The organism is Agarivorans litoreus (genome assembly GCF_019649015.1).
GTDB lineage: Bacteria > Pseudomonadota > Gammaproteobacteria > Enterobacterales > Celerinatantimonadaceae > Agarivorans > Agarivorans litoreus.
This window is the reverse complement of the sequence record NZ_BLPI01000001.1, coordinates 2,042,283-2,099,953: the sequence shown is the minus strand read 5'-3', so window position 1 is coordinate 2,099,953 and position 57,671 is coordinate 2,042,283. Positions and strand designations below refer to the sequence as shown.

General features: G+C 45.3%; 56 protein-coding genes (2 of these 56 cut by a window edge). 36 read left to right on the top strand and 20 right to left on the bottom strand.

Annotated elements, in window-relative coordinates; all coding sequences use genetic code 11:
* The 9 genes from K5L93_RS09720 to K5L93_RS09680 form a co-directional block, all read right to left on the bottom strand.
* Positions 1–102: the start of a sulfite exporter TauE/SafE family protein gene (locus K5L93_RS09720; RefSeq protein ID WP_220719606.1), read on the bottom strand. It extends 612 nt beyond the left edge of the window; only the first 102 of its 714 coding nucleotides appear in the window; the start codon lies at positions 100–102; its stop codon lies off the left edge, out of view.
* Between the two features lie 63 nt (positions 103–165).
* Complete coding sequence (locus K5L93_RS09715; RefSeq protein ID WP_220719604.1) at positions 166–1,185, bottom strand: Gfo/Idh/MocA family oxidoreductase; 1,020 nt, start codon at positions 1,183–1,185, stop codon at positions 166–168.
* Between the two features lie 19 nt (positions 1,186–1,204).
* The gene (locus K5L93_RS09710; RefSeq protein WP_220719603.1) at positions 1,205–2,032 is read right to left on the bottom strand and encodes a hypothetical protein; all 828 of its coding nucleotides are present in this window, start codon (positions 2,030–2,032) and stop codon (positions 1,205–1,207) included.
* Between the two features lie 41 nt (positions 2,033–2,073).
* Positions 2,074–2,676, bottom strand: coding sequence for a TetR/AcrR family transcriptional regulator (locus K5L93_RS09705; protein WP_220719602.1), 603 nt, complete (start codon positions 2,674–2,676; stop codon positions 2,074–2,076).
* A gap of 265 nt (positions 2,677–2,941) precedes the next feature.
* Positions 2,942–4,945, bottom strand: coding sequence for a substrate-binding domain-containing protein (locus K5L93_RS09700; protein ID WP_220719600.1), 2,004 nt, complete (start codon positions 4,943–4,945; stop codon positions 2,942–2,944).
* 257 nt (positions 4,946–5,202) lie between these two features.
* Positions 5,203–6,228, bottom strand: coding sequence for a GGDEF domain-containing protein (locus K5L93_RS09695; protein ID WP_220719597.1), 1,026 nt, complete (start codon positions 6,226–6,228; stop codon positions 5,203–5,205).
* A gap of 134 nt (positions 6,229–6,362) precedes the next feature.
* Complete coding sequence (locus tag K5L93_RS09690) at positions 6,363–6,659, bottom strand: hypothetical protein (protein WP_220719595.1); 297 nt, start codon at positions 6,657–6,659, stop codon at positions 6,363–6,365.
* Positions 6,660–6,890: 231 nt separating this feature from the next.
* Positions 6,891–8,000, bottom strand: coding sequence for an aspartate-semialdehyde dehydrogenase (gene asd / locus K5L93_RS09685; protein ID WP_152783978.1), 1,110 nt, complete (start codon positions 7,998–8,000; stop codon positions 6,891–6,893).
* 168 nt (positions 8,001–8,168) lie between these two features.
* Positions 8,169–8,513 carry a hypothetical protein gene (locus K5L93_RS09680; RefSeq protein WP_016403829.1) on the bottom strand — a complete coding sequence of 115 codons (345 nt, stop codon included), beginning with the start codon at positions 8,511–8,513 and terminating at the stop codon, positions 8,169–8,171.
* Between the two features lie 345 nt (positions 8,514–8,858).
* Here K5L93_RS09680 and K5L93_RS09675 point away from each other — a divergent pair, with 345 nt between their 5' ends.
* The 3 genes from K5L93_RS09675 to K5L93_RS09665 are packed head-to-tail and all read left to right on the top strand — an operon-like array spanning position 8,859 to position 12,154.
* Positions 8,859–10,295 (top strand): HAMP domain-containing sensor histidine kinase, encoded by a 1,437-nt coding sequence (locus tag K5L93_RS09675; RefSeq protein ID WP_220719593.1) that lies wholly within the window; start codon positions 8,859–8,861, stop codon positions 10,293–10,295.
* Positions 10,285–10,806 carry a hypothetical protein gene (locus K5L93_RS09670; RefSeq protein WP_220719591.1) on the top strand — a complete coding sequence of 174 codons (522 nt, stop codon included), beginning with the start codon at positions 10,285–10,287 and terminating at the stop codon, positions 10,804–10,806. Before K5L93_RS09675 ends, K5L93_RS09670 begins: the two co-directional genes overlap by 11 nt.
* The gene (locus K5L93_RS09665) at positions 10,793–12,154 is read left to right on the top strand and encodes a sigma 54-interacting transcriptional regulator (protein WP_281422546.1); all 1,362 of its coding nucleotides are present in this window, start codon (positions 10,793–10,795) and stop codon (positions 12,152–12,154) included. Before K5L93_RS09670 ends, K5L93_RS09665 begins: the two co-directional genes overlap by 14 nt.
* Here K5L93_RS09665 and K5L93_RS09660 read toward each other — a convergent pair.
* Positions 12,151–13,374: a dicarboxylate/amino acid:cation symporter gene (locus K5L93_RS09660; protein WP_220719589.1), complete on the bottom strand. Its 1,224-nt coding sequence runs from the start codon at positions 13,372–13,374 to the stop codon at positions 12,151–12,153. The two genes, K5L93_RS09665 and K5L93_RS09660, sit on opposite strands and share 4 nt — an antisense overlap.
* A gap of 240 nt (positions 13,375–13,614) precedes the next feature.
* Between K5L93_RS09660 and K5L93_RS09655 the strand changes: the two genes are divergently transcribed.
* Positions 13,615–14,865, top strand: coding sequence for a leucine-rich repeat-containing protein kinase family protein (locus K5L93_RS09655; RefSeq protein WP_220719587.1), 1,251 nt, complete (start codon positions 13,615–13,617; stop codon positions 14,863–14,865).
* On the opposite strand, the gene K5L93_RS09650 is transcribed toward K5L93_RS09655, so the two are convergent.
* The gene (locus K5L93_RS09650) at positions 14,843–15,370 is read right to left on the bottom strand and encodes a hypothetical protein (RefSeq protein WP_220719585.1); all 528 of its coding nucleotides are present in this window, start codon (positions 15,368–15,370) and stop codon (positions 14,843–14,845) included. The two genes, K5L93_RS09655 and K5L93_RS09650, sit on opposite strands and share 23 nt — an antisense overlap.
* A gap of 86 nt (positions 15,371–15,456) precedes the next feature.
* Positions 15,457–15,978: a hypothetical protein gene (locus K5L93_RS09645; RefSeq protein WP_220719584.1), complete on the bottom strand. Its 522-nt coding sequence runs from the start codon at positions 15,976–15,978 to the stop codon at positions 15,457–15,459.
* Positions 15,979–16,234: 256 nt separating this feature from the next.
* Here K5L93_RS09645 and efpL point away from each other — a divergent pair, with 256 nt between their 5' ends.
* From efpL to K5L93_RS09620, 5 genes are all read left to right on the top strand, one after another.
* Positions 16,235–16,807: an elongation factor P-like protein EfpL gene (gene efpL / locus K5L93_RS09640; RefSeq protein ID WP_220719583.1), complete on the top strand. Its 573-nt coding sequence runs from the start codon at positions 16,235–16,237 to the stop codon at positions 16,805–16,807.
* A gap of 68 nt (positions 16,808–16,875) precedes the next feature.
* Complete coding sequence (locus tag K5L93_RS09635; protein ID WP_220719582.1) at positions 16,876–17,739, top strand: hypothetical protein; 864 nt, start codon at positions 16,876–16,878, stop codon at positions 17,737–17,739.
* 63 nt (positions 17,740–17,802) lie between these two features.
* Positions 17,803–18,138, top strand: coding sequence for a hypothetical protein (locus K5L93_RS09630; protein ID WP_220719580.1), 336 nt, complete (start codon positions 17,803–17,805; stop codon positions 18,136–18,138).
* Positions 18,139–18,151: 13 nt separating this feature from the next.
* Entirely contained in the window at positions 18,152–18,463 is a 312-nt protein-coding gene (locus tag K5L93_RS09625; RefSeq protein ID WP_220719578.1) for a hypothetical protein, read from the top strand.
* Positions 18,464–18,635: 172 nt separating this feature from the next.
* Positions 18,636–19,982 carry an HD-GYP domain-containing protein gene (locus K5L93_RS09620; protein ID WP_220719577.1) on the top strand — a complete coding sequence of 449 codons (1,347 nt, stop codon included), beginning with the start codon at positions 18,636–18,638 and terminating at the stop codon, positions 19,980–19,982.
* On the opposite strand, the gene K5L93_RS09615 is transcribed toward K5L93_RS09620, so the two are convergent.
* From K5L93_RS09615 to K5L93_RS09590, 6 genes are all read right to left on the bottom strand, one after another.
* A complete protein-coding gene (locus K5L93_RS09615) occupies positions 19,983–21,908 on the bottom strand; it encodes a propionyl-CoA synthetase (protein WP_281422545.1) in 1,926 nt (641 codons plus the stop codon). It lies immediately after the preceding gene.
* Positions 21,909–21,951: 43 nt separating this feature from the next.
* Positions 21,952–23,130, bottom strand: a complete 1,179-nt coding sequence (prpF, locus tag K5L93_RS09610; protein WP_220719575.1) for a 2-methylaconitate cis-trans isomerase PrpF — start codon at positions 23,128–23,130, stop codon at positions 21,952–21,954.
* An 8-nt stretch (positions 23,131–23,138) separates the two neighbouring features.
* A complete protein-coding gene (gene acnD, locus K5L93_RS09605; protein WP_220719574.1) occupies positions 23,139–25,727 on the bottom strand; it encodes a Fe/S-dependent 2-methylisocitrate dehydratase AcnD in 2,589 nt (862 codons plus the stop codon).
* Positions 25,728–25,788: 61 nt separating this feature from the next.
* Positions 25,789–26,916, bottom strand: coding sequence for a bifunctional 2-methylcitrate synthase/citrate synthase (prpC, locus tag K5L93_RS09600; protein WP_220719573.1), 1,128 nt, complete (start codon positions 26,914–26,916; stop codon positions 25,789–25,791).
* 128 nt (positions 26,917–27,044) lie between these two features.
* Positions 27,045–27,929 (bottom strand): methylisocitrate lyase, encoded by an 885-nt coding sequence (prpB, locus tag K5L93_RS09595; RefSeq protein ID WP_220719572.1) that lies wholly within the window; start codon positions 27,927–27,929, stop codon positions 27,045–27,047.
* Positions 27,929–28,672 (bottom strand): GntR family transcriptional regulator, encoded by a 744-nt coding sequence (locus K5L93_RS09590; RefSeq protein WP_220719571.1) that lies wholly within the window; start codon positions 28,670–28,672, stop codon positions 27,929–27,931. Before K5L93_RS09590 ends, prpB begins: the two co-directional genes overlap by 1 nt.
* Before the next feature lie 760 nt (positions 28,673–29,432).
* On the opposite strand from K5L93_RS09590, the gene K5L93_RS09585 reads away from it, so the two are divergent.
* From K5L93_RS09585 to K5L93_RS09505, 17 genes are all read left to right on the top strand, one after another.
* Positions 29,433–29,717 carry a hypothetical protein gene (locus tag K5L93_RS09585; RefSeq protein WP_016400030.1) on the top strand — a complete coding sequence of 95 codons (285 nt, stop codon included), beginning with the start codon at positions 29,433–29,435 and terminating at the stop codon, positions 29,715–29,717.
* Between the two features lie 169 nt (positions 29,718–29,886).
* On the top strand, positions 29,887–30,639 hold the full coding sequence (gene ubiE / locus K5L93_RS09580) for a bifunctional demethylmenaquinone methyltransferase/2-methoxy-6-polyprenyl-1,4-benzoquinol methylase UbiE (protein WP_016400028.1): 753 nt from the start codon (positions 29,887–29,889) through the stop codon (positions 30,637–30,639).
* Between the two features lie 9 nt (positions 30,640–30,648).
* Positions 30,649–31,248 carry a ubiquinone biosynthesis accessory factor UbiJ gene (locus K5L93_RS09575; RefSeq protein WP_220719570.1) on the top strand — a complete coding sequence of 200 codons (600 nt, stop codon included), beginning with the start codon at positions 30,649–30,651 and terminating at the stop codon, positions 31,246–31,248.
* Entirely contained in the window at positions 31,245–32,873 is a 1,629-nt protein-coding gene (ubiB, locus tag K5L93_RS09570) for a ubiquinone biosynthesis regulatory protein kinase UbiB (RefSeq protein ID WP_220719568.1), read from the top strand. The genes K5L93_RS09575 and ubiB overlap by 4 nt, the downstream gene beginning before the upstream one ends.
* Before the next feature lie 45 nt (positions 32,874–32,918).
* A complete protein-coding gene (gene tatA / locus K5L93_RS09565) occupies positions 32,919–33,155 on the top strand; it encodes a Sec-independent protein translocase subunit TatA (RefSeq protein ID WP_016400025.1) in 237 nt (78 codons plus the stop codon).
* Positions 33,156–33,157: 2 nt separating this feature from the next.
* A complete protein-coding gene (tatB, locus tag K5L93_RS09560; protein ID WP_220719566.1) occupies positions 33,158–33,541 on the top strand; it encodes a Sec-independent protein translocase protein TatB in 384 nt (127 codons plus the stop codon).
* Positions 33,542–33,544: 3 nt separating this feature from the next.
* Positions 33,545–34,285: a twin-arginine translocase subunit TatC gene (gene tatC, locus K5L93_RS09555; protein ID WP_016400023.1), complete on the top strand. Its 741-nt coding sequence runs from the start codon at positions 33,545–33,547 to the stop codon at positions 34,283–34,285.
* A complete protein-coding gene (locus K5L93_RS09550; protein WP_246615028.1) occupies positions 34,263–35,072 on the top strand; it encodes a TatD family hydrolase in 810 nt (269 codons plus the stop codon). The genes tatC and K5L93_RS09550 overlap by 23 nt, the downstream gene beginning before the upstream one ends.
* Before the next feature lie 175 nt (positions 35,073–35,247).
* On the top strand, positions 35,248–36,162 hold the full coding sequence (locus tag K5L93_RS09545) for a hypothetical protein (protein ID WP_220719564.1): 915 nt from the start codon (positions 35,248–35,250) through the stop codon (positions 36,160–36,162).
* Positions 36,159–38,102, top strand: coding sequence for a methyl-accepting chemotaxis protein (locus tag K5L93_RS09540; protein ID WP_220719562.1), 1,944 nt, complete (start codon positions 36,159–36,161; stop codon positions 38,100–38,102). Before K5L93_RS09545 ends, K5L93_RS09540 begins: the two co-directional genes overlap by 4 nt.
* Positions 38,103–38,419: 317 nt before the next feature.
* Positions 38,420–40,654, top strand: a complete 2,235-nt coding sequence (locus K5L93_RS09535) for an alkaline phosphatase (RefSeq protein WP_220719560.1) — start codon at positions 38,420–38,422, stop codon at positions 40,652–40,654.
* Between the two features lie 45 nt (positions 40,655–40,699).
* Positions 40,700–41,179 (top strand): DUF3299 domain-containing protein, encoded by a 480-nt coding sequence (locus K5L93_RS09530; RefSeq protein WP_220719558.1) that lies wholly within the window; start codon positions 40,700–40,702, stop codon positions 41,177–41,179.
* 293 nt (positions 41,180–41,472) lie between these two features.
* Positions 41,473–43,722: an alkaline phosphatase gene (locus tag K5L93_RS09525; protein WP_220719556.1), complete on the top strand. Its 2,250-nt coding sequence runs from the start codon at positions 41,473–41,475 to the stop codon at positions 43,720–43,722.
* A gap of 161 nt (positions 43,723–43,883) precedes the next feature.
* The gene (locus tag K5L93_RS09520; protein ID WP_220719554.1) at positions 43,884–44,540 is read left to right on the top strand and encodes an FMN-binding negative transcriptional regulator; all 657 of its coding nucleotides are present in this window, start codon (positions 43,884–43,886) and stop codon (positions 44,538–44,540) included.
* Entirely contained in the window at positions 44,533–45,156 is a 624-nt protein-coding gene (locus K5L93_RS09515) for a cold shock and DUF1294 domain-containing protein (protein ID WP_220721494.1), read from the top strand. Before K5L93_RS09520 ends, K5L93_RS09515 begins: the two co-directional genes overlap by 8 nt.
* A gap of 272 nt (positions 45,157–45,428) precedes the next feature.
* Complete coding sequence (locus K5L93_RS09510) at positions 45,429–45,899, top strand: GNAT family N-acetyltransferase (protein ID WP_220719552.1); 471 nt, start codon at positions 45,429–45,431, stop codon at positions 45,897–45,899.
* 97 nt (positions 45,900–45,996) lie between these two features.
* The gene (locus K5L93_RS09505; RefSeq protein ID WP_220719549.1) at positions 45,997–46,203 is read left to right on the top strand and encodes a hypothetical protein; all 207 of its coding nucleotides are present in this window, start codon (positions 45,997–45,999) and stop codon (positions 46,201–46,203) included.
* Positions 46,204–46,248: 45 nt separating this feature from the next.
* Here the strand turns inward: K5L93_RS09505 and ohr are convergent, their stop codons facing one another.
* The gene (gene ohr / locus K5L93_RS09500) at positions 46,249–46,671 is read right to left on the bottom strand and encodes an organic hydroperoxide reductase Ohr (protein WP_152783924.1); all 423 of its coding nucleotides are present in this window, start codon (positions 46,669–46,671) and stop codon (positions 46,249–46,251) included.
* Between the two features lie 121 nt (positions 46,672–46,792).
* Between ohr and ohrR the strand changes: the two genes are divergently transcribed.
* The 10 genes from ohrR (at position 46,793) to K5L93_RS09450 (ending at position 56,344) form a co-directional block, all read left to right on the top strand.
* Positions 46,793–47,239, top strand: a complete 447-nt coding sequence (gene ohrR / locus K5L93_RS09495) for a transcriptional regulator OhrR (protein WP_016400011.1) — start codon at positions 46,793–46,795, stop codon at positions 47,237–47,239.
* A 132-nt stretch (positions 47,240–47,371) separates the two neighbouring features.
* On the top strand, positions 47,372–48,709 hold the full coding sequence (locus tag K5L93_RS09490; protein ID WP_220719548.1) for an MATE family efflux transporter: 1,338 nt from the start codon (positions 47,372–47,374) through the stop codon (positions 48,707–48,709).
* Between the two features lie 214 nt (positions 48,710–48,923).
* Positions 48,924–50,195 carry an O-acetylhomoserine aminocarboxypropyltransferase/cysteine synthase family protein gene (locus K5L93_RS09485; RefSeq protein WP_220719547.1) on the top strand — a complete coding sequence of 424 codons (1,272 nt, stop codon included), beginning with the start codon at positions 48,924–48,926 and terminating at the stop codon, positions 50,193–50,195.
* Positions 50,196–50,265: 70 nt separating this feature from the next.
* Entirely contained in the window at positions 50,266–50,586 is a 321-nt protein-coding gene (locus K5L93_RS09480) for a hypothetical protein (protein ID WP_220719546.1), read from the top strand.
* Positions 50,576–50,893, top strand: coding sequence for a hypothetical protein (locus tag K5L93_RS09475; RefSeq protein ID WP_220719545.1), 318 nt, complete (start codon positions 50,576–50,578; stop codon positions 50,891–50,893). Before K5L93_RS09480 ends, K5L93_RS09475 begins: the two co-directional genes overlap by 11 nt.
* Positions 50,894–51,037: 144 nt before the next feature.
* Positions 51,038–52,705: a glycoside hydrolase family 5 protein gene (locus K5L93_RS09470; RefSeq protein WP_220719544.1), complete on the top strand. Its 1,668-nt coding sequence runs from the start codon at positions 51,038–51,040 to the stop codon at positions 52,703–52,705.
* A gap of 119 nt (positions 52,706–52,824) precedes the next feature.
* Positions 52,825–53,496 carry a substrate-binding periplasmic protein gene (locus K5L93_RS09465; protein ID WP_220719543.1) on the top strand — a complete coding sequence of 224 codons (672 nt, stop codon included), beginning with the start codon at positions 52,825–52,827 and terminating at the stop codon, positions 53,494–53,496.
* A gap of 208 nt (positions 53,497–53,704) precedes the next feature.
* Positions 53,705–54,268, top strand: coding sequence for a PepSY domain-containing protein (locus K5L93_RS09460; protein WP_152783910.1), 564 nt, complete (start codon positions 53,705–53,707; stop codon positions 54,266–54,268).
* 56 nt (positions 54,269–54,324) lie between these two features.
* On the top strand, positions 54,325–55,005 hold the full coding sequence (locus K5L93_RS09455) for a winged helix-turn-helix domain-containing protein (protein WP_220719542.1): 681 nt from the start codon (positions 54,325–54,327) through the stop codon (positions 55,003–55,005).
* A complete protein-coding gene (locus tag K5L93_RS09450; RefSeq protein WP_246615027.1) occupies positions 54,944–56,344 on the top strand; it encodes a sensor histidine kinase in 1,401 nt (466 codons plus the stop codon). The genes K5L93_RS09455 and K5L93_RS09450 overlap by 62 nt, the downstream gene beginning before the upstream one ends.
* A 483-nt stretch (positions 56,345–56,827) precedes the next feature.
* Here the strand turns inward: K5L93_RS09450 and K5L93_RS09445 are convergent, their stop codons facing one another.
* Positions 56,828–57,671: the 3' portion of an ABC transporter permease gene (locus K5L93_RS09445; RefSeq protein ID WP_220719541.1), read on the bottom strand. It continues 326 nt past the right edge of the window; only the last 844 of its 1,170 coding nucleotides appear in the window; its start codon lies off the right edge, out of view; its stop codon occupies positions 56,828–56,830.

The following is a 57,671-nucleotide window of genomic DNA, read 5'->3' as shown; positions in this document are numbered from 1 at the left end:
TTGGAACAATAACGGCGCAGCAATTACCGCTAGGCCAAACCCTATGGTGTATTGCACAAATGCACCGCTTAACACCAGTAAACAGGCTAACAGTGTAATCACTTTGCCACCTCACTCACCCAAGCCTTGGCTAAGCAAAGTGGGTCGTTGATAAAAGCTATTCGCCTAATTAAGCGAACATATCCTTTGGTGCTGGTGGCTAAGAGTAGCTAGTTCGATTAAGGCAATTACTTCGCTGGCTTGCTGAGCACTTACAGCAAGTGGTTCACCCTTAGTCACTGCATTTACAAAGTTATCATAAAAAGCCAAATAATTGCCTTTAATTAATGACTTATGCAACAAGGCTTGGCCTGCTAAGTGAATTTCGCTGCGATTATTATCTTGGCCAAATATGGCTGCATTGGCCGACAAGCCAGCTGCAAGTTGCTGCTCTTGAGGATCCATGCCCCATTTAGCATAGGAGCCTTTGCTACCATGTAGCTGAAAGCGTGGGCCTGGCTCAACCATTAAGGAATTACAGCTAAGCTGTACTTTTTTGTCGGGATAAATCAGCTGTAGGTCAAAGCTGTCAGGTGTTACCGCCCCGTCACGCTGTGTATCCAGATGAGCCCATAGTTTGTCTGGCTTACCAAATAAGCTAAGGACTTGATCGATAAGGTGAGCGCCTAAATCGTAGAGCACTCCGCCGCCTTGAGGGTCGAGCTCCTTCCAGCGTTGTTTCACTAGCGGGCGATAGCGGTGAAAATGGGCGGAATAACTATGAATACGACCAAGGCTTTGGCTAGCAAGCAGCTGAGAGATAGTTAAAAAGTCACTGTCCCAGCGGCGATTATGAAACACGCTTAAACACTTTCCGGTTTGGTCTGCAATTTGTTGCAGTTGCAAACATTGTTCGCTGGTTATAGCTAAGGGTTTTTCAACGATTACATGTTTGCCGGCTAGCATGGCTTGTTCGGCTTGCTCTGCATGCAGCGAGTTGGGGCTGGCGATAACGACAATATCAATGTTGGGGTGATTGATCAGTGTATCGCTGTCCAAACATAATGCCTGGGGGTAAGCATCGGTAATCTCTTGCTTGCGAGAGCTTGCGATGGCAAATACATTCAGCTGCTGATGGGCGCTAATCAATGGGCCGTGAAATACTCGACCAGATAAACCAAATCCAATAATACCTACGTTTAACATGCGTGCTCCTATAATGGGCTTAAGGCAAAGGAATTGTTGCTAGTTTAACCGCCTCAGGTTGCTGGCGTATGACCGACAGTAACCAAAGTTGCTCGCCGTCGCTAGCAATGGCTTGCGCGGTATCGGATTGCTCCAATGCTATTACCTGCAGCACTTCCCCAGATTGTGGCTCAATTTCCAATAGGCTACTGAATCGAGAGCTGAGAACAAACCAACTACCTTGATGCAAAGTCATGCTGCCTAACTGATATTGAGAGAGCTGATCTTGCTGGCCTGCGCGGCTTAGCTCAAAGCTTTGTTGCTGTTGACCGTCGCGGTTGCCGCGATAACAGCGTTTTAGGCCTTCGCGTTCGCAGGTATAAAGACGTTGAGCTTGTGGATCCCAGACCAAACCTGCGGTTTTATGATGTAAGCCGTCGCGTAACCACTTGCGCTTATCAACAAACTTCCAGCTTTGTTCGGCTAGCTCAAAATACAACAAGCGTGCATCGCTGGAAATACCCACTAGGTGATCATCTAATAAGACTAAATCGGCGATATCGCCACTGGCGGGTAACTCTTCTAGTTTGGCTTCGGTGAGTTGCGGGTTAAGGTAAGCCAGTTTTGCAGAACCAGTGACTAATACGGTTTGTGGTGCCAGCGTGCCAATTAACCAGTGCTGTTGTTTTGGCAGCCACAAAAGGCTGGCCGCATTTGGTATGCCGTTTAGTTGGGCTACTAACTGCGGTTTTACGCTGTGCTCTGCTAAAGGACTATCTTGAAACTCGCTACTTGGCGGTGGAAACATCACCAAGCCGACCAGGGTGCCAATCATTAAAAGGGCGATCAAACCAATAACTTTAAACATGCTGTGCCCACCTTGGCGACATCGATAAAAAACCGTAGCTTCTATGGCTTAGGTTGGTAATAACTTAAGAACATGGCAATGCTGCTTTGCACAAGTTCTGCTTGTTCGTCAGCGCTTGGCATTGGCATGCGGTTGATAATTTGTGGCCAAAAACAGCGGCCTTTTAACATCGATAAAAACTGACTACTCACCAAACTAGGGTTTTCACTTTGGATGCGTCCGTCTTTAATGGCACATTCAAACCAATAATTGATGCTGTTTTCTAAGGTAGCCATATGTTGCATGGTTGCAACCATTTGCTCTGGCATATGAATCGCTTCGGCAATCACTAATCGAGCAAGGTCGATAAACTCGGGATCGGCAAATAACCTTAATTCTTTTTGCGCCAGTTGCTGCAGCTGCTCTGCCAAACTCAGTTTGCTGGAATAGTCCATTTTTGTAGCGGCAGAAATCACATCTAGCATCATGCTAACAATGCCAATAAACAAAGCCTGTTTACTGGGGAAGTGGTTATAAACAGTGCGTTTACTTACCTGAGCCGTTTGAGCAACGCGATCCATGCTGGTGGCGGCATAGCCACTAGCCTTAAATTCAGCGATAGCTGCATTGATGATTTGAGCGCGTTTTTTCTGGCTAAGAGTCATTGTTCAGGAAACATTAATTTAAGCGGAATTGCTGTTGGCTGATTCTAACAAATTTAGTAAATACATGGGCTAACAAATTGCTGCTGATTGTTCATTGAAATGTCATCTGCTGGTTCGTAATAACAGCCACACTGGGAAGGTGATTTTAAGATGAACCAAGACACTGTTGTAGAGCGAGAGTGGCAATACCCACCTTATGAGCGAAGTGATATTAGTAAAAAACTAAGCGGCTTACCTCCCTGTTTACGCCAGTATTATTTGTTACTTAGTTGGCCGCTTCAGTTTGGTTTAGCGCCTGCTGTGGAATCGAGATAATAAAGCGAAAGCCTTTTTCTGGTTGGGTATCAACGTGTAGCTGCCACTGCAGTTTTTGGGTGATGAGGTTATATACGATATGCATACCTAAGCCGCAGCCTCCTTGGCCTCGGGCTGTAGTATAGAAGGGCTCAAAAATGTGGCTTACGGTTTCTTGGCTGGCACCTTTTCCTGTATCGGCCACGATGAGTTGCGCGCCTTGGCCAGCTTTTTCTAGGGTAATACTGATGTTGCCTTCGGTTTTTCCATGGTCGAGTCCGTGAATAAGCGCATTGCCAAATAAATTGGTAATCACTTGGGCGATTGCTCCTGGATAGGTAAATACATGCAGGTTGGGATTTAGCTGAGTGTCGAGACTAACCTTAGTGCCCTTAAGTTGATGTTGTAAGCTACGGAGTACTTTGTTGATGTAGTCGGCAAGGTTAATACTGCGCTGTTCTTCGTAGCTTTGGTCTACTGCAACTTGCTTAAAGCTGGTGATAAGTTCTGCAGCGCGTTGCGCACTGCTAATGATGATGTCACTGGTATTCGAGGCATCATCAACAAACTTTTCAAAATTGGCTTTGGTAAGTTGCTGGTTTTTCATTTGAGAAGCCAACAGTGCAATTTGTTCTTTGAGGTGGCTTGCTGCTAGTAAACTGTTACCTAAAGGAGTATTTATTTCATGGGCAACACCGCTGACTAAGCCGCCTAAGGCGGCCATCTTTTCACTTAACTCAACTTGAGCTTGGTATTGTTTGGTTTCTTCTAAAAGACGTTGGTGATCAATAATGTCGGCGATTTGTGGTGCCATAAATTCGATGAACTCAGCGTGTACACCTTCGGTGAGCGCCACCATATAACCAAAGTGTTGATTACCGCTTTTTAGTTCGTTAATAACCCATAAGCCTTGGTGTGCTTTGTCGCCAATCACCTCCTCGAAGGCTGCTGGCAAAGGAGTGAGGGAATCCGCCAAGGCTAGTTTGCCAGGCTGCAAACGATGAGCTAAATAAGTGTGACTTTCTCCTTGTTCACTAAAACCTTGTTGGTAGATATACAACTCAGGAATACCAAGCTCATCCAAGGTGGGTTGGGCTTGAGTTAAAATAGTATCTAAGGTTTGTCGTTGGTGCAGCAAGCGCGTTACCGCTAGACGCTGGGCATTGCTGTCGCGTTGTTGGATCAGCAAGCGGTGTTGTTCGTCGTTGTTATGTTGTTCTAGATCTTTTGCGGATGCTCCGGTACTTGCTCGAAGTATCGACATGGTTTCAAGTTGGTATTGAGCATCGAGAGTTGCTCCGTTAATGCTCTCAACTAACAATTGCGCTGCAAGAGAGCCAGTACGTTGGGCGGGGTAAATAGCGGTAGTTAAGCTTGGGCGAATGGCGTCGGCATACTCAAAATCATCAAAACCACTTACTTTTACTTGCTCTGGAATAGCCACTTGTTGTTTATCGAGTTCTTCGATTACCCCTTTGGCGCTTAGGTCATTCACACACATAATGGCGTCGGGCAGGCGCTGTTGCTCCGACAGCCATTGGTGGAAGAGTTTACCGGCTCCAACAGGTGTCATATCGCCATGCAGGTGTTGTTCAGGGGCGTGACTTAAACCATGTTCTGCGAGTACATCTCTAAAGGCTTTATAGCGTTGCTGGGATTCAAAATTGTTTTCTGGGCCGTCGATATACAGAATGTCTTTGCTGCCAATTTCTAGTATATGCTGAGTGAGTTGATACATGCCGCTGTAGTTATCGACTAGCACTGAAGGAATACCTTGTAGCACTGAGCCGATATTTACGATGGGTAATTGGCCAATCGCCTCAACAACTTTATGCATCACTTTATTAGAGGTTTTGTAACCTACACCGCCACCGTATAACACCACTCCGTCTATATCTAGTTTGCTTAGTTGGTTTACGAGCCATAGATCTTTATCTTGAAAATCTTGCTCAACGGACAAGTAACCAATTGGCATGAACAGGCAGCTATATAATTGCGGATCGAGACTCGTCCGAATACCTCGAATAACTTGTTGATCGATAGTTTGAGACAAGGTTGGCAATATTATAGCAATGCGTTTTTTCATTCAGAACAATAGTTTTAGTGTTAATACCTTTCAATGTAACAAGTGAAACTGAGATTGCTGTGATTTAGCTAGGAGAATTGTTAATAAATTGTATTTTTGTTGTTTGGTGGCATGCGTCAATTTGCATAGAAGCATGCCGATCGCATTTAACTTACGATTGGCATGACTCGATTACGGCCTAGTCTTTTCGCTTCGTAAAGTTGAGTATCTGCTGCATCTACAATGGCACGAGACTTACTTACTACGTTGTATTCGGCTACCCCGAATGAACAGGTGATGTTGTCGATACGTTGGTTGGAGCGACGATCTTTAAGGCTGAGTTTCTCAATGGCTCGGCGAACCGACTCTGCTAAATGGCGAGCCGAGCGCAAGTTTGATTTAGGGCAGATAATGGCAAATTCTTCACCGCCAATTCGATAGGCTTTTGCACCATCTCTGCACGCTTCGTTAATCCGTTTGGCTACCACTTTTAAAACTTGATCACCCAAAACATGGCCATAGTTGTCGTTAAATGCTTTAAAGTGGTCAATGTCAGCGAGGATGATACATAAACCTTCCGGGCTTGAGTCTAATAAGTCTTTAAAGTCTGCGTCAAAGGCGCGCCTATTTAAGGCACCTGTTAGTGCATCGTAAAGGGCTTCTTTTTCCGTTTCTTTAAGCTGATTTTTGAGGTTTTCTATTTCAGCTTGAGCTTTACCTAGTTGAGAATTGAAAAAATCGGTGCTTTGCCGAATGTTGGCAGCGTCGTCAATCAGGTTGCGAACTAAGCCAAGCACTTGCTCTAGCGGAATGCCGTCTTCCTCAATGCGATTTAATTTGGCAAAGTTTTTTTCAATACTAGATTGAAAGGCACTGGTATCTGAGCCGGTATCAGTCATGGTTTGTGACAGCTCGGTGGCCATCGCTTCTAGGCTAAGACGCATGCTTTTTACATCTAACTCTTCTTGGCTAGCAATATGATTTTGATAAAGAATTTGGCTGCTCGTGGTAGGAACTGTGTCATATTCGCTAATGATTTCATCGATAGCTGCATTCAGCTCCGGGTTTTGATCATCAACGTACAGATACCATAAGGCATAGTTACTAGGTGTGGCAGGAATTTGATGCTTCATCATCAAAGGCACCGCCTTTTTTAAGTTTAAGGTCGCTTTTTTTAGAATTTTATCGCTCATATGAGCTCCATCGATACTCGTTGCCTAACGCCACTTGCAGCCTGCTTTTATAGCGTTGAAAACAATACGGCTTTGTTAATCAATAATGAACCAATAGGAGCCGAGTAAGCTCCCTCATTCAGGTTAAAATCTTACTAAGAGGCTTTTGGGCACAGGTAAACATGAGCACTGACTAATTCTGGCTCGGCTGTCGTTAAGGGAATTAGTTGTACGGCGTTGCCCTTAAGACTAATAACTCGCTGGCTTAACTCTTGTTTACCGCTATCGCTGTCTAAACTCTGCGGGTCTAGGTTAAATACCCCTAGAATATTACAATCGACAACATCGGTAGATTTCTCGGTAATTATGACTCCTTGGTTTTGTTCAGGAGCAGAGCTTGAACAGGCTCCTAGTAAGGCAATGGCGCTGGCAACAATCAGAGTTTTTTTCATCGCAATTCCTACAATTTCAAAGAATTAATAAATAAAGGATATTTTTCTTATCAATAGCTTAGTAAATTTTACTCAGCTATGAAAACAATTTGCAGCTTAATTTTTGTTTGTGCAGTGCGAGGAAGAAAACGGGACCAAGTATAAAACTGCAAGCGTTTAGATTGTTGGCTGATAAAAAAGATAATAAAAAGCCCAGTTAATTAACTGGGCTGTGCTGGTAGTTAAGCTTGGCTACTTACCAATTAATATACGCAACATGCGACGAAGCGGTTCTGCTGCGCCCCATAGCAGTTGGTCGCCAACGGTAAATGCAGAAATGTATTCTGGTCCCATGGTGAGCTTGCGAATGCGGCCTACAGGAACACTTAGAGTACCAGTCACTTTGGTTGGAGTAAGTTCTTGAGCTGATAACTCGCGATCGTTTGGAATCACTTTTACCCAATCATTGTGAGCGGCTAAAATTTCTTCAATTTCAGCCACTGGAATGTCTTTTTTCAGCTTAATGGTAAGCGCTTGGCTGTGACAACGCATAGCGCCAATGCGCACACATATCCCGTCGATAGGGGTTTGTTGATCGCTGGTGCCAAGAATTTTGTTCGCTTCAACTTGCGCCTTCCATTCTTCTTTACTTTGACCACTGGCTAACGGCACGTCAATCCAAGGGATTAAGCTGCCAGCTAACGGTACGCCAAATTGATCGGTAGGGAAGTCGTCACTACGCATTTTATCGGCCACTTTGCGGTCGATATCAAGAATGGCAGATGCTGGATCGGCTAACTCTGTGGCTACGTCGTCACGAATCTCGCCCATTTGGCTGATTAATTCACGCATGTTACGCGCACCAGCGCCAGAAGCTGCTTGGTAGGTCATTGGGCTAACCCATTCGATAAGGTCTTTTTCGAACAAGCCGCCAATGGCCATTAATAACAATGAAACGGTACAGTTACCGCCTACATAGGTTTTTACACCCTTGCTTAAAGCTTGGTCAATCACGTCACGGTTTACTGGGTCTAATACAATAACTGCATCATCTTCCATACGAAGTGCTGATGCTGCATCAATCCAGTACCCGTCCCAACCACTTTCGCGTAGTTTAGGGTAAACGTCTTTGGTGTAATCACCACCCTGACAGGTGATAATGGTGTCCATGGTTTTTAGGCTGTCGATATCGAAGGCATCTTGCAAGATGGTTTCGCCGGTACCAACATCTGGACCTGCAATACCTACTTGAGAAGTACTAAAAAAAACCGGAGCTATGTGGGCAAAATCGCTCTCTTCGCGCATACGCTGCATTAACACGGAACCCACCATGCCGCGCCAACCAACCAAACCTACTTTCATGGTCCGTTTTACATCCTTTATTTTATGATCTTTGTGTTTGCTGTTTGGCTAAACAAGTGCGTTTAGCCAATCTTTGAGATTACCATTGGCAAGCCTTTAACACTAGCGCTTATCAAAGAAAATTGAGCGCTTTTCAACCACTATTTGCGAAGATGATTGCAGCGCGATTTAGCGTGGGCTAGTTGGAAAGTTAACTACCTTGGGAGATTGACGCTGGTCTTCGCTTATATTTATGTTGCGGCTGCGGCGTTTTCCTTGGGAATAGCGGTCGTAGCAAGCATCGGTAATGCCCATTTCTTGGCAAAATTGTACGAAGCTGGCAAAGTCCTTACCACTAAAGGCGTTGTCACTGCGGGTGAGTTGGCTGTCGATGTAGGCTTGGGTGCCATTAAAGTTGATATTGGCGCAGGCATCATAGGGTTGGCCATATTCACTTACTCGGATAGCGCGCACCATTTTTATTTCGAAAATCCAATCGCCAATTCTTAAACAACGTTGATCAAACTGTTCCATGTTGATTCCTTTAGCTAAATAATTTGGCGAGATAATAAGAAGCCGCTCACCCTAAACCCTGTGAGCTACAGCACAAATTAAGCCAAATATTTAGCACTTAAAAATCAACCTCTTAGTTATTTTAGGGTGAAAAGTTGTCGCCAAATGGCGACAGAGACAAAAATAATAGCGCTATAAATGTAGTTAGCTAGCAACAAAAGTTTACACTTGTACCTTAAATCAGAGACTTAGCTTGGTTATTCATCATATCAATTGACTGTCTCTAATTGGCGACGGTGGGATTTTTGTGCATCTCTGGCATTATAGGCGGCTGTTTGGATTCTTGTTCCTCGCTAGGATAGTTGTTTGATTAATTTTCGCGTACTGGCGTCAATCCGCCGGCTAAGCTTCTGGGCTTTAGCCACTTTAGGTTTACCGTTGTTACTTAGCTTGTTGCTTGCTTCTTATTACTTGCAGCAGGTTTCTACTCAAGGACAGCAAACGGCTTTTTTATCGGCGCAAGTGGTGTCTGCAAGTAAACGCTTAGATGAGTCTTTGTTGGATTTAGAACGCAGTGCTCGCCAATTCAGAGTACTTGCTGATGAAAACCGTTTAGCGCTTTATCAGCGCCAATGGCAACGGGTATCTAAAGGTTTGTTTGAACTGCGCACTGGCACTGAAGATAAAGAACTGTTGCAGATTGTTTATGAATTAGAGCAGCAACTGCAATCTTTAAGTGAGCTAATGGAGAGTCCTCAAGCCTTACAGAAAGTTGCCTTAAATATTCAATTTAAGCGTTTTGCTAGTTTAAGTCATCGTTTTGATCAACGCAGTCAAAGTTTAATTAATGAGCTGGCCATGGCCTTGCAACATACCACGCAACAAGCGCAGCAACGCTTATTGTTTAGCATGGTGAGCCTACCTTTTGCCTTAGCCGCAGCAGTACTGCTGGTATTGGTGATTACTCGGCCCTTGCAACAGTTACGGCCACAAATTGCTCGTCTAAAGTCGGGCGAATTTGAGCAAGCCATTAAGGTAAGTGGGGCTACCGAAGTGATGGCGATTGCCGATGCCTTAGATGATATGCGTTTAAGGCTATTGAGTTTAGAGCAGCAAAAAACCGCTTTTATTCGACATATTTCACATGAGCTAAAAACTCCGTTGGCGGCTATTCGTGAAGGGAACGAACTGCTCTATGATAACAGCGCAGGGCCACTTAATGCCCAGCAGCAGGAGATTACTGAAATACTGCGCGACAGCAGTTTGCGCTTGCAGCAGTTAATTGAAGCCTTGCTTGATTTTAACTTACTGCTGGATACTCCTGGCGAACAAGTCCATCACCCAGTTGCTTTAAAACCGCTTATCGAAAAAGTGCTGGCAAGTCACCGATTAAGCCTGTCCAGTAGAGATTTAGTTTCCAAGATTGAGCTTGGCGAAGATTGTGTGATGGCGAACCAAGAGCAGTTACGAGTAATTGTAGACAATTTGCTATCGAATGCGATCAAGTTTTCTCCTCAAGCGGGAGTGATAAAGTTGGGCTCATTTGCCACGATAAATGGCGTAAGTTTATACATTGATGACGAAGGTGAAGGTATTGAAGATGAACTGCAAGAACGCATCTTCCAGCCCTTTGTTCAGGGTAAATCTGCCAAGGATCCACGTTTAAAAGGCAGCGGTTTAGGTTTAACCATTGCCAAAGAGTTAGTTGAACGGCAGCACGCCAGTTTGCGCTATCAGCGCTTAGAACAAGGCAGTCGGTTTGTCGTAGAAGGGTTACAAGGAAGCGAGTTAGATGAAAGTTAGTTTGTACGTAATGCTGCTTAGTATGGTAACGCTAATGCTTAGCGGTTGTGAGTTAACACGCGCCAATCAACCGGTGGTGTCTGTAAGCGACGCTCAGCAACTTGAGCTTGGAGAGTTTGACCCAGCGGCCTACTATTTAAACCTTGAAACCCTCAGTGAGGATCAAATATTCAACGAGTTAGAGCTGTTATTACTGGATCCGCAGCAGGGTAATAATGGTATTAAACTTGGCCTAATATATGCCTACAAGAAGTCACCCGTGAAGAATCCGCACCGCGCTCATGCGCTGTTCAATAAGGCTTTAGCTAGCGAGCAAGCATTTGCCCAACGCGGCATGCTAGTGGCCTTAAACGACCAAATTGCGGATAGCTTGCGTTGGTTACATAAATACGAAGATCTCGCTTCTACCCAGCAGCAGCAAGAAGATTTACTGCAGCAGCAAATTGGGGCATTAAAAATGCAGCTAGATGAACTCACGCGAATTGAGCAACAATTAAATGAACGAAATTAATCATCGAGGCGGCAATTTACTGGTTGTCGATGACGATCCCAGCCTATTAAGGTTAATAAGCCTGCGTCTACAATCTGCCGGATATCAAGTGCGTGCAGTGGCTAGTGCTAAAGAAGCCTTGGCCGAGTTGGAAAGTTACCCAGCCCAGCTAGTCATCAGCGATGTACGTATGGATGGAATGGATGGCTTAGCGCTGTTTAATGCGATAAAGCAGTTGTACCCCAGCTTGCCGGTGATGTTACTTACTGCCCACGGTAATATTCCTGATGCTATTGCGGCCACTCAGCTGGGTGTATTTGGCTATTTAACTAAACCCTTCGATAGCCAAGAGCTGTTGGCAAAAGTGGCTGATGCTTTACAGCTTCTGCCAAATGTTACTGAATGCCAAAGCCAACAACCGCAGGCTAGCTGGCGCAGTGATATTATTAGTCGTAGTCCAATAATGGATGTGCTGATCAAGCAAATTCAACAAGTCGCTCCCAGTGATGTAAATATCATGATTCAGGGTGAAAGTGGCTCGGGTAAAGAGTTGTTGGCGAAGGCGATTCATCAGGCTAGTCAACGTCACCAAGGCCCATTTGTTGCGGTGAACTGTGCCGCTATTCCCGAAGGCTTGTTTGAGTCTGAGTTATTTGGTCATGCCAAAGGCGCGTTTAGTGGTGCAGCCAATGCGCATCCCGGTTTATTTCAAGCCGCTAACGGTGGAACCTTATTTTTAGATGAAATCGCTGATACGCCCTTAAGTGTGCAAGTTAAATTGCTGCGTGCACTGCAGGAGCGGGAAGTTCGTCCGGTGGGTTCAACCAAGAACATTCCAGTTGACGTGCGAATTGTCTCGGCCACCCACCAAGATCTTTATCAAGCTGTGCAGCAACAAGAGTTCAGGGAAGATCTTTATTATCGCCTTAATGTGGTGGAGTTGGGCTTGCCGCCATTAGCCAAGCGCCGCGAAGATATTCCTTTATTGGTGCATCATTTCAGCCAGCAAATTGCCGATCGCCAAGGCAGTGCGCTAAAAACCTATTCTCCAGAAGCCATGTCGAGCTTGGTGTCGGCGCGTTGGCCAGGCAATGTGAGACAGCTTATGAATGTGGTTGAGCAAACCAATGCTTTATCTACTGGGCCACTGATTCCAGCGCAATTAGTTCAGCAAGCCTTACGTGAAAAGGCGAAGTTGGTGAGTTTTTCTCAAGCTAGAGATGAGTTTGAGCGAGGCTATTTAGCGCGCTTGTTGCGGCTAACTCAGGGGAATGTGAGTCAGGCAGCGCGCTTAGCGATGCGTAATCGCACCGAGTTTTATAAGTTACTGGAGCGCCATCATCTGCGCCCCGAGTCGTTCCGAGCTTAAAGGTGCTTTTCGTTAAAACGATCAACAATCACGGCACAAGCTGCATCGCCAGTGATGTTTAACGAAGTACGGATCATGTCGAAAATACGATCCAAGGCAAACAATAGTGGTAGGCCTTCAATAGGAATGCCTGCCGCTAGCAATACCGCGACGACCAAGAACGACGGGCCAGGCACACCTGCTTGACCAATTGCCCCCAAAGTAGCGGTAAAAATAATTGCCGCATAAGCCGCTAAGCCTAAGTCTACCTGGAACATTTGCGCAAAAAACACCGCCACTAAACCGTAGTAAATAGCATTACCACTCATGTTAATGGTTGCCCCTAAAGGCAGTACAAAAGAGGCAGTGGCTTTAGATACTTTTAGCTCTTCTTCTACTACTTCCATGGTAACCGGCAGGGTTGCCATAGACGATGACGTTGATAGCGCTACCGCTTGAGGCTTTTTCATGGCACTCATAAATTCACGCACCGACATCTTAGAGAACAGCTTAATAGTGAGCGGGTAGAAGACAAAACCATAAATAAGAATCGCTGCTACATATACGGCAAACAGCTTAGCAACTAGGCCTAGCATGGCAAAACCAAAGGTACCTACCGATTCAGCCATAAGACCAAATACACCGAGTGGCGCAATGAGCATTACTACGTTGATCATCCAAATGAAGGCACGAATAACAGTGTCTAAGCCGCTCATGATAGGAGCCGTTTTATCGCTAGGTTGCTTAGATAAGGCGATACCAAAGAATAAACAAAACACCATGATCTGTAGAATATTTGCATCCATTAACGAGGCAAATATGTTTTCTGGGATCATGCCGATTACGGTTTCCATTACACCTGGTACGCCACCTTTATCGGCGTATTCGTTAGAAAACATATCGCTAGCTTGGCTTAAGTCTAAACCGGTGCCTGGCTGAAATAGAGAGCCCATGACTAAGGCGAGCGCCACTGCAACCGCAGAGGTAGCCATAAAGAAGCCAAAGGTAGAAATACCAATTTTACCCGCTGCAGGGCTGTTACCAAGGTTGGCTGCGCCAGAAATAATCGACACGCCAATGAGTGGAATAACCAGCATTTTAATTAAATGGATGAAGATCGCGCCAAGTGGGGCAAATATAGCAGCTTGCTCACCCATTACTGCGCCAACTACCGTACCAATAATCATTGCTATGACTACCTGTACGCCAATATTTTTATAGAGTGGTTGTGCTGTGTCCATCAAGTTTCCTGTTGTGAATAGTGTTATCAGTGCAATTGATGGTCGCGAATTGTACTGTATAAAATCTATAAAGTAATCATATATACCAATTTTTGATTATTTTTCAGTTTTATATGTTGTTGGTGGTATTGGGAAACAGGCAGTTATTTGAGGTGTAATTGTGCTTCTATTGTTAAATAGTTCACTATCGTTTTTTCAACAGGCTATTATGTCGCACTTTTATCATTTAGTTTTCCTGGTATGCATACTTTAGAGCAACTTCGTTCTGGCCAACTACGCCAACACACTCGCATCAATATCAAAGATAACCTAGAGCAACTGCCAGAAGAGTTTGCAGACTATTGCCCACAGGTCGAGGTGCTGGACTTAAGTGACAATCAATTGAGCGCCTTACCTGAATCACTTAGCCAATTGCAACACTTGCGAATAGTGTTTGCCTCAAATAATCAGTTTGAAGTATTGCCAGAGGTGCTGGGGCGCTGCGCTAAGCTAGATATGATAGGTTTTAAATCAAATAGTATTCGTTACGTATCTGCAGCAGCATTGCCAGCAAAGTTGCGCTGGTTAATTCTTACCGACAATCAAATTGAAAGCTTGCCCGAACAACTGGGTGAGTGTAGCGAGCTGCAAAAGTGTGCCTTGGCGGGCAATCGCCTTACTGCCTTGCCGCAATCAATGCAGCACTGCCACAAATTAGAACTACTGCGTGTATCCGCCAACCAACTGGCTAGTTTTCCTACTCAATTATTAGCGCTTCCGCGCTTGGCGTGGCTGGCGTTTGCCGGAAACCCTTTTTGCCAAGGTTTTGAGCATGGATCTGGTTTAGCAAAATATTCACTTGACGATTTTGTGTTTGATAAAGTTCTGGGACAAGGTGCTTCAGGGGTTATTTCTCTCACTCATCCTAAATCCGGCGTTGCACTACCCAGCAGCGTGGCTATTAAAGTGTTTAAGGGAGAGGTCACCAGCGACGGTTATCCCAGTGATGAACTAGACGCCTGTTTACATGTAGACCAACACCCAGCTTTGGTTAACTTTGTTGGTCAAATTAGCGAGCCCGATTGCTCTGCGGTGGTAATGAAACTGATTCCCGAGCATTTTAGTAATTTAGGCCAGCCACCTAGCTTAGCGACTTGCACGCGGGATACCTTTTTACCGGAACAGCAACTGGGCATTGCGGCAATTGCTAAGATTGTGGAGCAAATGCAAAGCCTACTGCAACACTTGGTTGAGCATCACATGTGCCACGGAGACTTGTACGCACATAATGTGCTGGTGGATGACAATTCCAACATTGTACTGGGAGATTTTGGTGCTGCTTCGCATTACGAGTATTTACCAAAAGAAGTGCAGTTGAAACTTGAACGAGTGGAACAACGTGCATTAGCGTTTTTTATCGAAGACATGCTAAGCATATGTTTAGCCGACGAGCGAAGTTCTATCGCTTATCGTCAGCTAAACCAATTAGCTAGTAAGCTTCTTGGGAGCTAGATAGCTGATTCCGGTATAACTCGCGACAGTGACTAATAAAGTCGTGAGTTTCGGCATTGTCTTTGGGGAAGCGCATCTCTAGGCTTGATTCAATAAGTTGCGGCTCATTTTCATCAATGGCGATGCAATAGTGTCGGTTAGCATCTTCCGCAAAAACGGTTTGGGTATATAAGAAGTTTTGCTGTTCGTCGTAAACATCAAATGTATTACTGTTACTAAAGCTCACCCTAAATACGGCATATTGATAAGCGGGCTTTCCTGCATCATCCATTGGAGCTTCACCATCTAAACGTTGATTCAAAGTAATATCAACTTCTTCAACACCATTGGCAATTAGCAAGCGTTCAAACTCAAGTATTTGCTCTGGCAAAGCATCATCGGGGAAAGAGCTTTGTAAGGGGTAAAACGTTAAGAATACTCGGTTGAGCGGATCCGGCTCTGTTGAATCATTACAGGCCGTTAAGCCTAGGGTTAGTAGTAGTGCGCTTAGTAATCGACAGGTCATGTGCTTTCCTATTTATTGTTTTTCACATCCTGTGGGCTGGCTTCCTTAAGAGACGCGTCAAAAAGCTTGAAGCGTCATATTCAGTTTTATTCGGCTTTTTCTTCCACGCCTTCATTAATTGTTCGACAGGCTAAAATGAACTGGTGGGCTTCTTTTTTGGTTTCGGCAATTTTAACGGGCGAATCTACTACTAGCTCAAACTTGCTCATGTAAATACTGGGCAAGCATAGGTGGCGTTGGGTCATATCGGCGAAGATATCAATGTTGTATAAAAACTCACCGCTCTCAGAGTAAACATCTAAGGTAGTGCTGCCTAAAAAATCAATTATGAAAGTAGCATTTTGGCTGGCGTCTTCACCGTTGATTCTTGGTTGCTCACCATCACGACGCTGGTTAATGGTGATGCTTTGCGCGGGTGACCCGCCGTCAGCTCTAAAGTGACGTTTTTGAGTAATCGTTTCGGTGTCGCCGGCAGCACCAGGGAAAGACGTTGCAGGGGGGTAAAAAGTAACAGCAACTTGGCTTCTGGGTTGGTCATCTTCAACAGAACAAGCCATCAATAAAGCAGACAGTAGCGCAACAACAGCAATACGCGGGGACAACATCATAACTCCTAAGTAAGCAACAAGGCTAACTTTCCTGTTAGCTATCTTCGTCCCTGAGTAATTACTGAGCTTTTTACAGAAAGCGTTTAACAGACGCAAGTGAAACTTTTAATTGCAGGCTAACTATCGGTATTTATTTTAGTTTTTGCGAGATTAATAACACAACGCTTACTAATTGTTAGGTTGCAGGCCCGTCAACGGTTGCCTAAAAATTTGTACATGATATTTTCGTTGCACGATTTAGTTAAGGACTTCAGCCATGCCAAAGGCCAGTGAAATAAAAAAGAATGCCGCCATCGAACATAACGGCAAAGTGTATTTTGTAAAAGACATCGCCAAGTTAACTCCTAGCGGACGTGCCGGTGCGAGCCTGTACCGCATGCGTTTATACGATGTCGCCACCGGCGCAAAAGCTGACGAAAGCTTTAAAGCCGACGAAATGATTAACCTTGCGGATGTGAGCCGTCATCAAGTAATGTTTTCTTACATCGATGGTAATGAATATGTGTTTATGGATAACGAGGACTACACCCCTTACAACCTAAACAGCGAAACCATCGCCGATGAAATTCCCTTCATCACCGAAGATACCGCGGGTATGCAAGTGGTTACCGTAGACGGCGCACCAGTAGCTGTAGAACTACCAGCCAGTGTTGAATTGGTGATCGTAGAAACCGACCCTTCAATTAAAGGCGCCTCGGCCAGCGCCCGTACTAAGCCAGCTATTTTAAGTACCGGCTTGTCGGTACAGGTGCCTGAATACATCGCCAGTGGCGAGAAGATTAAGGTAAGCACCGCTGAGAAGAAATTTATGAGTCGTGCAGAGAAGTAACTTGCTTCGATGAAGCTTAGATGGACAAAGCAGCTTTAGGGCTGCTTTTTAGTTTCAAGGAATGAAATGTGAGCAGTGACTGGAGCTACTCTAGCTCAAGATCCTATCAGCTAAAAACAGCATCTATTGGTTTAGCCTTCTGGCTAGGCTTTAATTTACTAACGGGCTTTATTACCGATGATCGAAGCTTAGACGACAATTATTTCGTTTTGTTTCTGGTTATCGTTTATGTGGCCATTAAATGCAGTTACAAAGCCGTTTTAGCCAATTCTTATCTTACTATTTCACGTTTTGGAATGGTCACCGCATACGTCGATTTGTACAAGCTAGAAACTGTTACTTCTAATAAAAAAGAACTCAACTTGGTGACCATGGATCAGGCGCGTTACAAGCTTAAACTTTCCAAATTACCTGAAAGTTCTCATGTTGATATTCGTAACTCAATCATACCGCTAACTGGTGAGAGACAAGCTGTGCCTGCGGCAGTTGTGGATTTGAAAACAGATGATAAGCGGCAGCAAGTTATATCAGTTTTCGGAATGGCATTTGGCTTGATGTTAATTTTTGAAAGTATCAGTTCCTTTGGTGATGTTAATCTTAACTTTGCGTCAGAAGACTCTCGATTCAATGCTCACTTAGTTACTTTGTTACATGGCCTTTTAGTGGCCAGTCTGTTGGTAGGTAATGGGCTTAGTCAGTTTTATGGCAAAACAATCTATCAGCGTATTAAGAGAGCTAAAGCCAATACCGTTGTATTAATAGCATTCATCTTATTTGGAATTGCAGTAAGCCTGAATGAAAGCGGTGTGTTTAACCAGCTTGAAAACCCGCTGTTGGTTAATGTTATCGCTATTTCTATTACTCTAACCTTTGTTGGGCTGTTGGTATTCGCCTATTTTTTAAAGAAAAGAGCTGAGAAGCAAGTTGGCTGAGGTGAGTAAAGCTAACTGCTGTAAAAGAAATCCCGTGCGCATACATTTTTCTAGGAGCGAAATTTGAGCTTTGAGACATTACCATTACATGATGCTTTGCTAGGCCGGATAGAAATAGACTGGGACACTGCTTTGGTCTGGTTAGACTTGCAAGCATTTAGCGAAGTGTCGGAATCCGCATTACCTTACTGTTTGCTGTTTCGAGTCGTTACTGACTTCCGGTACTCTAGAATCAACGAGTGGGGACCTTCTAATTCTATACTTGATGCAAAAATGCTTGGAGACGAATACCACATACAAATGCAAAGCGGTGACAGCATTTTTATAAAGGCGAGTGGTTATGAGTTTCGGCCAACTAACAAAATCAAAACCAATGAACTTCTGGTTCTTGGCAATTAGGACTGTTTGTTAAATGAAGAAACTAAATAGCACCATAAAGTTTCTCGCTATTTTACTTTACGGTTATTTTGTTTTGTATCAGCTATACGGTGCAGGTGTTTACGGAGAGATCGCCGCAAGAGGAGTAAGCCCAGATCTTGAATCAAGTCCATTTAAGTTTTGGTTGGTCGTTTCTGTATATATTCTGATTTTAGCTGTAGTTCTGTTATTGCTTGGTTTGAACATTGGTGGGGATATAAATCGTAGATTCAAAAAGCATGGTGGAAGTTATAATTTGAAAACTGCCCTACATGTCTTTAGCGACGTTTTTGGTAAAGATAAATAGTAAGCCGTAAAGCTTCAAACGCCAGTATAGGTTTGGCATTGCTTTAGCCATTTCAAAGTCGCCTCCTTAAGGCGGCGTCATTGTTAACTCTCTTATTGTTGGATTTGTCATATTTGACAAATCCTTCCTACAATTAAGTTAATTGTTACTATGGTTATGCTAGGAGATCATCATGGAATATTCCGCGGCATTAAGTGTTGATTTGCGACAAATGATTATCGCTATTGAAACGGCGGTATCCTTAGTGGGCATGAATGATACTAATCATGGTAAGCGAGTGGGTTACATTGCTAGCCAAATCGGTCACAACTTGGGCTTTAGTGATGCAGATCTTCAATACGCTTTCGATTTTGGACTGTTGCATGATTGCGGCGTATCTACCGAGCAAATGCACTCAAGCTTAGTGAATCACTTTGATTGGGAAGAGGCAAACATTCACTGCAATATTGGTTATCAACTGCTTAAGCCGTTTGAACCTTTGGCTAAATTCGCCACGCCAATTCTCTATCACCACACCGCTTGGAGTGATCTACCAAGTGTCAACATCAGCCCCTATGACGCGCGCATGGCTAATTTGATTTACCTCGCTGATCGTATCGATGTTCTCGCGGCTGGCCATTATGAAACAGATATCCTCATTGCCAAACAACAGGTGGTTCGCACCATAGTTGGTTATTCTGGTAGTTATTTTGATCCGGAGTTGGTGCAAGCTTTTCAATCGGTTGAGCGTTCAGAGGCGTTTTGGATAGCCTTAGAAAACAGGCATATCAGTCGTTATGCTTGGGATATGGGCAGAGTCACCAGCAAGCGCTTTTTAACTTGGCCTCAGGTTAAACAGCTATCGATGATCATGGCTTATATTGTTGATCAAAAGAGTCCGTTCACCGCTCAGCATTCTTTGCGCGTGGCCGAATTGGCCAAGTTCATCGCAGGATGTTATGGCCTCTCTGCGGAGCAGTGTGACAAGGTGGAAATAGCAGGTTTATTGCATGATTTAGGCAAACTTCATACCCCCGACAACATTTTAGAAAAGGCTGGGCCACTTAATGATGTAGAGCGGGCGATCATGAATCAGCATAGTTATGAAACTTATGAAATATTACGCCATATCGATGGTTTAGGTGAAGTTGCTCGCTGGGCTGCCTATCATCATGAAGGCATCAATGGTGCGGGTTATCCCTTCCACCCTAAAAAAAGTGAACTTTGTCTTGAGGCGCGAATTATTGCTGTGGCCGACATTTTTCAAGCTTTAGTACAAAGGCGCCCCTATCGTGAGGGTATGAAGCAAGAGGCGGTGCTCAGCATTTTGAGTGAATTAGGCGATTCCGGCAAGTTGGACAAAGAAGTCGTGAAGCTAGTAACACAGCGCGCAGCTGACTGCTATCAATATGCCTTGGGTGAATCGGCCGAAAGTGCTCAAGCTTATTTGGATGGCTTGGTATATCAGGACTTAAGCTTAAGGTCATCGACAGGAGAGGGAGTCAAAAGCAGCCCTTGGGCTGCTACTGATTCTCGCTGATCAAATCATCGTTCTGCCTTGGCGCATCAGCTCTTCAATCTCGCCTAAACTGGCTGGGTCGTCGATGGTGGACGGGATGGCGTATTCTTCGCCGTCGGCCAGTTGGCGCAGGGTGCGGCGGAGGATTTTGCCGGAGCGGGTTTTAGGCAAACGCTGCACGATAATGGCTTGTTTAAAGCATGCGAGAGGGCCAATTTCATTACGTACTTTTTGTACCAGCTCTTTGGATACCTCTTGCTCACTTTGTTGCACGCCGTCTTTAAGCACCACTAAGCCAAAGGGCACTTGGCCTTTTAGGTCGTCGTGGCTGCCAATTACCGCACACTCGGCTACGGCGGGGTGGGCGCCAACCACTTCTTCCATTTCACCGGTTGATAAGCGGTGACCTGCCACGTTAATTACATCGTCGATCCGGCCCATTACAAACAGGTAATCATCTTCATCAATGTATCCGCCATCACCAGAGACATAGTAACCGGGGAACTGTTTTAAATAGGCCGATTCAAACCTCGCTTGGTCTCCCCAAACGGTAGGCAAACAACCAGGCGGAAGCGGCAGTTTTATGGCGATAAAGCCTTGTGCCATTGGGCCACACTCGTCGCCCATTTCATCTAAAATAGTAACTTGGTAGCCGGGTAGGGCTTTGGTGGCGCTGCCGGCTTTTACAGGCATACGCTCTAAGCCCAGAGGGTTACCGGCAATGGCCCAGCCGGTTTCGGTTTGCCACCAATGGTCGGTTACTGGCTTGTCAGTTTTGTTGATGGTCCATTCTAATGTTGGTGGGTCTAAACGTTCGCCCGCCATGAAGATGTCTTGCAGCTGGCTTAGGTCGTAGTCTTTAACCAACGCGCCATCGGGATCTTCTTTTTTAATCGCGCGAAAGGCAGTGGGGGCGGCAAACAATACTTTTACTTTGTGCTCGCTAGCAACCCGCCAAAATGCGCCAGCATCGGGAGTGCGCACTGGTTTGCCTTCGTACAAGATGGTGGTGCAGCCGTAAATTAGCGGAGCGTAAACGATGTAAGAGTGACCCACTACCCAGCCTACATCGGAGGCCGCCCAAAATACATCACCGGGTTTTACGTTGTACACCGCTTGCATCGAGTAGTTCATCGCAACCGCGTGGCCGCCGTTATCGCGCACTACGCCTTTGGGTTTGCCGGTGGTGCCAGAGGTATACAAAATGTATAGCGGATCGGTGGCGTCTACTGGCACGCAATCAGCCGGCTCAGCTTGCTGTTGCAGTGCTTGCCAATCTAGATATTGCTGATTAAATTCAACCGCTTGCTGAGGGCGTTGCCATACTAATACTGGGGTAGTCATCTGTTGGCTTTGCTCTAAAGCTAGGCTTACCATGGGCATGTAGTTGATGACTTTGGCGCCTTCCAGCCCGCAGCTGGCGGTAAGAATTACTTTAGGTTGGGCGTCGTCTATGCGCACTGCCAACTCTTGCGCAGCAAAGCCACCAAATACTACCGAGTGAATCGCTCCAAGGCGTGCACAAGCTAGCATGGCGATGGCAGCTTGAGGGATCATTGGCATATACAGCACCACTCGGTCGCCTTTAGTGACGCCTTGAGCAGCTAACATGCCAGCGGTACTGGCAACTTCATCACGCAATTGTGCGTAAGTGAATTGTTGTTTTTGTTCGGCTACTGGCGAGTCATAAATAAGCGCGGTTTGTTCCGCTCGGCCATTTTCACAATGGTAATCCAGCGCCAAATACGCGGTGTTCATGCTGCCGCCTTTAAACCAGCGATAATTGCCGTGTTCATCTTGGCTAAGTGCTTGTTCGGGTGGGCTATACCAAGCCAGTTGTTGGGCTTGCTCTAACCAAAACTGTTCGGGTTGCTGTTTGGCGTAGTCTGCTTGTTGCTGATAACTCATAATATGCTCCTCGTCCCTAAGCTGTTTACCACTTGGCAAGGGGAATTTTTTATTAGGCTTTTCTTCGGTTACCTTAGGTAACTTAAAAGCTGTTGCTGGGCACGCGTACCCAACCTTCCATTAGTATTCTGGCGCTGCGACTCATGCTTACTTTGGTCACTTGCCATTGCTGGTTAACTTGTTGAGCTTGTGCGCCAACTTTAAGGCTGCCCGAGGGGTGGCCAAAACGTACTACCTCGCGTTCGCCGCCGCCAGCGGCTTGATTTACCAAAGTGCCGGGAATAGCTGCCGCTGTGCCTATGGCTACTGCTGCGGTACCCATCATGGCGTGGTGTAACTTACCCATAGATAAAGCGCGTACACATAAATCGTTGTCTTCTGCTTTAATCTGTTTGCCGCTGGAACTCTGATAGTTTTGCGACTTGGCAACAAAGGCGACTTTGGGTGTATGTTGGCGTTGAGCGGCTTGTTCCAGTGAGTCAATTAAGCCCATTTTGAGGGCGCCATGGGCGCGAATGCTTTCAAACATGGCTAAGGCTTTTTCATCATTATTAATGTCTTCTTGTAGCTCTACACCGCTGTAACCAAGCTGCTTGGCATCAACAAAAATCGTAGGGATACCTGCGTTAATCATGGTGGCTTGCAGGCTACCAATTCCCGGAACCTCTAATTGTTCGCATAAGTTACCAGTAGGAAATAAGGCCCCTTCGCCATCGGCAGGGTCAATGAAGTCAATTTGCACTTCGGCAGCCGGGAAGGTCACGCCGTCTAATTCAAAATCGCCACACTCTTGCACTTCACCATTAAGCATAGGTACATGAGCAACAATGGTTTTTTGAATATTAGCTTGCCAAATGTGGATGCTGGCAAGGCCATTTTGCGGCAGAGAAGCGGCATCTACCAAGCCTGCGTTTATTGCAAAAGCGCCCACAGCAGCGGTTAAGTTGCCGCAGTTGCCACTCCAATCTACAAAGGCCTTGTCGATAGCAACTTGGCCAAACAGGTAATCGACATGGTGATTAGGCTGCTGGCTTTTCGCTAGAATTACCGTTTTGCTGGTGCTGGAGGTAGCACCGCCCATGCCATCAATTTGCTTGGCGTAAGGGTCGGGGCTGCCAATTACTCGCAACAACAAGTTATCACGTGCCTCACCAGCTTGCTGCGCAGCTTTGGGCAGGTCATCAAGTTTAAAAAACACCCCTTTACTGGTGCCGCCACGCATATAAGTGGCAGCAATGCGTTGTTGCTTAATCTGGCTCATGCTGCCTCCTATTGGCTATTTTCAAGAAAGTCTTGAGCGAAGCGCTGTAATACTCCACCGGCTTGATAAACCGAGACTTCTTCGGCGGTGTCTAAGCGACAAACTACCGGTAAGTCGATGCGTTCGCCGCTGGTGCGAGTAATCACTAAAGTAAGCAATTCGCCCGGTGCAGGTGTACCAATTACATCGAAGGTTTCGCTGCCATCTATGCGGTAGCTATGGCGGTTGTTACCCTTGGTAAATTCCAGCGGTAATACACCCATACCCACTAAATTGGTGCGGTGAATTCTCTCGAAGCCTTCGGCCACAATTACCTCAACGCCTGCAAGGCGCACCCCTTTGGCCGCCCAGTCGCGAGACGAGCCTTGGCCGTAATCAGCGCCAGCCACAATGATTAATGGTTGCTTACGCTGCATGTAGGTTTCTATGGCCTCCCACATACGCATTACTTCGCCTTCGGGCTCAACTCTCGCTAGAGAGCCTTGCTTAACCTTGCCGCTTTCTTTCACCATTTCGTTGAACAGTTTAGGGTTGGCAAAGGTGGCGCGTTGTGCAGTTAAATGGTCACCGCGGTGAGTGGCGTAGGAGTTAAAGTCTTCTTCCGGTAAACCCATCTTATCGAGATAAGCGCCAGCAGCGCTGTCTAGCATAATCGCGTTCGACGGGGATAAATGATCGGTGGTGATGTTATCCCCCAATACCGCCAATGGGCGCATGCCTCGTAAACTTCGCTCGCCTGCCAAAGCTCCTTCCCAGTAGGGAGGGCGGCGAATATAGGTGCTTTGGGGGCGCCATTCATAGAGAGGAGAACTGGCACTGCCATAATCGACTTTTAGGTCGAACATTGGTTGGTACACTTGGCGAAATTGCTCGGGTTTAACGCTTTGCTTAACTACTGCATCTATTTCTTCATCACTTGGCCAAATATCTTTTAGGGTAATCGGCTTACCTTGGCTATCGTGGCCTAATGCGTCTTTTTCAATATCAAAACGAATAGTGCCGGCAATGGCATAAGCCACAACCAAAGGTGGCGATGCTAAAAAGGCTTGTTTGGCGTAGGGGTGAATACGGCCGTCGAAGTTACGATTGCCCGATAGCACCGCGGTGGCGTAGAGGTCTCGCTCAATCACTTCTTGCTGAATCTTAGGATCGAGCGCACCACTCATGCCGTTACAGGTAGTACAGGCAAACCCCACAATGCCAAAACCCAGTTGTTCTAGCTCGGCCAATAAATTAGCGTCCTCTAAGTACAGTTGTACTGCTTTTGAGCCAGGTGCCAGGGAGGTTTTCACCCATGGTTTGCGGCTTAAACCCATTTGATTGGCTTTACGCGCTAATAAACCTGCGGCAATAACGTTGCGTGGGTTAGAGGTATTGGTACAGCTGGTGATAGCAGCAATAATACAGGCGCCGTCGGGCATTATGCCGTCAAGCTGTGGTACTGGTGAAGCAATGCCTTGGCTAGCTAAATCGCTGGTGGCTACCCGACGATGTGGATTAGACGGTCCTGCGATATTGCGGCCAACGCTGGATAGGTCGAAGTGTAACACGCGTTCGTATTCGGCCTGTTGTAAGTCATCTGCCCATAGGCCAGTGGTTTTGGCGTAGTTTTCTACTAAGGCTACTTGATCGGCCTCTCGCCCTGTGAGTTTGAGGTAGTCGAGAGTATTGTTGTCGATGTAAAACATGGCTGCGGTTGCGCCAAACTCGGGAGTCATGTTGGAGATAGTGGCGCGGTCGCCCAAGCTTAGCTGCGCAGCCCCCTCACCATAAAACTCTAAGTAGCTGGACACTACTCCTTGCTCACGTAAGAACTCGGTAATGGCCAGTACAATGTCGGTGGCAGTAATGCCAGCTTGGCGCTGGCCAGTTAGTTCTACGCCAATGATGTCGGGTAAACGCATGTAAGATGCGCGCCCAAGCATTACGTTTTCGGCTTCTAAACCGCCCACGCCAATAGCAATTACCCCCAAAGCATCTACGTGCGGAGTATGGCTGTCGGTACCCACTAATGTATCGGGAAAGGCCACACCATCACGCGCTTGAATCACCGGCGACATTTTCTCGAGGTTGATTTGGTGCATGATGCCGTTACCTGGCGGAATCACATCTACATTTTCAAAGGCGGTTTTACACCAGTTGATAAAATGGAAGCGGTCGTCATTGCGGCGATCTTCAATTGCGCGGTTTTTTTCAAAGGCATCAGCTTCAAAGCCGGCATGCTCTACCGCCAAGGAGTGGTCAACAATTAGCTGGGTAGGCACCACAGGGTTTACCTTGGCGGGATCGCCGCCTTTATCGGCAATGGCATCTCGCAAGCCTGCTAAATCGACCAGGGCGGTTTGGCCAAGAATGTCGTGGCAGACTACGCGAGCTGGGTACCACGGAAAGTCTAAGTCGCGTTTGCGCTTAATGATTTGGCTAAGCGCAGCATTGAGTTGCTCGGGGGGGCAGCGGCGTACCAGGTTTTCGGCCAGCACCCGCGAGGTATAAGGCAGGCCAGCGTAGGCACCAGCTTGAATGGCTTCTACTGCCGCGCGAGTATCAAAATAGTCGAGTTGGCTATTGGCTAGAGGTTTGCGGTATTCGGTATTCATAAGCGTTTCCACAGCAAAAAGGGAAGGCAGTGGAGCACCGGGCTCCACTTACTGGCAAAAACTAGTCGCGCTGCTCAAGCGGTACATAGCTGCGAGGCTCGCTACCGGTGTAGTCGGCGCTGGGGCGAATAATCCGGTTATTTGCACGCTGTTCCATAATATGTGCAGCCCAGCCGCTTACCCGTGAGCAAACAAAAATTGGCGTAAACAGTGGCGTGGGAATATTCATGAAGTGGTAAGCGCTGGCATGGAAAAAGTCTGCATTACAAAACAGTTCTTTTTCGCGCCACATTACCGCTTCTACTCGCTCGGATACGGCATAAAGGTGCTGATCGCCAGTGGCTTCGCTTAACTTTTTCGACCAGGCTTTAATCAGCGCGTTGCGTGGATCGCTGGTGCGATAAATGGCATGACCAAAACCCATGATTTTGTCTTTGCGGGCTAACATGGCCATGATTTCAGTTTCAGCTTGTTCAGCGCTGGTCCAATTTTCAATCATTGCCATGGCGGCCTCATTGGCGCCACCATGTAGTGGCCCGCGTAAGGCACCAATCGCACCCGAAACAGCAGAGTGAATATCCGACAGAGTGGAAGCAATCACTCGGCCAGTAAAGGTGGAGGCGTTAAATTCATGCTCAGCGTATAAAATCAGTGAGCATTGCATTACTTGTTCGTGGAGTGGATCGGCAGGTTGGCCATGCAATAATTCTAAGAAATGCCCAGCAATAGACTTAGCCGAACTTTGGGTGGAGATACGCACGCCGTGGTGACTAAAGCGATACCAGTAACAGATAATGCCCGGCAAGGTCGCTAATAAACGGTCAGTGTGTTGCTGTTGCTCTGCAAAGCTGGCTTCGGTTTCTAAGTTACCCAGCATAGAAACCCCAGTACGCATAACATCCATTGGGTGAGCATCTGCGGGAATAAGCTCTAATACCGCTTTAAGCGCATCGGGCAACTCACGTAGATTGTGCAAGGTGTCGTGATACGCAGCTAGTTGGTCGCGATTAGGTAGCTCGCCTTGAAATAACAAATAAGCCACTTCTTCAAAGGTCGCTTGCTCGGCCAACTCACTGATATCGTAACCACAATAGGTAAGCCCAGAACCACTTTGGCCAACTGTACATAATTTGGTTTCGCCTGCGCTCTGGCCTCGTAAGCCTGCGCCTCCTAAAGCTTTTTGTACCATGATGTTCTCCTTCATTCCTTTGGTTAACAAGCGTGGCGTCTGATGCGCGTATTTTTGGCTTGTTAATAGTGGCTTAGCCGCTAAATCTTGGTTTGGCTGGCTAAGTCCGTTCACGTAGTTGGGGTTTATTAATCCTGCTTAAATAATTGGTCTAGTTTTTGTTCGTAGTCGTGGTAGCCCAAGTAGTCATAGAGCTCTGCGCGGGTTTGCATGCTGTTAACAACATCACGCTGGTGGCCATTTTCACGTAAGCTACGATATACATTTACTGCGGCTTGGTTCATTGCTCTAAAGGCCGATAGTGGGTAAAGCACCATATCTACACCTACACTCGCTAGCTCTTCGCCACTAAATAATGGGGTTTGGCCAAACTCAGTAATATTGGCCAAAATCGGCACTTTTACTGCGTCGGCAAATTGTTGGTATTGCTCAAGCGTGAGCATGGCTTCGGGGAAGATCATATCGGCGCCAGCTTCAACATATTGGCAAGCGCGTTCAATAGCACCTCCCATGCCTTCTATTTGCAGGGCGTCGGTGCGGGCCATTACCACAAATTCTGGATCAACGCGGGCATCTACTGCGGCTTTAATACGGTCAACCATTTCTTGGCTAGAAACAATGGCTTTATTGGGGCGGTGGCCACAGCGTTTTTGCGCAACTTGGTCTTCCATGTGCACGGCGGCGGCATCGGAGCGGATCATTTCTTTTACGGTGCGAGCAATATTAAATGCGCCGCCAAAACCTACATCTATGTCTACCAGCAAGGGTAAATCACAGGCGGCGGTAATTCGGCGAACATCTTCTAGCACGTCATTCATGGTAGTAATGCCAAGATCGGGTAAACCGTATGAGGCATTGGCAATTCCGCCACCTGAGAGGTAAATAGCTTGGTGGCCTTCGCGCTGTGCCATCATGGCGCAGTAGGGGTTAATAGTGCCAACAATTTGTAATGGGTTTTGTTGGCTTACCGCTTGGCGAAAGCGTGCGCCGGGCGAGAGTTTTGAGCTGCTCATTAGTTCACTCCTTGAATTTGATTTGCCGAAGCGGTGGCTTCTAAGCTTTGGTCGGTCTGGGTATTTGGGTGGTGTTGTTCTATGGCTTTGCGTGCGCGAGCAATGTGGCGACGCATCAGTAATTCGGCGAGTTCACCATCACGATCGGCTAGTGCTTGCCAAATCGCCCAGTGTTCCTTTAAGGCGCGCTCTGGGCGCGAAACTTGTTTGGCGGCTTGATAGCGATACATGCGCAGTAAATGATAGAGCTCATCACATAGCAGATTCACTAAGCGTTGGTTCGCGCTGCCTTTAATGATCAGATAGTGAAAATCGAAATCACCTTGTTGTTCAAAATAGGCTTTACCTTGGTGTTGTTGCAGGTAACTTTGATGGTGTTCAAGTAAGGTTTTTAACTCTTCAAGTTGAATTGTCGACAATTGCTCTGCAGCTAAGCGACAAGCCATACCCTCTAGTGCTTCGCGCACCGAGTAAATATCTAACAGTTGCTGCTGGTTTAGTTGCACCACTCGAGCGCCAACGTGTGGTACTCGTTCAACCAATCCCATTCCTTGTAATTTAAGGATTGCTTCGCGCAACGGGCCTCTGCTAACACCGTAATGCCTTGCTAATTCTGGCTCAGAGATCTTTTGCCCTTGAGCTATTTGGCCGCTCACTATGGCTTCAATTAAGGTATCGCTTAAGTTCTGCGAGAGTAAATTCTGTTTGTCGCTGAGCGATTTGCTGGGGCTAAGTTGAGACATGTACTGGTTACACTCAGGTTGCTTGAATGTTGCACAGTGTAGATCGTATGTTGCGCTCCGATCAAATTATTGTCGACAATTTTTGCTTATACTTTAGTTTAATGGCCTTAAAAAGCCTGTTTAAGCAGGGTTTTGTTTACAAAATACGAGTGGGGAGTGAGATTGTTAACAATCTTTGGCGTCAGTTAAATGGGGATTAGTTAACTAATGTGTAATTGAGCTATTCCTTAGTGGTGGTGACGTTCCAGCTATCATTACGCTATGCCAGCAAGGGTTTTAATTAACGCGTATTGTCTTCATTTCTCTTATCAAACTAGTAAATCAAGCTAACTGCCAATCACTAGATTAATTGTAATTTAAAATAAGATTTTTAGTGTTTTAATCTGAAATAATCGTTTGTTTTTAGTAGATATTCTGCTGCTTAAAGCGCTGACAAAAAACTTAAAAAAATGTTTATTAAGCAGCTTGTTACTTGAGCAAGCTCACGCTATGTTATGTGTTCAATCTCTTACTGCTTAGGTCGAGGCAACAATGAAACATTGTTTATGTTCAGCATATCGCTCAGCCCGACTTCTGTCTTTTATCTCGGTTCGCGTTGGTCACATTAAACCCGCGATGCGAAATGCAAGGCTATGCAGCTAATTTAAGATTGAGTTACCTACCAATTTTACCCGAGCTGCGAAGTGTCGCAGTGAAGGAATTCTAAATTTACACCCTATCTTAACTGTGTCACTTCGCTCTCTATCAAGGAGAACGAGACATGATGTCACTTAAAATTCGCGTACTAAGCTTTACTGTAGAGTTGTTATTGCGCTACCAAGCACATTTAGAGGTCCAGCAATGGCTTAAGCAACAACGCCAACAAAGCTGGCGAGTAGAGGGTATAAACGCCCACATTGCTAAAGATATTGGTGCCGATCCCGATGGTCGATTTAGAGCCAAAGTTAAACAAGCCGAGCCAGCCACTAAAGCCAAAGAGCTTAAGCAGCAAACTAGCCACAAAGCTTGGCGCACACGACAGAAAACTGTAAAAATAGAGACGTAAACTAAGCGCCCTGTGGGGCGCTTTTTGTTTATTCTTCCGTGTTTTTAAGAGTTCACCGAGGCTGAAGCACTCATTTTTTTACAAAATCTATAAGCGATTTCTCGCAAGTGTTGGAGCATTAGCTCAGCTACAGTACACTAGCGACACACCGCATAAGTAGGAAGCAAACATGAGCGCTGAGCAAGACACTACCCATTTTGGCTATAAAACCGTTAATCGCGATGAAAAGGTAAACCTTGTCGCTGATGTATTTCATTCGGTTGCCGCCAAATACGACGTAATGAATGACCTTATGTCGGGTGGTATTCACCGTTTATGGAAGCGTTTCACTATTGATTGTAGCGGCGTTCGCCCTGGTCAAAAAGTGTTAGATTTGGCTGGTGGAACCGGCGATTTAACCGCTAAGTTCTCACGTATTGTGGGCAGTAAAGGCGAGGTGGTATTAGCCGATATTAATGACTCGATGCTCAAAATGGGCCGCAGCAAATTGCGTGATAAAGGTATCGTAGGCAATGTGCGCTATGTTCAAGCCAATGCCGAAGCCCTGCCATTTCCTGATAATACTTTTGATGCGATCACCATTAGCTTTGGCCTGCGTAACGTTACCGATAAAGACGCTGCATTGCGTTCTATGTATCGCGTATTAAAACCTGGCGGACGTTTGCTGGTGCTAGAGTTCTCGAAGCCAGAGCTTGAAGCGGTGAGCAAAGTCTATGACGCCTATTCTTTCCATTTATTACCTAAAATGGGCCAGCTGATTGCCAATGATGCCGAGAGCTATCAATACTTGGCGGAATCTATTCGTATGCACCCTGACCAAGACACGCTGAAAGAGATGATGCAGCAAGCGGGTTTTGAAGGTGCGGAATATTACAATTTAACCGGTGGTGTAGTTGCGCTGCATCGTGGTTATAAGTTTTAAGAGGCCGCTATGCCCTTATCGTCTTTAATTAGTGCTGGTGTAGAAGCCCTCAGCAACCAAGTATTGGCGCTGGATGAATCCAGTGAAGCGCGCCGTGGCCAATTAGCGGGTAAAGTGTTAGCGATTAAAATAACGCCGCTACCGTGTTTTTACTTCGTGATTAGCGAACAGCAGCTGGATGTGCTTAATCAATATGAGGCAGAGCCCGATTGCAGTTTAAGCATGTCGTTGTTTACCTTGGCGGAGTTAAAACAAGCCGACAAAATCCCTAGTTTAATTAAACAAGATAAGTTGCAACTCGAAGGTGACATTAAACTTGCTCAACAGTTTGCCGATTTGTTTTTGCAGCTAGACCCAGATTTTGAAGAGAAACTATCGCAGCGCATTGGCGATGTGGCCGCTTACCAAGTGGTGTCTAAAAGTCGCACGGTGGCGCAAGTGCTTAAAAGTGTATTGAATAAAACTCCAGCAAAGATAAATGAAATAGCCAGTGAAGAATGGGGTTTGCTGGTGGGGCAATTGGAATACCAAAGCTGGCAGCAGCAAGTTCAAGCCATGAGTAAGGATCTCGATAAACTAGCCTTGCGCATTGAGGGTTTAAGTAAATGACGCCCAAGGAGTTTGCGCGCTTTCGTCAAATAAACCGCACCCTTTGTCGTTATGGTATCGACCAACTGTTACCTAAGCGTTTTTGGCCTTGGCCGCTACGTTTACTGCGCAGTATGGTGTTTTGGTGGCGTAATCAGCATAAAAATGACTCTGCCGGTGCCCGTATCCGCATGGCGATGGAAGAGTTAGGGCCAGTATTCATAAAATTTGGCCAAATGATGTCGACCCGTCGCGACTTGTTACCGCCCGATATCGCCGATGAGCTAGCTTTGCTGCAAGACCAAGTGTCTCCGTTTTCTGGCGAGCTAGCTAAACAACAAATTGAGTTGGCTTTAGAGCGCCCTATTGACGAGCTGTTTGATGACTTTGAAATGCAGCCCTTGGCATCGGCCTCTATTGCCCAAGTACATACCGCCACCTTAAAAGAAAATGGCCAAGAGGTGGTGCTTAAAGTTATTCGCCCTGGCATTGAGCGAACTATTCTCTCAGACATTGCCTTAATGCAGCGGGTTGCTGGCTTCTTTGCCCTATTTTTTGCTGATGGTCGCCGCTTGCGTCCAAAAGAAGTGGTAGAAGAATACCGAAAAACCATTGTTGATGAATTAGATCTAGCGCGCGAAGCTTCTAACGCTATTCAGCTACGCCGTAATTTTACTGACGCAAAAGAGCTGTATGTTCCAGAGGTGTACAGTGATCATTGCCGCAAGACCTTGTTGGTTATGGAACGTATTTACGGTATCCCTGTTGCCAACATTGATGAGTTAACAGCGCAAAACACCAATATGAAACTATTGGCTGAGCGTGGTGTGGAAGTGTTCTTTACTCAGGTATTCAGAGACAGCTTTTTCCATGCGGATATGCATCCAGGGAATATTTTTGTATCACGCGAGCACCCAGAAGACCCGCAATACATAGGTATTGATTGTGGCATTGTGGGCACCTTGAATAAGGAAGATCAGCGCTATTTAGCAGAAAACTTTTTGGCATTTTTTAATCGCGATTATCACAAGGTGGCCCAGTTACATGTAGATTCTGGTTGGGTGCCAGCAGATACCAAAGTGGAAGAGTTTGAGGCTGCAATTCGCACCGTGTGTGAGCCTATTTTTGCCAAGCCGCTATCAGAGATTTCCTTTGGTCACGTACTATTGAATTTGTTTAATACAGCGCGTCGCTTCAATATGGAAGTTCAGCCGCAGTTGGTATTGTTACAGAAAACCTTGTTATACATAGAAGGTTTAGGGCGTCAGCTTTATCCAGAATTGGATTTGTGGGCAACCGCTAAACCCTTTTTAGAACGTTGGATGCGCAAACAAGTGGGGCCAGAGGCAGTATTTACTGCCTTTAAAGAAAAGGCGCCTTACTGGTTGGAAACGCTGCCGCATTTACCAGAGTTGGTTTATGATAACCTGCAATTGGCAAAGCAACAGCAGCTTAAGTTTCAGCAATTTACCGCACAGTATTTGCAGCAACAAAAACAGCGCCAGCGTAGTTTAATTTTAGCCTTGGCAGCCGCTTCAAGTTTGATTTCGGCAGCTTTGCTTTACCCAAGTTTACCGATGGTATCGATAGCCTTGGCAATAAGTAGTGGGTTTGTTGGGTTAATGAGTTGGCGACAACTAAAATAGATATATAGCCATTGTGGCTAAGCAGAATAGGAAAAGGAAAAACAGATGGGTGGAATTAGTATTTGGCAACTGTTGATCGTAGCGGTAATTGTGGTGTTGCTATTTGGAACCAAAAAACTGCGTAACATGGGTGGAGACCTAGGTTCTGCAGTAAAAGGTTTTAAAAATGCCATGAACGACGATGAAAGCAAAACGGCTGAAAAATCTACACCAGAACAACTTGCTCAAAACAAAGAGCAAGCTGAAGAAACCGCTAAAAGCAAAGACCAACAGCAAGGCTAAGCATGTTTGATATTGGGTTTTGGGAGTTAATCCTTATCTCGGTGATGGGCTTAGTGATACTTGGCCCTGAACGCTTGCCAGGCGCTATTCGTAGTGTGTTGGCGGTGGTGCGTAAGGTAAAGCAGTCGGTGTCTTCGGTAACTACCGAGCTTAAGCAGGAGCTTGAGCTAGACGAGCTTCACCAAAACCTTAAAAAAGCCGAGCAGCAAGGTCTTGAGTCGCTTAATGGTGATTTAAGTGAATCTTTCGAAACCTTAAAAGCCCGCGCCGAATCGGTGACTCGCCCTTATCAAAAGAGTGCACCAGAGCAAAATCAACACGAGGCCGACACGGTAACTATGCCCAGTGATCCGCCACCTGAATCCAGCCAAGAAGATAAAAAATAAGCTATGAGTGACGCCCCTGCGCAGCCCTTAATTGAGCATTTAGTTGAGTTACGCAATCGCTTGTTACGTGGAGTATTGGCTTGTTTGCTAATTTTTCTCTGCCTAGTGTATTTTGCTAACGACATTTACGCTTTGCTCGCCGAGCCTTTGTTAAGCGTAATGCCAGAAAACGCCAGCATGATTGCTACCGATGTTGCTGCGCCGTTTTTTACCCCGATAAAACTAACTTTGGTGGCTTCGGTATTTTTAGCCATGCCCTATTTGTTAGCGCAAGCTTGGGGCTTTATTGCACCGGGTTTGTATCAGCACGAGCGCAAGCTGCTAATCCCCTTAGTGTTTGGCTCAGGCTTGTTGTTTTACGCAGGCGTGGCGTTCGCCTTTTATGTGGTATTTCCACTGGCATTTGCTTTTTTTACTGCGGTAGCACCAGAGGGTGTAACCATTGCTACCGACATCTCCAACTATTTGGATTTTGTACTTAAGCTGTTTTTTGCTTTTGGTTTAGCCTTTGAAATTCCCATCGCTACCATGTTGTTATGCTGGTCGGGAGCCACCACGCCTGAAAAGCTGCGCAGCAAGCGCCCATACGTAATTGTGGGGGCCTTTGTGGTGGGCATGTTGCTAACCCCACCAGATGTTATTTCACAAACCTTGTTGGCGTTGCCAATGTGGTTGCTGTTTGAAGTGGGATTGTTCTTTGCGCGCTTTTATGTGCGTAAAGATGACGAAGAAGCGCAAGCTTAGCGCGCCCATGTTTGATATTGCACTAAACCTTACTAGCTCGCAGTTTGATAAAGACCGTGATGAAGTGATCGCTCGCGCCCAACAAGCCGGGGTAAACGGCATGTTGTTGCTGGCTAGCGATATGAATGAAAGCCTCGCGGTTAGCGAGTTGGCTTTGCAGTGGCCTGGCCTGTGTTATGCCACCGCAGGTGTGCACCCTCATGATGCAAAGTCGGTAACTATTGAGCAATTACAACAGCTTAAACCTTTGCTTGCACAACCACAGGTGCTGGCAGTGGGGGAATGTGGCTTAGATTTCAACCGTGACTTTTCGCCGCGCCCGCAGCAAGAAGCCATTTTTGAGGCCCAGCTAGCTTTAGCTGCCGAGTTGAACATGCCGGTGGTAATGCATGAACGTGATGCCCATCAACGCTTTATCGATATTCTCACTCCTTGGCGAGATAAGCTTCCCGGTGCAGTGTTGCACTGTTTTACCAGTGATAAAGCCGCACTTACAGCGTGTTTAGATTTAGACTTATATATTGGTATCACAGGCTGGGTATGTGATGAACGCCGTGGTGAAGACCTGCAACAGCGCGTAACCGAGATCCCTAACAATCGCTTATTGCTAGAAACCGACGCCCCTTATTTGTTACCTCGCGATTTGCGCCCAAAGCCGAAAAGCCGTCGTAACGAACCTTGCTATTTACCCCACATCTATCAAAAAGTCGCTGGTTTGCGCGAGCAAACGGTGGCCGATTTACAGCTGCACACTCAGCAGAACATAAAACGCTTATTCAATCTCTAAGCTGATATAAGTCATTCAATTGTCGTCTTTTTATGACTAACATCATTTGTTGGTTTGGCTCTTGCTTGGCTTTATTCTTAAAAGCTTTCTATGCTTGAAAGATAAAACTGAAACTCATCGTAAGCCTTAATCAATTTGGCTATGAATAGCAGCTCAGGGAAGAGAAAAAACTTTGATGATTTTATCACTTATTGTTAAGCCGTGGCGTAGTGTGTGGGTGTGTTTGTTATTGATAAGCCCTAGTAGCTTCGCGGCGATTGTAAATAACAACCACTTGTTTCAAAAAACGCAGTTTATTAGCGGGCAATTGCAGGCCATTCGCTCAGCCAAAGATTTAAGTGAATTGCAGAGCGAACCACAGATATTTGCCGATAAATTAGCAGTGCATTTGGTGTTTAAAACTCGTCAGCTAAGTGCTTTGGCTGCTAGCTTATTAAGTTCGCAAGGTTTAAACCCAATCGAGTCGAAGCCAGTGGCTTATAGTGTCATTCGCCCACGCAGTGTAATGCCTTATCTAGAGGAATTAGAGCAACAATTGAGTCAAGTGATGACTAAGTTGGGTGTGCCTGCAGGGCCAGAAGTGGAGCGACCATTGGGGAAATCGGTTAACGATGTGTATCAACAGTTGGTGCTCATCGAGTACCTGTTTGAAGGTTTGGTCGAGCGAGATTCACTGCAAGACTTAGCCAACAACCTCAACAAAACCCAAGCAGAACTGCTACTTATTAGCCAAGCCCGAGAACTACCTTTGCAGTTTTCCAGTGAGCTGAGTGTTAGCGGCAGAGAGCTAACAGATGTAAACATTGTTGCCTTGCAATCTTGGTATTTGCTCGAAAGACTGTTTCGCCAACTGGCTATTGAACCGAGTAAACCGGGGCGTTTGCCTGCCGGCGAGTCTAGTGCTTATCAACTGGTGGATACCAGCGTGAATATACTGGCCGAGCTACATCGCGCTAAAACCATTTTACAAATAGAAAAAGACAGCTCGCCCAAGCAAGTAAACGCCTATTCCGATGCTAATCAGGCTTATGCTGCTTTTGTAAGCTTACGCAGTGGTTTGTTGGTAATGGTAGGAGCGGCAGCCTTATGATGGACAAATTAAACCTAAGCCAAAAAATTGCGCTTATCCCAGTGGGCATAGTGTTGCTGCTTGCGCTGATGCTGTGGAATAGCCATTACTCGCTTAGTGGCGTAGAGCAACAAGCGGTAGAATTCTCCGCTAGGGTTGAGCCTAGCGCTCGCTTAGCTGGTGAGCTGTCGGTGAATGCTTTGCAGCGTTTGGTTCTGCAATCGCGCTATAGCCAAACAGAAGACCCGCGTTTGTTGCAGCAATACCAGCAGTTGGCAGAGCAAGCCCAAGCTTTGGTTAAGAGTCCTTATTTGGCAGCCTTTAATAATGGGGAGAAAATAACCAGCAACAGCCAATTGTTGGATCAGCACTTTGCCGAAGAATTGGTGCCTTTGTTAGCCGAGGTGAGTAGCTTCGAGAACACCGTGCTGCGCCAACTAGTGCCGCAAGCTTTAGCCAAAACATCGGATATTCATGCCACCTTAGATCTTCTTAACTCGGGGCGCTTACCTGCCTTAACCGTGAGTTTAGCGAATCATATTCAAGCGGCATCTATCGGATTAATGAGTCACTTAAATCGCCGTGATAGCCGCAGTAAAGATCAGTTTTACTTGGAGTTGTTTGGCGCAGAAAATGATCTTATCGATTTGAAAAAGGGCTTAAACAGAGAGCACCACAAAGCGTGGATTGTTGAAGTAGAACAGTATGTGGGCCAGTTTGCCGTCGCCGCTAACAGCATTTTTGAATTGCTGGAAGAACAACAACTACTGATGGACGATTTGCTTAACCCCGCCGCTGAACAAGTGGTGCAGGGCGCCGGCGATAGCCAGCAAACACAATGGCAAATTTTGGGAGAATCTAGCCAAGCCATTGCTCAGCAGCTGCACCAAACTGCGCGCACAAGCTTGGCTTTTGGTGTATCAATTGTATTTATTTCATTGTTGCTTGCATGGGTGATTACCCGACTCATTCGCCAACCTGTGGTTACCATGGTGCAAGCCATGCAGGCGATTGCCCAAGGAGATGGGGATTTAACCCAGCGTTTAAAAGTTAAAGGTAAAGATGAACTAGCCCAGCTGGCGGCGGCATTTAATCAATTTATTGAGTTGCTGCAAGGTACGGTTACCAGCATTAACCAGCATGTTGCCACCTTGAATGAAGCGGCCAATCAGCTAAACCAGTTGGCCCAGCAATCTAAGGGGCAAGTAGGCCAGCAGCAGCAAGTTGTTGCAGAAGTAAGCCAGCATATTGGCAGCTTGTCACAAGGTTTTAATGAAGTGGCCAATCATGTACGTAATGCCGATCAGTCGGCAATTGCGATTGATGAAGCGTCGATGCAAGGAAATACCCTGACTCAATCGGCTACCAATGAAATTAAGCACTTGGTGAGCCAAGTAGATACAGCCTCGGTAGATATGCGTGAATTAGCGCAAAACAGTAAAAACGCCAGCAAAATCTTAGAAGTGATTAACGGCATTGCCGAACAGACTAACCTGTTGGCGCTTAATGCTGCGATTGAGTCTGCGCGCGCTGGTGAACATGGCCGTGGTTTTGCGGTAGTTGCCGATGAGGTGCGCAACTTAGCTAAGCAAACCCGTGGTTCAACCGATCAAATCGAACAGATGATGAGTGACTTAGTGAAAGGCGCCGAGAAAACCGAGGAGCAAATGCAACAAGGCAAAGTGCAAGCTAATACCAGTTTTGAACTGATGTCAGAAATGCAGCACTCAGTAGAGAAAACTCATCAATTAGTAAGCGACATCACCCGTTTGCTTGATGATGTAAGTGCGGCTTGTGATGCACAGTTATCAACTTCTGAAACAGTGGTTAGTGAGATGCAAGACATTGAATCGGCAGCTCAAATGAGCTTAGAAGGTACCGAACAAACCGCAGAGCAAGCCAAAAAAGTAGGCCAACTAAGTAGCCTTATTCAAGCCAGTATCGCTAACTTTAAAGTGTAACAGTTTAACCAAGGGAAGCTTGTTTCGCGTCTCCCTTGGTTTTTACTATTAATCTGGTCTGTCACAATTATTTCTTATTTTTTATTTCCTACTTTATGAAAATGTTTTCGATTCATTTTGAAAGCCTTTTCTGATCTTCTCGCTAGTTTAATCTTTCTCTTTTTGATCTTTAAGTGAGCTTAATTGCTCATTTACTTAGATGGTAAACCGCTTTTGATTTATAGGCTTAATATAAGTGTCATTAATCGCAGCTAGCTTTCCCGCGGTATTTATTTCGATGTATCCGCAAGTTAATCAGTACTTATTGAGGAAATGTAATGCGTTTAGGGAAAGTATTAAAAGTAGTTGCAGGGGTGTCTATCGCATCTGCTGTAGTCGGTTGTAATAGTGATACCGAATATGTGTATTTGGATCCACCCATCGCCGACAGTATTGATTTAGGGCCGTTTAAATGTAGCGATGAAGAAATTGCTGCCGATGCCAACAAAGATTGTCGCTTGTATATCAAGGGCTCTATGAATAGCTGGTCTTCGCGCCCAGAAGCTCAATTGCACTATCAAGGCGACGGTGAATACATTGCCTTATTTAGCATGCAGCCAGGTGAGTACTCCTTCAAAATCTCTGATCCAAGCTGGAGTGCCGAGCGCGACTTAGCGATTGGTGAAGACGCCGATGCTGAAGTGGTATTTGATATCCCAATGGAACTGCAACGCAAGTACGACGACTTTGGTAACCAAAACATGGATATCACCGTTGCCGACGATGAAGATCAGGTGTTTCGTTTTACTCTTGATGCTTCGGCCACCATTGATAACCCTACATTGTTGATTGAAAACATCACCGATAGCGATGTTGATAACTTAAGCCAAGCGATGTACTTAGTGGGTACATTTAACGATTGGACAGCCGATGACAGCAGCCAATTTAGCTATGCCGGTGCAGGTAACTACCAGCTACAAATGAACTTCGAAGAAGCCGGTACCATTAGCTTTAACTTACACCAAGGCATCGATTCACCATTGGTTTATGGCTCTTTAGATAATCAGCCAATTAGCTTAACCGAAGGTGAGTCATCACTGACAACTTACCCAGGCGGCAAAATGTCGGCACAGGTAGAAGCGGGCAGCTACGTATTTTCACTGTCTACTTTGGGTGATGGTCAGCAAGCGGTGCCACTTACCTTGGCAAAAGTTCGTGCAGTGGTTGGTCACGACACCGTAACGGTGGCTAACTTGCCTACCAGCTTAACGGCAGACGGCAGCACCTTTGCGCAAAGTTACCACTGGGACACAGAAGGTGACATGAGCGTTACCCTAACTGACGATGATAGCCAAACCATTAGCGACATTCGCAAACTGGCCAGTGCAGATTCGACAGGCCGTTACCAAGTAAACTTAACCACCAATCAAGGTTTAGCGACTCAAACCAGCACTAGCCAAGAGATTGATGTTATTGATCTTGAGTCAGCCAATAACATTGTAATGATGATTGGCGATGGTATGGGTTACGGGCAAATTGATATTACTCGCGCCTACATGGGTGAAGCCTTATTCCTAGAATCTGGTAAGCATCGCGGCGATATTAAAACTGCCAGTGCCGATACCTTAGGTTACGAGAACTTGGCAGAGCTAGGCATGAATTACTACACCGACTCTGCAGCGGCAGCCACGGCAATCTCAACTGGCCGTAAAGCGGTTTCAGGCACTATTGCTCAAGCACGTCCGGGAGATGGTTCTGATTTAGAAACCATTTTGGAATATGCGCAAAAGCAGGGTAAATCGGTAGGTATTGTGGCAACGTCGCACTGTGTTCATGCTACCCCAGCCGCTTTTGCTTCACATGGTCCAAATCGAAATGATTTTGTGACGCTAGCTACAAGCATGTTTGGTGATGTAAAACCTAACGTAGCCTTATGTGGCAGTAAGCAAGTTGATGGCGTAGATGTGATTAGCCAGCAAGCTGACTTGGGTGGCTACACTATCGTGAAAAACAAAACCGATATGATTCCTGCGGTAGCGGCTTTACCTGCTAATGACCCAAATGCAGAAATTCTATTTGCCGGTATTTTTGGTGAAGATGAAATTCCTTACATATTGCCTTTGGGAGATCAAAAAAGTTATGAAGAGCAAGACATTCCACAGTTGAATGAAATGACCCAAGTAGCGATTGAAATCTTGTCAAAAAATCCAAATGGCTTTGTATTGATGGTAGAAGGTTCACAAATCGACTTTGCTGGTCACCTCAACGATGAAGAGCGCTTAATTCATGAAACCATTGCTTTTGATAAGACCGTGGAAGAGGTGGTGAATTGGTCTGATTTACGCAGCGACAGCATGGTGATTGTAACTGCAGACCATGAAACCGGTGGTTTGGTGCTTGAGAAAACCAACGGTATCGGTGTTGTACCAGAGGTAAGTTGGCAGTGGGGAAGCCACACTAACGTAGATGTGCCTATTGCTTCTTGGGGCCTAAATTCACACGCCTTTGTGGGTCGTACGGTAGACAATACCGCTATTTACAATGTTATGCGTGGCGCTTTAGACGCTAACTAAATCTCTATGCTAAGCCCGGCACAAGTCGGGCTTAAAGGTCTTTTTATGTGGCGTATTATATATTTAAGTTTACTGGTTTTGCTTAGCCCGAGTGTGTTGGCTGCGGCGAACCCATGGCAAACACTCATTCCTGAGTTGGAACGTGGCCAAATTGTACAGACACCCATTAATCATGAGGTGCAGTTAGATGAACGAGCCCCACAAATTAAAACTGGTGGCTTAGTTCACGCTCTAGATGGGCAAAATATGCGTATGCCCGGTTTTATTGTGCCGTTAGAAAGTGATGGCAACAAAATCACCGAGTTCTTTTTAGTGCCATTTTTTGGCGCGTGTTTACATTTACCACCGCCACCACCTAATCAAATTATTCACGTTAGTCATCCCAAGGGCATAGATATGATAGAACCATGGGAAGTGGTTTGGATTAGCGGAGAAATGCAGGTAAAAGCTACCGATGTTGAGGGCTTGGCTAGCGCAGGTTATGCCATGAATTTAATAAAAGATATTGAAATGTACATTCCTTAAATAGTTATTTGTAATATCAATAGTAAGGTGGTTACTAATATTTCGCTATTATTTTAGATGATTTTAATGTTAAATTAATCCTTTAATATCAAATATTTATGATTTGTGCGCTGTGCCTTTATAATTTTCTTATGCTGTGATTTCACTAACAATTCATTGGTATCTAATCATATAAGTTTTTCAATTCTTCTTAAGGAAGAGACGTTTTATATAAGTAAGAAAAACTAATTATGAGAATAACCTACTGATTAAAAAAGTAAGGATGATCTCATTTACAGCAGAAAGGAAAGCTAATGATTTTAAATAACAAATACAAGATAACCGTTTTGGTGGCAGCATTGGCCGCTTTAGGTGGTTGTTCAGATGATACTGAATATATTTATGTAGACAGAGATGATGATATTGCTACAAGCATTGATACAGGCCCCTATGCTTGTAGTGATGCAGAATTAGCTGAAAATCCAAGTAAAGATTGCCGTTTATACATCAAAGGATCAATGAATGGTTGGTCGGCTCGGCCTGAAGCGCAAATGCACTACCAAGGTGAGGGGGTGCATATTGCGCTGTTTGGCATGGAACAGGGGTCTTACGAGTTTAAGCTTTCGGATCCTGAGTGGAGTGCCGAACGAGACTTAGCAATTGGTAAAGAGTTTGATGCTGAAGTTGTGACTAATGAATTGTATGTGTTGCAACGAAAGTTTGATGATTACTTAAATCAAAATATGACATTTGTTGTAGATGATGCCCAAGAGCAAGTATTTCGTTTCACGCTGGATGCTTCAACAGGTATTGATAATCCAAGCATGTTAATTGAGAACATCACTGATTCAGACTTTGATAATCTAACCAAGCCTGTTTACTTAATCGGTAGTTTTAGTAATTGGGAAGCGAAAGAAGACTACAAGTTTAGTTATAAAGGGGCGGGTAATTATCACGCTTCAATTTCTTTTGATGCTCCTACCGCTATTCAGTTTAATGTTCAACAAGGAATGGAAAACCCGCTCGTCTACGGAGCTTTAAAAGATCAGTTAGTTAACATCAGCGAGGGTGCGTCAGCGTTAACTACTTATCCTGGCGGAATGATGTATGCTTCTGTTGAAGCAGGGACATACGTATTTGCTATTTCTATGCTTGGTGATGGCCAAATTGCAGTACCTGTTTCTATGTCAAAGGTGCGCACTGTCTCTGGACATAACAAAATTACCGCTGCTGGTGTTGATACTAGCATTGGCGCAGATGGCAGTAATTTTGTAGAGAGCTATGAATGGGATGCTAGCGGTGATATGGCTGTGAGTTTGGCTGACGACGAAACTCAAACGCCTACTAATTCACGTCAGTTAGCTACTGTAGACGCTGAAGGAAATTACAAAGTTACTTTGACTACTAATGCCGGTACCGTTGCTGAGCAAAGTGATAGTCACGATGTTGATGTATTACCTTTGACACCGACTAAAAATGTAATTTTGCTCATTGGTGACGGCATGGGCTACCCAGCTCTAGATGTGGCTCGCGCCTATCATGGCGAGACCTTATTTATGGAGCGAGGCACTGTTCACGGTCGAGCGAAGACTGCAAGTGCTGATAGCCTTGGCTTAGAACTGTTAAGTGGTATCGGGGATAACTACTACACTGATTCTGCAGCTTCGGCCACGGCTTTGGCTACTGGGAGAAAAGTAAACAATGGCGTATTGTCGCTAGCCTACCCAGGTGACGGTTCTCCACTGAAAACGATTCTTGAATACGCTCAAGAAACTGGCCGTTCTGGCGGTGTTGTAGCAACCTCTCATTGTGTACATGCAACGCCAGCGGGTTTCGGTAGTCATGGTCCAAACCGTAATGACTTTGTTCAGCTGTCGGCCAGTATGTATGGTGATGTAAAACCTAATGTTACTTTATGTGGTAGTAAGCAGGTTAGTGGTGTTGATGTAATTAGCCAGCAAGCTGCGTTAAACAGTTACACCGTAGTAAATAATAGAACAGACATGTTAGCTGAATTACCTAACTTACCTGCGTCTGATGATGGAAGCATTTTGTTTGCGGGCATTTTTGGTGAAGATGAGATCCCTTACTTGGAACCAAATAGCTATCAGCGTGAAAAAGGCTGGAGTTATGAAAGCTTAGATATTCCAAGCTTGACTGAAATGAGCCTAACTGCCATTGATATCTTGTCTAAAAATCCTGAAGGCTTCTTCTTGATGATCGAAGGCTCGCAAATCGATTTTGCCTCCCACAACAATGATATCAAGCGGACTATTCAAGAAACTATTGATTTTGATAGTGCTGTTGAAGCGGTTGTTGCGTGGGCCAAAGCAGACGGGAATACAATGGTTATTGTTACTGCGGACCATGAAACCGGTGGCTTAGAGCTAATTCGCAATAAAGGTAAAGGTGTTATTCCTGATGTATCGTGGAAATGGGGTAACCATACTAATGCCGATGTGCCTATCTTTAGCTGGGGCGTAAACAAGGAAGCATTTAACGGACGAGTGATTGATAACACTTCCATTTACAACATTATGCAAGGAGCTTTTGACGCTCAATAGATGTTATCCAAATCTCCTGCACCATTGGGTGTAGGAGATTCTTTCCTATGTTTTTGGCGGCTTCGGCCGCTTTTTTTACTGTTGGCGAAAGGAATTTCTGTAGCGTATTTACTTGGGTTTGTTACTGTATTTTTAGAGTAAACACCAGGGAGCATCACTACGTGCATATACCAAGGCATTTTAAGCAACAAGATTGGCACCAAGTATCTACGCTAATTAGCGAATATCCTCTAGGCTGTATAAGTACCGTTAGTGAAGCGGGTTTAGTGGCCGATCATGTTCCTCTACTACTGGCTAAAAATGCTGATGATAGCTGGTGTTTGCAGGGGCATATTGCTCGTATTAATCCTTTAGCAAAGCGTTTACTTAATCCTCTAGCTGCTTTGGTGGTGTTTCAAGGGGAAGATGCTTATGTTTCTCCCAATTATTACCCTTCAAAACTAAGCAATCCAAAGGTGGTACCTACTTGGAATTACCAAGCTGTGCATATTAATGGGACCATGACTAAACAAGATGATCTTGCTTGGAAGCTAAGTTTGTTAAAAAGGCTAACTGAGCAAAACGAGCAAGCCCAAAGTCAGCCTTGGCAAGTGAGCGATGCACCCGATAAGTTTATTGAACAGCTAAATAAAGCCATTGTTGGTTTTGAAATAAGCATTGATAGCTGGCAAGCGCAATTTAAACAGAGCCAAAATCATAGTGTCGAAAATCAGCTTGGCGTTGCTAAAGGACTCGCTAATACTAATCCGCTAATGGCAAAACAGATTGAATGCTTTGCCCAAAACTTGGCGAGTAAAGGCCGAGGTGAAAATGGCTAAAGCAAAGTTGGCCTCGTGGAATAGGGCTAAGGGTTTTGGCTTTCTCCGCTTGAATGGCGAGTCTAAGCAGTTGTTTGTGCACATAAGCAGCTTTGCCGATAAAAAACTCGACCCAGAAAAGTTAGTTGGCCATTGGTTTAACTACACCTTAGCTAAGGATAAACAAGGCCGCCCTTGCGCCAAGCAGCTGCGTTTAGTGGGTAGTAAGCCGGCATTTTCTAATAAGCCAAAGGGCTTAGCCAAGCGAGCAGGTATGACTGCTTTGGCTTTTTTTGTTTTATTGCTTAGTTTGGTGTTATTGCAAAAACTGCCACTTGCTTTGTTAGTATTCTATGTAGTTATGAGTGTGGTTACTTTTGCTTTATACGCTCTAGATAAATCGGCAGCACAAGCGGGTCGCTGGCGTGTTCAAGAGCTCAAGCTACATGTGTTTGCGCTGATTGGTGGCTGGCCAGGTGCGATGCTCGCCCAACAAACCTTGCGGCATAAAACTCAAAAGCAGTCTTTTCGCTGGGGTTATTATTGTACAGTGCTACTCAACATAGCGGCTTTAGCTTATTTGCTTAGTCCCAATGGCGAGCCGATGTTGCTAGGGTCTGTTGATCTTTGGTGTTGAAATTTTGTTCGAGATAAGCGGGCTTTAATCGCGGAGAGCACTTAGAAGCCTAGTGGGCTAAGCAAGAAGTGCTTAACAAAGAGTAAAGTTCGCTTATCCGAACCCTTCGGGCAGCATTTCTTAGCCATTTATTCAGCGTTAGCGAGTGATTATTAAGCCCACTTAACTGCACACTCACTGCCTTGCCTAAATGGCTAATAAATTGCTGCAAAAACCATCAGCAAAGATCAACAGACCCTAGATATTAATCAAACTTTGTCGAGTTTATTGCCATGACGGTCACTATCACGGCTTACACCGATGAATACTGCCAAGCAGTGGCAAATTTGTTCACCCAAGCAGTGCACGCCATTGATGATGAGTTTTATTCTAAGGAACAAAAAGCCGCGTGGGCGCCGCTAGATATAGACTATTCTCGCTGGCAACAGCGCTTGAAAAGCAAACACTGCTTTTTGGCCTTAGCTGATAAGCAGCTACTAGGATTTATTGAATTAGCTGCAGACTATATTGATTGCTTTTATGTTGCGCCAGAGCAGCAAGGAAAAGCAGTGGGCCAAGCGCTTTATCAACATGTTGAAAGCATTGCTCGAGAACAAAAGCTTGCTGGGCTGCGGGTAGATGCCTCATTGGTGGCCAAAGACTTTTTTGGCAAACAAGGCTTTGCTGTTGTGTCGCATAATCAGCTGGTTCGGCTGGGGATAAGGCTGCAAAATATTAGTATGTACAAGGGGTTCTATTCTTAAGCAAGGAGCTAAGCATTGACGAATAGACTTGCTGACAATTCTCATAAGGAATTTATTGAGAAAGTTGCCTAAGCGCAGTGTGAGGGAGAGTTTAGCAATGCGAAGTACCCTAATCATTCTTAGTTTATTGATAACCAGTGCTTGCAGTCAGCAGCAGGCCTACCATGCCATGCAGGGCAACCAACAACGACAGTGTGACAAGCAAACTAATCATCAAGACTATTTAAGCTGCATGGATGAAGTAGGCGTGAGTTATGAAGAATATCAGCGGCAGCGACAGGCTTTGTTAGACAAAGACAAATAGTGAAAAAAACCAAGCCTAAGCTTGGTTTTTTTATTGAGCAGCGGCTTATAAGGCAGCGCCATTTACTGACAGTTTTACATCAATATTGCCGCGAGTCGCGTTTGAATACGGGCACACTTGGTGGGCCACTTTTACCAACTCTTCTGCTGCAGCCTGTTCTAATTCAAGCTCAACTGCAAGCGAAACGGTTAGCGCAAAGCCGCCGTTGTCGTTAGGACCAATGCCTACAGTAGCGGTTGTAGGAGCAGATTTAATCGCCACTTTACCTTCTCGAGCCACATGCAAAATAGCGTTAGAAAAACACGCTGCATAACCTGCGGCGAAAAGCTGTTCTGGATTAGTGGCTTCGCCGCTTCCGCCCATCTCTTTTGGGTAGCTTAATGCTAAATCTAGTTTTTTATCGTCGGTACTTACTTGTCCATTGCGGCCGGCTAGTGCAGTTGCTGAAGTTGTGTATAGCGTTGTCATAATCGTTACCTTTTAATTTAGGTTGCGTGCAATTTAATTGTTTGCAACTTTAGTTGAGGCAAAATCGAAATGCAAGTATATTGTGCACAATTTATTTTTAGTGAAAGATTAGAGCGCAGTGATGAGTAAACAGCAAAACCATGTAGCTAGCCTGAGTTTAGATAAGCAATTGTGCTTCTCACTGTACAGTGCTTCGAACGCAATGGGACGGGCTTATCGCCCACTGCTGGATAAGCTGGATCTTACTTATTTGCAATACATTGTAATGATGGTGCTGTGGGAGCACGATAGCGTAAGTGTGAAGAGCTTGGGTGAGCGCGTTCACTTGGATTCAGGCACCTTAACCCCGCTATTAAAGCGCTTAGAGGCTAAAGGTTTAGTGCTTAGAGCCAGGTCTGAGCAAGATGAGCGAGTAAGAGTTATTAGCCTTACACCGCAAGGTGTAGCACTGCGTGAGCCAGCCGAAGCAATCCCTCAAGCCATGTTATGCCAAGCCGATTTACCCCTAGAAGAATTGCAAGCACTTAAAGCGGGTTGTGATCGCTTGTTAGCGAAGTTAATGAAATAACATGCTCAGCTTTTGAGGTTTATTGAGGCTTCGCTGCAAATTTAAGAAAAATAATAATTAAAGTGAAAATCGTAAGCTTATAAGTGCTCTAGCTGGTTACAATGTAGTGTTGCCCAACACCGGAGCCGAAGTATGCCGCAAGCCGCAGTAAATAAACTCAAATTGTTTAGTTTGGCGTGGCCTATTTTAATTGAGCAGCTTACCAGCGGCATTGTTGTAATGGCTGATATTTACTTTCTTAGCCTGTTGGGAGAAGAGGCCGCCGCGACAGCGGGTTTATTAATGCCTTACCTATGGATTGGCTTTTTTGTACTGCCCATGCTCTCGACCGGTGGCACAGCTGCGGCCTCTCAGTATTACGGGGCGAATAAACTGGATAAAGTCGTACCGGTGTTTATGACTAATGTGGTGTTGCTGGGCTTGGCTGGTCTAGCATTTAGTCTGTTTACCTACCTTAATTTCGACAATATCGCACTTTGGCTTAACTTCCCTGTGCAGATGCAAACTTACGCGGAAGAGTACTTAGCCATTATGGCCTTCACCTTTGGCTTCTTTGGGTTGCGTTGTGCTTATGGCTCAATTCTAGCGGCTAAAGCAATGACCAACTGGAACATGTTAGCCTCGCTGCTCACCAATGTGATGAATATATTTCTTAATGCGACGTTCTTCTTTGGTTGGTTTGGGCTTGAGCCCATGGGCTTAAAAGGCATCGCTTTGGGTACCGTGTTGTCTTATGCCTTTGCTTGTGTGGTTGTGATGCTGATTGTGCACATAAAAGCGCAAGTAAGCTTCGAGTTTACCTGGGCGATATTGCCGCGCATGCGAGCGGTGATAAAACCATTGATGAAAATTGCTATTCCCTCAGCAGCCGAGCCTGCTAACTACACTTTGCAACAAATCGTAGTGGCGGGAATATTGGCGAGTTTAGGCGTGCTTGCGGTATCTTCTTATACTTTTGTCCTGCGCTTTTTGTTTATTTCTATGGCGGTAAGTTGGTCTTTGGCGGCCGCTGGGCAAATCATCATGGCTCACCACATGGGAGCGCGAAAGCTGGATGAAGTAGACGCCACATACAATCGCTGTATTAAGCTCGCCATGCTGTTTGCTTTTGCCAATATGAGCTTGTTTGCGTGGTGTTACCAGCCCTTGATTAGCTTGTTTAGTGACGACCCGCAAGTTGCATTCTATGCCAAATGGTTGCTGATTATTTGTATTGTGATGGAGCCGTTTAGGGCGATTAATATTGTGGCTGGAATGGGCTTAAAAGCGGTGGGCGATGGCAGGTTTGCCGCCACCGTTGGGGTTGCCTTTATTTGGGGTGTGGTGCCCATTATTTATCTTTGTTCTATCTCTTGGCAGCTTGGCATTATTGGTGCTTGGGCCTGTTTTGCTTTAGATGAAGTTATCCGTGGCCTGATTAATCACTGGCGCTGGAAAACCTACCGTTGGCACAACATGGGCATAACCTAAGTCGCTGACTAAAATCAGCTCGAAAGATAAACAGCCCCTAGTGATGGATCACAAAGCGCGATACTTCTATTATCTTTTGTAGCGCAGTTTAGGCTACAACTAACACTTTACGTTGATCCTCGGTTTATTGCTGCTGGCCAGCAATAAATGGAATTGCCGCAGTATGTGCAGCGGCAGACAGGGTTGTTTTATTCCTTTAGCAGCGAGAACAGTAATGAAATTAGAGTCTTTAGCACTTCATCATGGTTATCAATCGGAAGCTACCACTAAAGCGGCCGCGGTGCCTATCTATCAAACTACGTCTTACACTTTTGATGATACTCAGCATGGTGCCGATCTGTTTGATTTAAAGGTTCCGGGTAATATCTATACTCGTATTATGAACCCTACAACCGACGTGCTAGAGCAGCGGGTTGCAGCTATGGAAGGAGGCATTGCTGGCCTTGCCTTGGCCTCTGGCATGGCAGCCATTACCTACGCAATTCAATGTATCTGTGAAGTGGGAACCAACATCGTAAGCACCAGCCAGTTGTATGGTGGAACTTATAATTTGTTTGCCCACAGTTTCCCTAAACAAGGCATTGATGTGCGCATGGTATCGGCAGACGATTACGCTGGATTTGAAGCGGCTATTGATGAAAATACTCGCGCAATTTTCTGTGAATCTATTGGCAACCCAGCAGGCAATGTAGTGGACTTGGTTAAATTGGCCGAGATTGCCCACAAACACGGTCTACCTTTAATGGTTGATAATACCGTTGCTACGCCGTTTTTATGTCGCCCGATTGAACTGGGTGCCGACATCGTTATTCACTCGTTAACTAAATACATTGGCGGGCATGGCACCTCTATTGGCGGAATTATTGTTGATTCCGGCAAGTTTGACTGGGTGGCGAATAAAGAGCGCTTTAAAATCTTAAATGAACCAGATCCGTCTTATCATGGCGTGGTCTATACCGAAGCGCTAGGTCCTGCGGCCTACATTGGCCGCTGTCGCGTAGTACCGCTGCGTAACACTGGGGCGGCTATATCACCGATGAATGCTTTCCAAATTTTACAAGGTTTGGAAACGCTGGGTTTACGAATGGAGCGCCACTGTGAAAATGCCGAAAACTTAGCGGCTTACCTTAAGCAACATCCTAAAGTGGAGTGGGTAAACTACGCTGCACTGCCTACCAGCCCTTATAATGAGCTGTGCGAAAAGATTGTTGGTGGTAAAGCCTCTGGCATTTTGAGCTTTGGCATTAAAGGTGGAAAAGAAGCGGGTGGCCGCTTTATTGATGCCCTAGAAATGATTCTGCGTTTGGTGAATATTGGTGACGCTAAATCACTTGCTTGTCACCCAGCATCCACCACTCACCGCCAGTTAAATGATGAAGAGTTAGCAAAAGCAGGTGTAAGTGCTGATTTAATCCGTATCTCGGTAGGCATTGAAAACATCGGTGACATCATCAACGACGTTAGCCAAGCGCTCGATAAAGCTTAAGCTACAAACTGTTGATTGAAATGTCAAAAGCCACTTGATAAAGTGGCTTTTTTTGTTAAGGAACAACGATTTGGGTAAGTTCACTTTGGGAATGTTGTTGCTTGTGTGTTTTAGCTCTCATGCTTCGGAACTATCAGAACCGTTATTCGGTATTGTGGTGACGGAGCATAACGAACGCTTTCTTAAATTAAGAAATCATTCATCGGATAGCCTGCATCTAGATATCTATGGGCAAGATATAAAGCTGGCACCCAAATCAGGTTCGCTCATCGACTGCCAAGCTTTTGCTGAACTAGAGATTAACTTTGTAGAATCTGAAACGGTGTTTTTTAGTGTGCCGTGTAGCAGTTTAGTGGTTTTTAACGAGGGCTTTCAGTTAAATGTCGATTAGTTGGCTACATAAGCCCCTTTCAGTATTAGTAATATGCCCTTTATTGTTTGCTTGTTTAGACCAAGGTGGTGGAGACGATCCAAATACCTATTCGTCTTGTCGCATTACTGAATCAAAAGCTTTGCTTCCATGGGACAGCTATGAAGATGAGAATCAATGCTGGAACGCAAGTGGCAATGGTTATGAGGAATATGAAGACGCTGTTATTTGGTGTGAAAGGCAAGTTACTGAGTACCGGCAAGAAAAATATACTATTTTACCGTCAATGACTTACGGTATATATACGACAAGCTGCCCTGCCTTTTAGTGTTTATCTTGTAATTGATGTCGCTTTTTTATCTCTCGTAACGATTTTTTATATTCTTCAATTAGTTGAATTTGGCTTTAGTTTCTCTTTGTAGCGCTGCTTATAATCGAAATGTAGTTTTGCCAGCCTTAAAAGGAAAGAGTCATGCGGCTTGTTTTATCGGTAATAGTGGCAACTGTTTTACTAAATTTGCTGGCCTGCAGTGCTGCCGGGGGCAAGCCCGATATGGCTCTCGAACAAGTTCAAGTCTACCAATCCGCTAAACCCTACGATGACAACTTGCGTCTGCGAGTTGATGGCCGTTTTATTGTAAATGGCAAAGGGGAAAAAGTACGTCTAAAAGGCGTGGCCTTTGGCAACGAGGTATGGGCTAATACTCGCATTCCAAGCCAACATCACAACGAGCAAGATTATATTCGCCTTAAAGAAATGGGCTTTAATAGCATTCGCTTTTATCTAAATTATCAAACCTTTGAAAGCGATAGCGCGCCATACGTTTATCACCAATCAGGGTGGGATTGGTTAGACAAAAATGTGCAATGGGCAGAAAAGCATGGCATTTATCTTGTGCTCAATATTCATGTTCCTCAAGGCGGTTTTCAATCTAATGGTGCGGGCGATGCCTTGTGGGATAAGCGTGAAAATCAGCTGCGACTAATTAGTCTGTGGCAAGCCATTGCCAAGCGTTACCAAGGCCACCCCAATGTAGCGGCCTTAGATTTACTTAACGAACCGGTCACTACTCACAGTAAACAGCAGTGGCAAGATCTTGCTAACGAGTTAGTAACGGCGATTCGACAAGTTAACCAGCAACAAATGATTTTTGTAGAGCGGTTGTTGGCTGTGAAAAAACAATGGCAAATCGACGAGCAGCAAAACTTTTTTAAGTTAGCCGACCCCAACGTTGTCTACCAATATCACTTTTATGAACCAATGGCATTTAGCCATCAGCAAGCCTCATGGTTACGCCAATACCAAGTTCCGACCTCTTATCCTGATCCCGATAGGCTGAAAGTGATTGGTTCACCCAGTTGGTATGGCGCCCAGTTTGATAACCCAACAATAAGTGCCGACAGCGACTGGCAATTTGTAGAAGGAAAAAAACTACAGCTCCAAGACCCAAAAGTTGATTTGATTTATCCAGCCCTCGTGTCGGCAAATAATGCTGGCGATAGCTGGTTTAAGCAGGTGGTGATTAATGAATATGCACCAGATGGTAAGGAGCTTCTGCGTGAAGTGAAAATTGACCTAAGCCAACACGCAGATTGGTACTTGTGGTCAGCTAATCAGCGTGGTCGTTCGCAACACCTTCGCCAGGGAGGTGAAGATATATTGCAGATTAGCGCGACAACCAGCGATGCTAATAATGGCAGCTCGCAACAGTTTGTTGTGCCTAAAGTTGGTCATTTTTATCAAATATCTGGTTGGATAAAAACCCAGGGAATGAGTGCCGCTAGCCGTGTGCAGTTGCGTTTAGATTTTCAACATGGGCTTAAAGATATTGTTGCTTGGGACAAACAACTGATTGAGAAAATGATTGAGCCCATGGAGCGTTGGGGAGAGCTACACCAAGTACCGCTTTATCTTGGTGAATTTGGCTGTATTCGCGCTTGTTTTGAACAGCAACGCGGTGGCTTGCAATGGGTGAGTGACGTGCTAGATGTTGTTGACCAGTACCAAACCCACTTTAATTTTCATAGTTACCATGAAGATGCCTTCGCTCTATATTACGGCTATGGCAGCTTGCCAAGCGAGAGCAATGCCAATCAACCGTTAATTCAATTGTTTAAGCAGCGGCTGAATGAGCCTTAATTAAGCTAGGTCAATAAATAAACAGATTTGTCAGTGTTGTGACTTGATTTGAGAAGTAACCTACTACACTAAAAAGTAGATTGTCAGTTATTACTTTCTTTTGAGATTAAGGAAATAGCATGCGAACTGTTTGTTTGATCATGCTAACACTCTGTTGTGGTTATTTGAGTGCTAAGCCTAGTTTACGTATCTCTACGATTGAAACTATCGCTGCTTTTCCAGAGGTGCGCGATACGGTAAGCGCTGCTTATGCAGAACTTGGCTATCAGGTGGACATCGTGCCGATGCCAGCCAAACGCTCATTGCGTCATGCCAGAGATAATCATGACATTGATGCCGAATTGGCCAGAACCCGCTATGCCAGCAGTTACTTACCTAATCATATTTTAATTCCGGTGCCGGTAGGCCATATCACCATTGCTGCCTTTGTAAAAAAAGATAAGGCGCTAGTGAGCGATTGGCAAAGCTTGCAGCAATACAGAGTAGCAGGGGTGCGGGGCCATTTGTTTCTAGAAGAAAAGATGCGTAAGCACAACAATACTCAGTTTTTTAATACCGCTCATCAAGCGCTAACTATGCTCGGCCGAGAGCGCGTTGATGTAGTGGTTTTGCCTCTGTCACTTGGCGAATACGTTATTAAAAAGTACTGGCATAAACAAATCATTGTGGTGAGTCCTGTGCTCGACCAAGTAGCGCTTTATCATTTTCTGCACAATAAACATCAAGACAAAGCGGAACATTTAGCCGAGGTCTTGCGAAAATTTACTACCGAGCCCTTGGCGCAGCAATAAAAAATGCCGCTAAAACAAGCACCGAACTATTTGATTAATCGTTTATTTTATTCTTATAAACGCTATCATTTGGGCAACAGCTAGGTACTTATTGCGCAGCTAGTCTCTGTTTTTATTAAGATGAACAAAATGTAATGTTGTGGCCACCTTGCGGTAAGGGCGGTTTTAGTAATCTGCTCATGTCGATTACACAACGAGGATTAGCCAAATGAAACTTCCAATTAAATTATCGAAAAAAATCTGTGTTGCTGCTGCAGTTGCATTAACGTCTACAGCGGTGATGGCCGATGATGATGCGCTTTCTGCTTTAGCAATCAAAAAAGCGGGTTTTAGCTTAGAGCAAGCCATTGAAAAAGTGCACAACACTTATCCAGGGCAAATTACCGAGCTAGAGTTAGATGATTACCGTGGCCAAGCTGTTTATGAAGTAGATGTAGTAAACCTTGCTCAAGAGCAAAAGCATAAACTCAAGCTAAGCTTAGCCGATGGCGAAATGCTTAAAAACGAAAGCAGCAAGCTAAGCATATTGGGTGTAAGCAAATTAGATGAAGACGAGCGTATAGCGCTCGAGCAGCTAGCAGAATCTGAGTTGTCACTGCAACAAACTGTGGCCATGCTGAACAGCAAATACCAAGCGCAGGTTATTGAGTTTGAATTAGAGAATGAAAAAGGCATTACCTTTTACAAATTCAAACTACTGGGTGAGCAGGGCAAGCAGCGAGTGATTGTTGATGTGGCAAGTGGTGAAACCATTCCGGTTTTAAAACATTAAGCGCAGAAGTAGAGGCAGCCAATGTGTTGCCTCTTGGCATTTTTAAGGTAAGCAATGTGCGAATACTAATCGTAGAAGATGATCTCACTACTCAGCAGTTTTTGCAGCGTGCGCTTAGTGAGCAGGGCTATCAAGTAGATGCAGCCAGTGATGGGCAAGAAGGTTTATTTCTGGCCTTAGAGCAGGACTATCAGCTAATTGTTTTAGACCGCATGCTACCCAAGCTCGATGGTTTAACGGTGTTGTCTACCTTGCGTAATGCCAATAAACACTTGCCGGTGCTAATACTCAGTGCCCTAGACAGCGTTGATGAGCGGGTCAAAGGTTTGCGCGAAGGTGGCGATGATTACCTAGTAAAACCCTTTGCCTTAGCTGAACTTTTGGTGCGCATCGAAATACTGCTACAGCGTCAACGTGGTCAAACAGAGCCAAGTTTAAATAAGTTACATGTTGCCGATTTGAGCATGGATCTATTAGCAAGGCGGGTATGGCGAGGCCAGCAAGAAATACTACTGCAGCCCAAGGAGTTTAAGTTATTGCGCTACCTAATGGAGCATGCTGGCCAAGTAGTTACCCGCACCTTATTGTTTGAAGCAGTGTGGAATTACGATTTTGATCCACAAACCAATGTTATTGATGTGCACGTGGCACGTTTACGAAAAAAGGTAGAGCTAGATGGCCATAGTGCCTTACTTGAAACCGTGCGTGGCGTCGGTTACCGCATGGTGGAAAAGTAAACGTCAAACGGGCTATATGTGGCGGTTAACCCGCACTAGCTCAATTTGGCGATTAACTCGAATGTATACCGCACTGCTGATGCTAGTAGTGGGGATTTTGTTGTGGGTACTGTATCAGCTAAGCATTGGCCAGCTAAGTCGGAGTCAAGACCAGCAACTTGGCCTGTTGATTCAACAACAAAGCTTGTTAGCTAAAGAGTTAAACGCGCAAGACTTTATCAGCCAATTTTTATTGCAGGCTGAGCAATCTCGCCAATTTGTACTGGCCTTTGATAATGGCCAAACAACCTATGGGCGCTTAGATGCTATTCCCAAACGCTTGGCTCAGTGCCCAGCATTAAAGCGTTTCCCCGTCTACAACTACAATAAAATTCGTCTTTATTCTGGCTGCGTGCAAGCTCTGGAAGGTGGGCGGCTGATGGTAGCCAGCGACGACGAAGCGCTGTTTGATTTACGTGAACACTTTATTCAAGCAAGCATTGTTGCACTAAGTTTGGCCTTGGTTCTAGGCATTGTGACGGGGTGGTTTTTCTCGGCGCAAGTATTGCGACGGGTAAACAGCATTAATCGTATTGCGCAGCAAGTGGAAGCGGGTGAGTTAAGTGCTCGAGTGGCGTTGAGTTCGCGTAACGATGAGTTTGATCATATGGCCACGCACATCAATAAAATGTTGGCGCAGGTCGAGCATTCTTTTGATGCCATTGCCGGGGTAACCGATGCCATTGCGCATGATTTACGTACCCCTTTGGGCCGTTTGCGTTTGCGGCTAGAGCAAGCGTTACTCGATAGCGAACAGCAAGCAGTAAGTCCTGAACAATTAGGGAGTATGCTGCAGGAGCTGGATGGCATATTAGCGACGTTTAGCTCGATGCTGGAGCTTACCCGTTTAGAACACCAGCAACAATCTAGCTTTAGTGGCGTAGAGTTGGAGCAGATTGCTGAAGATGCCGTGGAGCTGATTCATCCCTTATGCGCCGAGCGCCAGCAAACTGTTTCATTGCATGTGGAGCAAGCGTGTTATTTAAAAGGCGATGCCACTCTGTTGTTTCGGGCGGTTTATAACTTACTAGAAAACGCCAGCAAATATGCAGGTGAGAAAGCGCAAATTCAACTAAGCGTTAAGGCTAATGGCTTTGCAGTGAGCGACAATGGCCCTGGTATTCCAGAGGCTGAATTAGACAAAGTATTTCAGCGTTTATATCGCTTAGAGAGTAGCCGCAATAGCCCAGGTTACGGTTTGGGTTTACCATTAGTGAGGGCGATTGTTCGTTTGCATGGAGGCGAGATTAAATTGCAGAACCAACAGCCAGGCTTACTTGTTGTTGTGAAGCTAACTTAAGCCGCTAGAAATAAAAAAAGCCAGCCTTGCAAGCAAAGCTGGCTTTTAGGTCTTATCAATTCTTTCCAGATACTGCAGAGAAGGCCTATGTTACCGAGAGCAACTTATGAGTGTACTTTTACCTTTTGAAGCTTGTTAGCTTTTCGAGCAAAGTAGTTTACGTAATAAGTAAAATAAAACTGTTCCATAGTATTCCCACCATCCAATGTTAATCACTGATGTGTCAGGCAAACGGCCTAATCACACGCACAACCGGCCTAAACCAAGGTTGCAAGGTGCGAGCAAATTGCTCTACATCTAGAATTTAACACTGCACAAATTTGTTTACAGAGTGAGCGACTAGAACTGTGACAAATATTGATAAGTTGTTGTAATTGTGTTTTTAAGATGTGAGCGCTTCGAGCTTATGAAAATTACTTTTCCTTTTGCTAATTAAGCTAATGATTTAAAGAATGTTTAGTTTTTAGGGTAAATGTCAGTTTATCAAAGTAGCTTTTCGACCTTGTTGAGAGAAGGAGTCGCTTTCGCTTTTTGTTTATGGAGTAAGGCTAGCGCTAAGCTACTAAAGGTAATCGCCAGTATCCATAGATGAGCAAAGTGGCCTTGAATCTCGCCAAAGTTGGCGCCCATTTGGTTGAGTTTTAACATCGCTAATACCATGGGCTTGGCGGGTATCAGATCGGCAATAATGTTAATTGCAGGTGGAATAGAGCTAAGCGGCCAGATAAAACCACATACAAATACCGTGGGTAGCGAGGTCATTAAACCTACTATGGTGGCGTAGCCTCGTTTAGGTAGCATCACCGCAATACATTGGGCTAAGCCAGCAGTAGCGATTAAAAAAGGCAATAGCAGCTGGCAGATATGGGCAATGTTAGCCCAGTGGTGTACCCCATAAAAACTGAATACCACTCCAAAATAAAAACTGCTCATCAAACTATAGATCAAGCCAAATAGTAAGCTGCGAACCAGCACTAGCTGCCAAGGGCTGGCTCGCCTTAATAATGTTGATTGTGAGGTAAAGGTTGGCGCAGCATGTAGCCCAACTGCGATTAGTAGCGTTTGGTGCAAAATCACAATAAACACCGCAGGAATGACATAATCCAGATAGCCTTGGTGGGCATTAAAGGCTGCATTGGCATTTAGCTGAATGGGTGAATGTAAGGTGCTGGCAAGTGCTAGCGGGATCCCATCGCTTACCATCTTGGCTACTTTGACTTGTGCGGCTAAGGTGCCAGAAGTACTGGCTAAGCCTTGTACTATGGTTCCGTAAACTAAAAAGTAAGATGCATCCCCAGCATAAGATAAAGTGGGTGAGCGGCCCATT

What these genes read in the sequence shown, in the direction of transcription:
- K5L93_RS09715 (WP_220719604.1), bottom strand. Translation starts at nt 1,185, where the DNA reads ATGTTAAACGTAGGTATTATTGGATTTGGTTTATCTGGTCGAGTATTT.
- K5L93_RS09710 (WP_220719603.1), bottom strand. Translation starts at nt 2,032, where the DNA reads ATGTTTAAAGTTATTGGTTTGATCGCCCTTTTAATGATTGGCACCCTG.
- K5L93_RS09705 (WP_220719602.1), bottom strand. Translation starts at nt 2,676, where the DNA reads ATGACTCTTAGCCAGAAAAAACGCGCTCAAATCATCAATGCAGCTATC.
- K5L93_RS09700 (WP_220719600.1), bottom strand. Translation starts at nt 4,945, where the DNA reads ATGCCAATTGGTTACTTGTCCGTTGAGCAAGATTTTCAAGATAAAGAT.
- K5L93_RS09695 (WP_220719597.1), bottom strand. Translation starts at nt 6,228, where the DNA reads ATGAGCGATAAAATTCTAAAAAAAGCGACCTTAAACTTAAAAAAGGCG.
- K5L93_RS09690 (WP_220719595.1), bottom strand. Translation starts at nt 6,659, where the DNA reads ATGAAAAAAACTCTGATTGTTGCCAGCGCCATTGCCTTACTAGGAGCC.
- asd (WP_152783978.1), bottom strand. Translation starts at nt 8,000, where the DNA reads ATGAAAGTAGGTTTGGTTGGTTGGCGCGGCATGGTGGGTTCCGTGTTA.
- K5L93_RS09680 (WP_016403829.1), bottom strand. Translation starts at nt 8,513, where the DNA reads ATGGAACAGTTTGATCAACGTTGTTTAAGAATTGGCGATTGGATTTTC.
- K5L93_RS09670 (WP_220719591.1), top strand. Translation starts at nt 10,285, where the DNA reads ATGAAAGTTAGTTTGTACGTAATGCTGCTTAGTATGGTAACGCTAATG.
- K5L93_RS09665 (WP_281422546.1), top strand. Translation starts at nt 10,793, where the DNA reads ATGAACGAAATTAATCATCGAGGCGGCAATTTACTGGTTGTCGATGAC.
- K5L93_RS09660 (WP_220719589.1), bottom strand. Translation starts at nt 13,374, where the DNA reads ATGGACACAGCACAACCACTCTATAAAAATATTGGCGTACAGGTAGTC.
- K5L93_RS09655 (WP_220719587.1), top strand. Translation starts at nt 13,615, where the DNA reads ATGCATACTTTAGAGCAACTTCGTTCTGGCCAACTACGCCAACACACT.
- K5L93_RS09650 (WP_220719585.1), bottom strand. Translation starts at nt 15,370, where the DNA reads ATGACCTGTCGATTACTAAGCGCACTACTACTAACCCTAGGCTTAACG.
- K5L93_RS09645 (WP_220719584.1), bottom strand. Translation starts at nt 15,978, where the DNA reads ATGATGTTGTCCCCGCGTATTGCTGTTGTTGCGCTACTGTCTGCTTTA.
- efpL (WP_220719583.1), top strand. Translation starts at nt 16,235, where the DNA reads ATGCCAAAGGCCAGTGAAATAAAAAAGAATGCCGCCATCGAACATAAC.
- K5L93_RS09625 (WP_220719578.1), top strand. Translation starts at nt 18,152, where the DNA reads ATGAAGAAACTAAATAGCACCATAAAGTTTCTCGCTATTTTACTTTAC.
- K5L93_RS09620 (WP_220719577.1), top strand. Translation starts at nt 18,636, where the DNA reads ATGGAATATTCCGCGGCATTAAGTGTTGATTTGCGACAAATGATTATC.
- prpF (WP_220719575.1), bottom strand. Translation starts at nt 23,130, where the DNA reads ATGAGCCAGATTAAGCAACAACGCATTGCTGCCACTTATATGCGTGGC.
- acnD (WP_220719574.1), bottom strand. Translation starts at nt 25,727, where the DNA reads ATGAATACCGAATACCGCAAACCTCTAGCCAATAGCCAACTCGACTAT.
- prpC (WP_220719573.1), bottom strand. Translation starts at nt 26,916, where the DNA reads ATGGTACAAAAAGCTTTAGGAGGCGCAGGCTTACGAGGCCAGAGCGCA.
- prpB (WP_220719572.1), bottom strand. Translation starts at nt 27,929, where the DNA reads ATGAGCAGCTCAAAACTCTCGCCCGGCGCACGCTTTCGCCAAGCGGTA.
- K5L93_RS09590 (WP_220719571.1), bottom strand. Translation starts at nt 28,672, where the DNA reads ATGTCTCAACTTAGCCCCAGCAAATCGCTCAGCGACAAACAGAATTTA.
- K5L93_RS09585 (WP_016400030.1), top strand. Translation starts at nt 29,433, where the DNA reads ATGATGTCACTTAAAATTCGCGTACTAAGCTTTACTGTAGAGTTGTTA.
- ubiE (WP_016400028.1), top strand. Translation starts at nt 29,887, where the DNA reads ATGAGCGCTGAGCAAGACACTACCCATTTTGGCTATAAAACCGTTAAT.
- K5L93_RS09575 (WP_220719570.1), top strand. Translation starts at nt 30,649, where the DNA reads ATGCCCTTATCGTCTTTAATTAGTGCTGGTGTAGAAGCCCTCAGCAAC.
- ubiB (WP_220719568.1), top strand. Translation starts at nt 31,245, where the DNA reads ATGACGCCCAAGGAGTTTGCGCGCTTTCGTCAAATAAACCGCACCCTT.
- tatA (WP_016400025.1), top strand. Translation starts at nt 32,919, where the DNA reads ATGGGTGGAATTAGTATTTGGCAACTGTTGATCGTAGCGGTAATTGTG.
- tatB (WP_220719566.1), top strand. Translation starts at nt 33,158, where the DNA reads ATGTTTGATATTGGGTTTTGGGAGTTAATCCTTATCTCGGTGATGGGC.
- tatC (WP_016400023.1), top strand. Translation starts at nt 33,545, where the DNA reads ATGAGTGACGCCCCTGCGCAGCCCTTAATTGAGCATTTAGTTGAGTTA.
- K5L93_RS09550 (WP_246615028.1), top strand. Translation starts at nt 34,263, where the DNA reads ATGACGAAGAAGCGCAAGCTTAGCGCGCCCATGTTTGATATTGCACTA.
- K5L93_RS09545 (WP_220719564.1), top strand. Translation starts at nt 35,248, where the DNA reads ATGATTTTATCACTTATTGTTAAGCCGTGGCGTAGTGTGTGGGTGTGT.
- K5L93_RS09540 (WP_220719562.1), top strand. Translation starts at nt 36,159, where the DNA reads ATGATGGACAAATTAAACCTAAGCCAAAAAATTGCGCTTATCCCAGTG.
- K5L93_RS09535 (WP_220719560.1), top strand. Translation starts at nt 38,420, where the DNA reads ATGCGTTTAGGGAAAGTATTAAAAGTAGTTGCAGGGGTGTCTATCGCA.
- K5L93_RS09530 (WP_220719558.1), top strand. Translation starts at nt 40,700, where the DNA reads ATGTGGCGTATTATATATTTAAGTTTACTGGTTTTGCTTAGCCCGAGT.
- K5L93_RS09525 (WP_220719556.1), top strand. Translation starts at nt 41,473, where the DNA reads ATGATTTTAAATAACAAATACAAGATAACCGTTTTGGTGGCAGCATTG.
- K5L93_RS09515 (WP_220721494.1), top strand. Translation starts at nt 44,533, where the DNA reads ATGGCTAAAGCAAAGTTGGCCTCGTGGAATAGGGCTAAGGGTTTTGGC.
- K5L93_RS09510 (WP_220719552.1), top strand. Translation starts at nt 45,429, where the DNA reads ATGACGGTCACTATCACGGCTTACACCGATGAATACTGCCAAGCAGTG.
- K5L93_RS09505 (WP_220719549.1), top strand. Translation starts at nt 45,997, where the DNA reads ATGCGAAGTACCCTAATCATTCTTAGTTTATTGATAACCAGTGCTTGC.
- ohr (WP_152783924.1), bottom strand. Translation starts at nt 46,671, where the DNA reads ATGACAACGCTATACACAACTTCAGCAACTGCACTAGCCGGCCGCAAT.
- ohrR (WP_016400011.1), top strand. Translation starts at nt 46,793, where the DNA reads ATGAGTAAACAGCAAAACCATGTAGCTAGCCTGAGTTTAGATAAGCAA.
- K5L93_RS09490 (WP_220719548.1), top strand. Translation starts at nt 47,372, where the DNA reads ATGCCGCAAGCCGCAGTAAATAAACTCAAATTGTTTAGTTTGGCGTGG.
- K5L93_RS09485 (WP_220719547.1), top strand. Translation starts at nt 48,924, where the DNA reads ATGAAATTAGAGTCTTTAGCACTTCATCATGGTTATCAATCGGAAGCT.
- K5L93_RS09475 (WP_220719545.1), top strand. Translation starts at nt 50,576, where the DNA reads ATGTCGATTAGTTGGCTACATAAGCCCCTTTCAGTATTAGTAATATGC.
- K5L93_RS09470 (WP_220719544.1), top strand. Translation starts at nt 51,038, where the DNA reads ATGCGGCTTGTTTTATCGGTAATAGTGGCAACTGTTTTACTAAATTTG.
- K5L93_RS09465 (WP_220719543.1), top strand. Translation starts at nt 52,825, where the DNA reads ATGCGAACTGTTTGTTTGATCATGCTAACACTCTGTTGTGGTTATTTG.
- K5L93_RS09460 (WP_152783910.1), top strand. Translation starts at nt 53,705, where the DNA reads ATGAAACTTCCAATTAAATTATCGAAAAAAATCTGTGTTGCTGCTGCA.
- K5L93_RS09450 (WP_246615027.1), top strand. Translation starts at nt 54,944, where the DNA reads ATGGCCATAGTGCCTTACTTGAAACCGTGCGTGGCGTCGGTTACCGCA.